The sequence below is a fragment of the Sanguibacter sp. Z1732 genome (genome assembly GCF_051020515.1).
In the GTDB taxonomy this organism is placed as follows: domain Bacteria; phylum Actinomycetota; class Actinomycetes; order Actinomycetales; family Beutenbergiaceae; genus CALKWS01.
Window position 1 is genome coordinate 1,240,320 of record NZ_CP194857.1, and the last position, 56,179, is coordinate 1,296,498.

Below are 56,179 nucleotides of genomic sequence, written 5' to 3' on the forward strand. Positions count from 1 at the left end.
CGACGGCACCTATGGGGCACCACGAATCCATGCTGATCTGCAGGACGCCGGAGTGGCCGTGTCGCGCAAGACGGTCGCGAAACTCATGCGGGTCGACGGGATCAGCGGGATCAGCCCGCGGACCTGGCACCCCGCAACCACGGCGCAGGGACCAGATCCGTTCCCCGTCCCCGATCTCGTCGAACGGCAATTCGACCAGGGTGACCGGGACCGCGCGTGGTTCTCCGACATCACGTATCTGCACACCGGTGAAGGATGGGCATACCTGTGTGCCGTCCGCGACGGGAACACCCGCCGGGTGCTCGGACGCACCGTCGGTGACAGCTTGCACGCCGACCTCGTCGAGGACGCACTACGCCAGGCCGTCGCACTGCGCGGCGATCTGCCCCGCCAGGTGATCTTCCACGCCGATCGGGGTACCCAATACACCAGCGCGCAACTCGCGAACGCTGCTGTCGAGCTGGGGCTGCTCAGGTCGATGGGACGCACCGGAGTGTGCTGGGACAACGCCGCCGCGGAATCGTTCTGGTCCACGTTCAAGAACGAGTACTACTACCGGCACACGTTCGCCACGATCGATGCCGCCCGCCGCGGCACCTACACCTGGATCGACGGCTGGTACAACGCGCGCCGCCGCCACTCCGCCATCGGCTACATCAGCCCGCTAGAGTACGAACGCCGCCAACTCGCGCTGGCAGCCTGACCAACCAACCACCTGACCGGGAATCGGGGTCAGCCTCAACCCGCCGCAACCATCATTGGGCGGTTGCGGCGGGGTGATGTAGCGGCGCGGCTGGCGCGACGGGGTGGCGCGGCGCGACGGGGTGGTGCGGCGCGTGGCGGTGCGGCGGGCGAGCCGCCGGCTCAGGCGGTCGGCTTCGGCGGGCGGTACCCGGTCGGCTCCTCGCCCATGTCCACGATCGCGGCCACCGGGCCGCCGCCGTCGGGCCCTTGGTAGGCAGCCGAGACGGACACGAACACCGCTGGATCACCGGTCACCGAGGCGGTCACCCCACCCACGGCGGCCTTGATCTGGCGGTGCCAGTCCACGTCGGAGTCATCCATCATGGCGTTGCGGCGCCCGCGGACCTGCCCGTCGCCGGAGGTCTCGCACTTGGGGAACACGTTCACCAGGCGCACGTCGATGTCATCGTTAGTGGCCGTTGTTCAGGTGCCCCGCCAACCGGGCGTGGCGTTCGGAACTGGCTTCGTTGAGCCCGGTGATGGTGACCGTCTTGCCCTTGTCGGCGTACTTGGTGGTGATGACATCGAGGGTGGCCACGGTGGAGGCGTCCCAGATGTGGGACTGGGACAGGTCGATGACGACGTTCTTGGGGTCCCCGGTGTAGTCGAACTGGTAGATCAGGTCGTTGGAGGAGGCCCAGAGCAACTCGCCGATGACGGCGTAGACGCGGGTGTCCTCATCGGGGCGGTCCACTTCGATGACCTCGGTGAAGTGGGCCACCCGGTTGACGAACATCACCGCGGCCACCACGACCCCGGCCAGCACCCCATAGGCCAGGTTGTGCGTGGCCACCGTGATCACCACGGTCGTGAGCATCACGGCGGTTTCGCTCTTGGGCATCCGGCGCAGCGTGTTGAGCCGGATGGAGTGCCAGTCGAACGTCGCGACCGAGACCATGATCATCACCGCCACCAGGGCAGCCATCGGGATCTGCCCGATGACGTCGCCGAAGCCCACCACCAGGATGAGCAGGAAGATCCCGGCCAGGAAGGTGGAGATGCGCGTGCGGGCCCGGGAGGCCTTCACGTTGATCATGGTCTGGCCGATCATCGCGCACCCGCCCATGCCGCCGAAGAAGCCGGTGATGATGTTCGCCGCGCCCTGCCCCCAGGTCTCCCGGGTCTTGTTGGAGTGGGTGTCGGTCACGTCGTCGACCAGCTTGGCCGTCATCAGCGACTCCATCACCCCCACCAGCGCCATCGCGACCGCGAACGGGCCGATGATCTGCAAGGTCTCCAGGTTCAGGGGCACATCGGGCAGGAACAACGAGGGCAGCGAGTCCGGCAACTCGCCCTGATCGCCCACGTTCGGGACCGCGAACGCGAAGGCGACGGTGACGGTGGTAAGCACCACGATCGCCACCAGCGGCGCCGGCACCACCGCGGTGAGTTTCGGGAGGAACACCATGATCGCGATGCCCACGGCCACCATCACGTAGACCAGCCAGCTCACCCCGGTCAGGTACGGCAGTTGCGCCATGAAGATCAGGATCGCCAGGGCGTTGACGAACCCGACCATCACGCTGCGCGGGATGAACCGCATCAACCGGGCCACCCCGAGCACGGCGAAGAGCACCTGGATGATCCCGGCCAGGATCACCGTGGCGATGAAGTAGTCCATCCCGTGCTCGCGCATCACCGGGGCGATCACCAGCGCGATCGCGCCGGTGGCCGCCGAGATCATCGCCGGGCGCCCACCCAGGAACGCGATGGACACCGCCATCGTGAAGGAGGCGAACAGCCCCACCCGCGGGTCCACCCCGGCGATGATGGAGAAACTGATCGCCTCCGGAATCAGTGCCAGGGCCACCACCAGCCCGGCCAGCACCTCGGTGCGCAACCTGCGCGGGCTGCGCAGCGTACCGATCACCGAGGTGACGTCCTCGGTGCGCGCCTTGCGGCGCTGCATCGGGGTACGCCGGGGCGGACGCGGGGCGCTCCGGCGGTCGGGCTGGGCAGCAGCAGGCGTGGACAAAGAGACTCCGGGGGTTTCAGCGGCGGTACTCGCCGATGGTCACGGTCACGGCGCGCCGTTGAGCGTCGAGGCGCCCAGGTGCTGGGCATCATCGACGGCACCTGCGCAGTCCGACCGAAACTCTACCCTAACGAGAGGGTAGAGTTTGTGTGAGGTTCCTCGCCCCGCGGGGTGCCGGCCATCGGCGCCATCGCTCGACCCGGTAGAGCGGGAGTGCCAGCCGGTAGAGTCAGGCGACCGGAGAAGGAGGGCTATGGCTGCGCACATGCAGATCGGGGAAGTGGCCGAACGCACCGGCCTGTCCCAGCGCACCATCCGTTACTACGGCGAAGTCGGTCTGGTCACTCCCTCCAGCAGGACCGAAGGAGGCTTCCGGCTCTACACCGACAGCGACGTCTCCCAGTTCGAACTGATCAAGAAGATGAAGCCGCTGGAGTACAGCCTCGAGGAGATGCGCGAGGTCCTCGACGTGATCGCCGAACTCGACGCCGAGCCCACCGCCTCCCGCCGCGCGGAGCTCACGAGCCAGCTCATCGCCCTCCGGGAGGCGGCCACCACACGGCGTGACGGACTCGCGGCCCAACTCGCCGCCGCCGAGTCGTTCATCACCCAACTGGACGAACGCTCCGCGCAGCCCTAGCCGACCCCACACGCGGGCGCCTCCCTGCGCCCGGTGGGCGAGCAGGTTTCGTCAGGGCCTGCCCCGGCCAAGGTGCGCTTGCGGTTCAGTGCGCGTCAGCGCGCCGGCGTCTGTTCCAACCAGGCCCGGATCGCCGCCTCATCACCGCCCAGCGCCGGCGGCGCGAGGCGCTCCTCCCGGCAGCGCTCCCCCTCGGCGTCGAACCAGCGCAGCGGCGGGCCGGGCAGTTGCACGGTGCCGAGGTCGGGGTGCTCCACGTCGATGAGCAGGCCCTGGGAGCGGGTCTGGTCCCAGTCGTAGACCCGGTCCAGGGTGCGCACCTCCCCGGCGGGCACACCGGCGGCGTTGAGCCGCTCCATCAGTTCCGCCAACACCAGGTCGGCGAACGCGGCGTTGACCAGGTCGATCAAATGAGCCCTCGGTGCGGGCAGGTTCCAGGTAGCCGAGCAGGTTCTGGGCGTAGGTGGCCGGTTGCACGATGGTCCAGTGCAACGGGCGAGTGCGCAGCGCCAGTTCGGTGCGGGCTTTGCGCAGGTGGTGCGGCATCGCGGGCACGTACGGGGCCAGCACCGAGTGCAGAATGAGGCGGCGTACCCCGGCCACCACCGCGGCATCGGCCACCCGGGCCCCGATCGCGTCCTCCTCCGGGTGCATGTTCGGGGGCACGTGATAGACCGCGTCGGCACCACCGAACGCCTCGGTCAACGCCGCCGCATCGGTGAAGTGGGCGGTGCGGGCCGCCACACCCTGGCCGCGGAACTCCTGGGCCGCCGACGCGCGCCGCACCAGGGCGATCGGCTCGTGCCCGGCCCGGCGCAGCCCCGCGATGACGGCCCGGCCCGTCTTACCGCCGGCACCGGTGACGACCACGCGCATCGGCACACCTCACAGGTAGTCGTAGGACGAACTGTGGGCACCACCGGACAGGCTGGCATAACCCGGGCCGCGGTCGAAGAACGGCTCGTCGGTGCCGCGGGCGGCCCGCAACTGCCGGCGCAAGCGCTCGATCTGCCGCAGCGGTGCTACATCGGCGCGATGGGTTCACGGACCACTCACAAGGACCGGATGGACCGGCTCCGCGAAGCGGGGGCCACCGAGGACCAGCTAGCCAGGATCCACAGCCCCATCGGCCTGGACCTGGGCGGGCGCACCCCGGAGGAGACCGCGGTGTCCATCGCGGCGGAGATCATCGCCAACCGGTGGAAGGGCAGCGGCGAGTCGTTGTCCCGAACCGATGGCCGCATCCACCACAGCGACTAGACCACAACGCACGCACCGCCCGCGCGCACGCACGGGCGCGCGCACGCACGGGCGCGCGCACGCCCGGGCGCGCGCAACACTCATCTCCCGCACGGCCGGCTGCGTCCCACACCTCACCCGCACAACGCCCGCGCCCTATTCGCGCATCGCGAAGGTGACCGTGCCGCCTGGCGAGCGGGTGTGGTGGTAGCGATGATCGTGGATGAGTCGATGATGTCGGTGGCATAGCGGCACTGCCTGGTCCAGGTCGGTGCGCCCGCCGTCGGCCCACGGTTTCAGATGGTGCAACTCGCACCACGCATACGGTCGTTGACATCCGTCGGCGGCACAGGCGGTGTGTTGGACCGACAGTGCGGTGCGCTGGGATTCGCTGAAGAACCGGGCGCTATGACCCAGGTCCAGCGGCACCGACTTCCCACCCAGCACCACCGGAACCAGACCGGAGTTGCAGGCCAGTTGGCGCGCCTGGGCGGCCGAGATCTTCTCCCCGGTGTCCAGCCCGGCTGCTGCCAGCCGCCCGCGCAGAACCTCTTCATCGAGGGTGACCACGATCGTCGCGGCGGTCTTGGGGCTCAGGTGATCGGTGGGCAGGTGCTCGATCAACTCACACAGTGCCAGGCCGTGGGCGTGGGCCCAGTCGGCCCGCCTGGCTTGGGCCACCCGACCCGGATCAGGCAGACCGACCAGATCGCCCGACTCCTGCGCCGAGGCACCCGCACCGGCACCTCCGGCCCTACCGGCGACACCCGAGCCACCTGCACTACCCGCGCCACCCGCGCCACTCCCACCGCCAGCACCGCCAGCCGCGCCAGCCGCGCCAGCACCGCCAGCACCGCCAGCAGCGCCAGCAGCGCCAGCACCACCCGGGCTACTCCCGACGGCGGCCGGGCTGCCGGACCCGCAATCCTCAACGCCTCCGCTGGCTGCGCCGTCCTGGTCCTTGCGGTTCTCCCGGCGCGGTGCGGTCATGGTCTGGAGCAACTTGCGCAACAGGTGCCCATGAAACACCGGCACGGTGAAGTGGCCCGTGACCGTTCCGTCCTGGTTATCCCGGAGTGTCACCCTGGTGCGCGCCCTGGCCCGCTCCTCCTCGTCGGCCACCTGGCCCTCTTCGTGAGCATCGACCTCATCACGCTGCCTCTCGATGGCTTCCAGCGCTCGGCGAGCCCGTTGCCGCAACACCGAGGGCGGCATCGTCTTGGCCTTCTCAACCAGGTCATCCTCGACCCGTTTGCGTTCCGCGGCGCTGAGATCCGCCGGGAAGTTTCTCTCCCGCACCGACGATCGTCTCGGCGTGCTCCTGGGAGATCTCTCCCCCGTCCAGCGCCTTCTGCGTCGAACTGCGGTCCTTGATCCGAGTGGCCAACTTCGTCTGCCGGCTGGTCTCGCGGCCATCTTCATTGGTGCGCTTCGCCGCCCATGATGCCGTGTCCGCATCCCCGGCCCGCTCGGCCGCCTTGGCCTTCTCCGCCGCCGCCAACACCTTGAGGCGGTAGGCGCACACCCGCGACTCGATCCGCTTGAGGTCCACCAGCAACTGCGCCTGACCCACATCGCTCAGCCCACCCGGATCCATCTGCGCCAACTCATCCAGCGCCGCATGCACGCCCTGGGTGGGCGAGATGGTGGGGAGGGGGTGTACCGCCATAACCCAACATTACTACGAACGCCCGTTCGAATCAAGGGTTTCGAACGCCCTGTTCCAACACCGCTCGTCCTCGCGCCCCGCAGCGCCACCTCGACAGCGTCGCCACCCGAGCGCCACCACCAGCACCGCAGTCCCCGGACCACCACGAGCACCGCAGTCCCAGCACCACCGCGAGCGCCACCGCCAGCACCACCACCAACCCCCTGGCCTACCTCATCGACCGGTACCGATCATGACGAATCCCCAGGCGCTCCTCGGTCCTCATCGCCATGAGTTCGGCAAGGTGCGCCGTAGCCGAGGCGATCAGTCGGCGGCAGAACGCGGCGGGCTCCTCGGCGGCGTCGGGTCGCTCGGGCACGATCTCGTCGACGGCACCAGTCTCGAGCAGGTCCACCGCCCGGATGCGGTGCGCCGCCGCCATGTCCGCCGCACGGTCCGCGGTGCGGTGGATGATCGCGCTGGCGCCCTCGGGCGGCAGCGGCGCCACCCAGCCGTTCTCGGCGCACACGGTGCGATCGGCCGGCAGCAGGGCCAGGGCGGCCACACCGTTGCCCTCGCCCAGGATCGTGGAGACCACCGGCACCCGCACCGTGGCCAGCGCCGCCACCGTGCGCGCGATCTCACCGGCCAGCCCGCCGTGCTCGGCCTCGGTGGTCAACTCCGGGCCCGGTGAGTCGATCACGGTGACCAGCGGCAGGTCCAGCTCCTCGGCCAGGTGGAAGCCGCGTTGGGCCACCCGCAGCGCCGCCGGGCTGAGCGAGGCGTCCCGGCGGGGCCGGCGGTCCTGGCCGATGAGCACACAGGACAGCCCAGGGAACCGGGCCAGGCCCACCGTGATGGTCCCGTCCGACTCCCCGGTCCCGGTGCCGCGCAGCGGAATGAACACCTCCGCCGCGTGCTGCAACAGGTGGTGCAGCCGGGGCCGGTCCGGATTGCGAGTCGCCTGCACCGAGTCCCACGGGGCCCGGTCGGTCGCGATCGTCGCATCGACGAAACGCTCCCCGACCGGCTCCTGGGGCGAGGTCAGCACCCGCAGGGCCTTGACCGCCGTCGTCCGCAGTTCTCCCAGCGGCACCACCCCGTCGATCACACCCTTGCGGGCCAGGCTCTCGGACTGCTGCACGCCCTCGGGCAGCGGTTCGCCGAGCATGATCTCCCGCACCCGGGGACCGAGCAGGCCCACGAGCGCTCCGGGCTGGGCGATCGTGAGGTCGCCCAGGGACCCCCACGACGCCAGTGCGCCCCCGGTGGTGGGGTCGCGCAGGTAGACCAGGTAGGGCAACCCGGCGGCGCGGTGGGCCAGCACCGCCTGGCTGATCTTGATCATGTGCAGGAACGCCGGGGTGCCCTCCTGCATCCGGGTGCCGCCGGACGTCGGCGAGGCCAGCACCGGCAACCCCTCGGCGGTGGCCCGTTCGAACGCCAGCGTGATCCGCTCGCTGGCAGCGGCACCGAGGGAACCGGGCGAGGAAGTCGAAGTCGCCGACGATGACGGCGACCCGGTACCCACCGAGGACGGCCCGCCCGGTCACGACCGCCTCGTCGGCACTGCTGCGCTGGGTGGCCCGCGCGAGCTGGGCGACGTAGGCGGGCCCGTAGTCCGGCTGGGTGGGCGGTGCGTCCCACGGCTCGAAGGATTCCGGATCGAGGACGGTCTCGATCACCTCGTTCAGGGAGATCCTGGCCACGCCCCGCATCCCTTCGCCGGCGAACATCTGTACCGCCTAACGTTAGCCACGCGCGGGCGCCGGGAACATGGGCATCATTGCCAGGACAATCCGGCATCGTTGGGCAGTGTTGTGCCTGACCCGGATGCGGTTGTGCCTGACCCGATGCGGTTGTGGCGTGGACGTCGTCGGTGTCCTTCGGTCGCGACTAACCCAGGTGCCGCTCATCCGGGCCGTTGTAAGCGCTCAACGGCCGGATCAGCGCGTTGGAGGCCCGCTGCTCCATGATGTGGGCGGTCCAGCCGGTGATCCGGGAGGCCACGAACAACGGGGTGAAGATCTCGGTGTCGAAGCCCATCAGGTGGTACGCCGGGCCGGAGGGGTAGTCCAGGTTCGGCTTGATGTCCTTGCGGGAGGTCATCGCGTTCTCGAGGTTGTCATACATCGCGGCGATGTCCGGACGGTCGTAGTGCGCCACCAGGCTGTCCAGGGCTGCCTTCATGCTCTCGCACCCGCGAATCGCCCTTCTTGTACACGCGGTGACCGAAGCCCATGATCTTGCGCTTCTCGGCCAGCGCCTGCTCCAACCACACCTCGGCGTTGTCCGCTTCGCCGATCTCGTCGAACACGTTCATCACCGCCTCGTTCGCCCCGCCGTGCAGCGGACCCTTGAGCGCACCGATCGCGGCCACCACCGCCGAGTACAGGTCGCTCAGGGTGGAGGTGACCACCCGGGCGGTGAAGGTGGAGGCGTTGAAGGAGTGCTCGGCGTACAGGATGAGGGAGACACGGAAGGCATCGACGACGACGTCGGCGGGCACCGATCCGAAGGTCATGTGCAGGAAGTTCTCGGCGTACCCCAGGTCCTCACGCGGGGGCACCAGGTCCTCGCCGCGCCGACGGCGCTGGTCATAGGCGACGACGGCGGGCAGCTGGGCGAGCAGCCGCACCGACTTGGTGAGGTCGGCGGCCTCGGAGTCGTCCCCGGCGTCGGGATCGTTGGCACCGACGACGCTGACGGCGGTGCGTACCACGTCCATCGGGTGTGCGGTGTGCGGGATGGAGTCGATCACGGACCGCACGTTGTCGGCCAGGGCGCGCTGGGAGCGCTCGGTGCGCTCGAAGTCGGCCAACTGCTCTTCGGTGGGCATCTCGCCGTGCCAGAGCAGGTAGGCGACCTGCTCGAAACTGCACTGCTCGGCCAGTTCCTGCACCGGGTAGCCGCGGTACAGCAGGGAGTTGGTGTCCGGGTTGACCTTGGAGATGGCGGTCTCGTCGACGTAGACGCCGGCCAGGCCCTTCTTGATCTCGGGGGCTTCGTTGCTCATGTTCACTCCTTCGTTGTGGCTTCGTCCCCGGCATCGCCGGGGGCCGTGCCGGTGGGGGAGGTACCGGGGGTCGGGGCGGGTGTGTAGGTGAAGACCGAGGCGTCGAACGCGTTGTAGGCCTCGTAGTCGATGAGTTCGTACAGGCGGGCACGGTGCTGCATCTGATCCACGACGCCGGCCAGGGTGCCCTGCGCCTGCAGGGTCTCCAGGCCCCGTTCGGCCGCGCCCATGGCAAGTCGCAGTAGCGACACAGGGTAGATGACGATGGCGATCCCGGCACCGGCGAGTTGGTCGCGGGTGAACAGTTCGGACTTGCCGAACTCGGTCATGTTCGCCAGCACCGGGACGTCGACGGCGGCGCGCACCGCCTCGAACTCGGCCAGGTCACGCATCGCCTCGGGGAAGATGGCGTCGGCCCCGGCGTCCACCAGGGCCTTGGCCCGGTCCTTGGCCGCGTCGAGACCCTCGACCGCGCGGATGTCGGTGCGGGCCATGATCAGCAGGTTGTCGTCGCGGCGGGCCTCGGCGGCGGCGCGGATCCGCTTGGTGGCCGTGGCGGCGTCCACGACCTGTTTACCGTCCAGGTGCCCGCACCGCTTGGGGTTGACCTGGTCCTCGATGTGCAGGCCCGCCACCCCGGCGTCCTCCAGGGCGTGTACGGTGCGGGCCACGTTCATCGGCTCGCCGAACCCGGTGTCGGCATCCACCAGGGCCGGCAGGTCGGTGACCCGCGCGATCTGCTGGGACCTGCCCGCGACCTCGGTCAGGGTGGTCAGACCGATGTCGGGCAGGCCCAGGTCGGCCGAGAGCACCGCCCCGGAGATGTAGACGCCGTCGAAGCCCTTGTCCTGGATGAGTTGGGCACTCAGCGGGTTGAACGCACCGGGGAAGCTGAGCAGGTCGCCGCCGGCGAGCCGCTCGCGGAGCCGCGCGCGCTTGACGTGCGCCGGTGTGGAGGCGTGCAACATCAGAAGATCCCGCCCGGGGCGCTCGCGCCGGCCAGCAGACCGGCCGGAGCGGTGATGGTCAACTCGCCCAACTCCGCTCCGCTCAGGTGCGGCAAGCGCTGGGCGACGTCCAGGAACCGCTCGATCTCGCCGTCGTCCAGTACACCCTGCGCCAGGCGGGAGAACTTGGCGACGTACTGCTCCCGGCCGAAGGGGCGGGCGCCGTAGGGGTGGGCATCGGCGACGGCGATCTCCTCCACGATCGTCGAGCCGTCGGTCAGGGTGATCTCCACCCGGCCACCGAAGGCCTTCTCATCGGGGTCCTTGGAGTGGTAGCGGCGGGTCCACTCGGGGTCCTCTGCGGTGGTGATCTTGTGCCACAGCGCGACGGTGTCCTCGCGGGCGGCGCGTTCGGGGGCGTAGGAACGGGCATGGTGCCAGGCGCCGTCCTGCAGGGCGACGGCGAAGATGTAGGGGATGGAGTGGTCCAGGGTCTCCCGGGAGGCGGTGGGGTCGTACTTCTCCGGGTCGCCTGAGCCGGATCCGATCACGTAGTGGGTGTGATGGGAGGTGTGAATCACGATGCCTGCGATGTTGGCAGCGCTGTCAGGGTCGCGGAGCTCGGGCCGCTCGTTGTGCAGTTTGCGGGCCAGGTCGATCAGCGCCTGGGACTGGTACTCCGCGGAGTGCTCCTTGGTGTAGGTGTCCAGGATGGCGCGTTTCGGTGCGCCGGCCGCCGGCAGCGGCACCCGGTAGTGCGCCTGCGGTCCGTCCAGCATCCAGGCGATCACGCCGTCCTCGCCCTCGTAGATCGGCTCGGGGGAGGTCTGCCCGCGCATGGCCCGGTCGACGGCCTCCACGGCCATCTTCCCGGCGAAGGCGGGGGCGTGGGCCTTCCAGGTGGAGATCTGGCCCTTGCGGGACTGCCGGGTGGCGGTGGTGGTGTGCAGCCCCTGGCCGACGGCCTGGAAGATCGTGGTGGCATCCAGACCGAGCAGGGTCCCGATGCCGGCCGCGGCCGAGGGGCCCAGGTGGGCGACGTGGTCGATCTTGTGCTCGTGCAGGCAGATCGCCCGCACCAGGTTCACCTGGATCTCATAGCCGGTGGCGATGCCGCGGATGAGCTCTGTGCCGGTGAGGCCCCGGGAGTCGGCCAGGTGCTGGGCGACGGCGAGGATCGCCGGGATGTTGTCGGCCGGGTGGGAGTAGTCGGCGGCCAGGAAGGTGTCGTGATGACTAGTCCAGTTCGCGCACGGCCACACCGTTGGCCCAGGCGGCCCACTCGGGGCTGACGCGCTCGGACTGGTCCAGGCCGAACACGGTGGCACCGGGGTTGTAGGGGTGCGCCCGGGCCTGGGCCCGGGAGGCCACGGCCGGCGCGCGGGTCAACGAAGCGGTCGCGACGGCGGCGTTGTCGATGACCCGGTTGATGATCATGTCGGTGACCTCATCGGGAACCTCGACGGGGTCGGCGGCGACCTCGGCGATCTTCCAGGCGAGTTGGTCCTCGCGGGCCAACCCGTCGGCGCTGGGGTGGACCCGGACGTCGTGGGTCACCATGTCCGCGGAACTCATGTGGGGTGCTCCTCATCTGTGGTCGAGCGGTGCTAGAGGTCGAGCGGTGCTGCAGGTCAGGCGCTGGTGGCCGCGGGGGCCTCCTTGTCCAGGGCGATCAGGATGCTGGCCAGGCTCGCGCGCAGGTGGATGGCGGTGGCCTGTGCGGCCAGCGTGCCGTCACCGGCGGCGATCGCCTCGGCGATCATCCGGTGTTCCTGCGCCGCCTGCACCAGCCGCTGGTGGTCATCGCGGGAGAGCCGGCGAGCGCGCGCCACCTGCGAACGCAGGGAGACCAGGGCCCGCTGGATCGCGGGGCTGTGCATCGCCGCATCGAGCGCGCCGTCCAGGTCCGCGACCAGCCGGTAGTAGCCGGCATGCTCGGGATCCTGGGGGATGAGCAGTTCGGCGGCCTCGGCGAAGCGATCGGCCAGGGCGGTGAACACGGCGGGCTCCCCCCGCAGCGCCGCCAGCCGCGCCGCCTGGGTCTCGAGCGCCTCGCGCAGTTCGAACAGGTGCCGCACGTCCTCCGGCGAGATGGCCGAGACGGTGTAGGTGCGACCCTTGCCGACCACGCACAGCCCCTCGGCGCCCAGTCGTCTCAGGGCTTCGCGCAGCGGTGTGCGTGAGACCCCCAGCCGCCCGGCCTGGTCGACCTCACCCAGCGCGGTGCCCGGAGGCAGGTGGCCGGAGATGATGTCCTGGCGCAACTGCACGTAGGCGCGTTCGCTGGCGAGCATGGCTCCGACGATAGCCATTCGACTCGCCCTTGTATACATCAGACATGGAATCGGCACTCTCGCCTAGATTGATCGATCCTGATGCATACAACGATCGACCCTGCTCGGTCACCACCGTGCGTGGAGCCCCACCAAGCCGCGGCGCCCGGGGAACCGCCGTAGGCTACGCCGGATGAGCAGGAGCGATCGCCTGTACAGCGCGGTGGTCACACGCGACCCGGAGGCCGAAGCCGACCTGGACGACCAGGTCCGCGCCGACGTGCCGCGCAACGGGATCCGCCTCGTCGGTGCGCACGCGTTGCAGAGCAGCGGAGACCAGACCGTCAACGCTTCCACCGTGCTGCCGTGGCTGTTCCAGGCCATCGGGGTGCCTCCGGCGTTGACCGGTCTCCTGGTCCCGATCCGCGAGTCCGGTTCGATGCTGCCGCAGGCGATGCTCACCCCGCTCGTGCTGCGGGTGCGCAGGCGCACGCTGGTGTTCGTCACCGGTGCCCTGGTGCAGGCGGTCGCGGTGGCCGCGATGGCCTTGGTGGCCGCGATCGGCTCCGGCCTCGGTGCGGGGGTGGCGATCCTGGCCGCCCTGGCCGTCTTCTCCCTCGGGCGCTCGCTGACGTCGATGTCCTCCAAGGACGTCCAGGGCCGCACCCTGCCCAAGGGTCAACGCGGGCAGATCAACGGCCTGTCCACCACCGCCGCCGGAATCGTGGCGATCACGCTGGGGGCGGCGCTGCGGATCCTCGGCGGCGGGGAGTTGGGCGCCGGGCAGATCGCCTGGCTGCTCGGTGCCGGCGCGGTGCTGTGGGTACTGACCGCGCTCGTCTACGCCGGCATCCGCGAGCCCTACGACAAGCCGGACAAGGAAGCCGACGACGACGACGCGACCCAGGCGGCTGCGTCGCACGGGCAGGGCGCCACCACGGAGCCGGGTACCACCAGGAGCCCGGGTTGGCTGGTGGCCTCGGTGACGTTGCTGCGCGAGGACAAGCCGTTCCGGCACTTCGTCATCGTCCGCAGCCTGCTGCTGGTCTCCGCCCTCAGCCCACCCTTCCTGGTCTCCCTGGCGATGACCTCCGGGGCCGGGGAACTCAGCGGCCTGGGAGGCTTCATCATCGCCTCGGGACTGTCGGCGCTCCTGGGTGGGCCGGTGGCCGGGCGTCTGGCGGACCGCTCCAGCCGCAACCTGATGGCCGCCGGGGCCGGGATCGCCTCGGCACTGCTGATCGCCATCGTGGTGGCCACCCTGCTGCCGGGTTTCGACGGCGCCAGCGGGTGGGGCGTGGCACTGTTCGTGGGCTCCTATTTCGCCCTCACCCTCATCCATACCGGGGTGCGGGTGGGGCGCAAGACCTACCTGGTGGACATGGCCGAGGGCGATCAGCGCACCAAGTACGTGGCCGTGTCGAACTCGGCGATGGGCATCATCCTGCTGGTCGCCGGTGCCCTGAGATCGGCGCTGTCCATCCTCGGAGTGCACTGGGCGCTGGTGTTCCTGGCCGGCCTCGGCGCCCTCGGCGTGCTGGCGGCCCGCCGCCTACCCGACGTCTCCGCCGGCTGACCCACCCCATCCACATCCCCTACCCCCGCGGCCATGGTCCGCGAGAGCACGGAACGAGGTCCGGTGACTGTAGCCTCCTTCCCATGGTGTCATCTCCCACCCACGGCGAGACTGCGAACATGATCGTTGTCGGCGGTGGGATCGTTGGCCTGGCCACGGCGCGAGAGGCGCTGCTGCGTCGTCCTGGCTCGGACGTCGTTGTGCTGGAGAAGGCCGACGACGTCGCCACCGCCCAGACCGGGCACAACTCTGGGGTGATCCACGCCGGGTTGTACTACTCGCCGGGATCGCTCAAGGCGCGACTGTGCAGGGCCGGAAGGGAACACACCATCCGGTTCTGCGACGAGCGCGGCATCGACTATCGCTCCATCGGCAAACTCGTGGTCGCCACTACTCCAGTTGAGGTGGACCGGATGCGTGGTCTGGCTCAACGTGCGAAGGCCAACGGCCTGGAACTCGAGGAGATCGAAGGCAGCCGGTTGGCCGAGATGGAGCCGAACGTCCGCGGCCTGGCTGCCCTGGTCTCACCGACCACCGGCGTCGTGGACTTCACTCGGGTTGCACGCGCCATGGCGGACCAGATCATCGAATTGGGCGGCCGGGTGGTGACCGGCGCCCAGGTGCAGCAGATCGCTGAACGACCCGACGTCGTCGTCGTCACTACTCAGACCGGGGAGTACCGCGGCGAGCGCCTGGTGGCCTGCGCCGGCTTGCAGGCCGACCGGCTGGCCCGCATGGGCGGGTTGGAAGTGGACTTCCGGATCGTGCCCTTCCGCGGTGAGTACTACCAGTTGCCCTCGCGACGCTCCGACGTCGTACGCCACTTGATCTACCCCGTACCGGACCCGGCACTGCCCTTCCTGGGGATCCACCTCAGCCCGACCATCGACGGACGGGTAACCGTGGGCCCCAACGCCGTCCTGGGTTTCGCCCGCGAAGGCTACCGGCGGGGTTCGGTGCAACTGGCAGACGTGGCTAGTTACGCATTCTTCCCGGGCATGTGGCGCTTCGCCGCCAAGTACGCACGCACAGGGATCACTGAGATGGGTAACTCCCTCTTCCGCCGCCGGTACCTAGAACTGGTCCGCAAGTACTGCCCGAGCATAGAGTTGACCGACCTCCAGCCACACCCGGCGGGGATCCGGGCCCAGGCCCTGCTACGCAGTGGGTCGATCGTGGACGACTTCCTGTTTCGCTCCACGCAGCGTCAACTCCATCTATGTAACGCACCCTCGCCGGCGGCGACCTCGGCGATCCCGATCGCCTCGCTTATCAATGATCGGCTCGAGACGACGGGCACGGAGCGGTGACTCGCCAGCGGAACGCTGCTCGGCGCGCTGGGCGTGCTGGCGGCCCAGCGCCCACCGACCTCTCCGCCGGCTGACCCACAACCCCCGGCTCCGCTGAGACCGCGTCAGGCGGGGTCGTGACCCAGGTGCACCAACTGGGCGCGCACGGTGGCCGTCGCCGCCAGGGCCAGGGTCTCCCCGAGGTCGCCGTAGACGGCGGTGACCACCTCGCTCGCGGTGCGGGCACCGGCGCGCACCGCGGCGTCCACCTGGTCCAACCGCTCACGCCGGTGCGCGAGCAAGGCGTTGAGGAAGTCCAGCGGCTCGGTCACCACCGGGCCGTGACCGGGGGCGATCGTGCGCACCACGCCCTCCCGTGCCAGCGAGATCAGCCGGGTCAGGGAGTCGAGGTAGTCACCGAGGTGACCCTCGGGCCAGGGCACCACCGACGTCCCCCGGCCCAGCACCGTGTCGCCGGTGAGCAGCACACCCTCCTCCGGGATCAGCAGGCACACCGAGTCCGCCGTGTGGCCCGGGGTGGCCAGCACCTCCAGGTTCCACCCGGCCGCCTGGATCCGCTCCCCCTCCCGCAGCGGCGAGTCGAGTCGGCCCCGCGTACCGCCGAACCGGTCAGCGCGGTCCACTCCGCGACCGCGCCGGTGTGGTCCCGGTGATGGTGGGTCAGCAGCGTCAGCGCCACCGGCCCGGCCGCCTCGTGCACCACAGCGAGGTGCTGCGCCACCCCGGCCGGCCCGGGGTCGACGACGACGCCGCCCCCGGGCGCAGGACCGGGCGCCCGGAGCACCCAGGTGTTGGTGCCCTCCAGCGTCATCGGCCCCGGATTCGGCGCCAGGACCGCCCGGACCCCGGTGCCGGCAGCGCCACCGCGCCACGCCCTCGTCACGCCCGGCCCGCTTCCGGTGCGCACGCCACCGCAGGGCCCGGGCAGGCGCCGCCCGACGGCAGACCGCGGCCGGGTGCGGCTGCGCGCGATCGCCCCGCCACGTCGTCGGCCATCAGCCTCAGCGGGTGACCTTGCCGCTCATGGAGGCGATCGGGGACAGGAACACCGGCCGGGCCAGGACCCAACCGATGACGGTGACCACCAGTGAGGCGGCGAAGACGCCCAAGCCCACCCAGCTGACCTCGTCACGGGCGGCGTACATCACGTTCAGGTTCTGCAGCACACCGGTGGTCAGCACCAGCGTGACGTGCACGATGATGAAGAACACGAAGTACACCATCACCGCGAAGTGAACCTTGCGAGCCGCTTCGATCGGCACCAGTCTGCTCGCGCGCCACTCCGGCTTCCACGCCGGAGATATCCGCGCCCCGGTGATCGCCGCCAGCGGCGCAGCGATGAACACCGTGATGAAGTAGGCCAGCACCTGCAGCCCGTTATAGGCCGCCCACCCGCTATGACTGGGGATATCCAGGGACAGGTACTGCAGCGCGGCCGACAGCGCGTTGGGGAAGATCTCGAGGCTGGTGGGCACGATCCGCATCCAGTGCCCGGTGGCGAAGATCAGCACCGCGAACACCAGGCCGTTGAGGACCCAGAGCACATCCAGGCTCACGTGCAGCCACTTGTCCATGCTGATGCGCTGCGGGCGCTTACCCCACAGGAACCCGGGCTTCTTCGCCGTCCAGTGCGCCTTGGGACGCTGGGTGGTGCGGATCAACCACCCGGTGCGGATGATCAGCACGATCAGGAACATGTTCAGGAAGTGCTGCCAGCCCACCCAGCCCGGGATACCCACCGGAGCGGCCTCCGGCTGGGGAGCATCCCCGCCGTACGTGGCGATGAAGGACTCCACCCCCGCCATCCCCCGCAGCCACCGGGCCAGCAGCACCACCACCACCAGCACCACCAGGGCAGCCGGGATCGCGATCGCCAACTGCTTGCCCCGGCTGCGTTGCCGACCGGTCGTGCTCATCGTGTTCTCCTCCTGGGCCACGGGCCGGTGAGTCGCCCTCGCTGACCCACCGGCCACCATCATGCCGCCTGCTTCGCAGTCCGCGCTGACTTCCGAACGCGCGCCGGCGCCGTCACTGCGTGCGGTGACGCTCCAACGCCTCCAGGAACTGCGGGACCACCTCGAACAGGTCGCCCACCACACCGAAGTCGGCCAGTTCGAAGATGCCCGACTCCGGGTCGCTGTCGACCGCCACGATCGTCTTGGAGGTCTGCATGCCCGAACGGTGCTGGATCGCACCGGAGATGCCCAGCGCGATATACAGCTTCGGGGACACGGTGGTCCCGGTCTGGCCGACCTGCGCCGAGTTCGCCACGTAGCCGGCATCGACCGCCGCACGGGAGGCACCCACGGCGGCGCCGAGGGCGTCGGCCAACTGCTCCACCAGGGCGAAGTTCTCCTTCGATCCGACGCCGCGGCCACCGGCCACCACCACGTCGGCGGCGCGCAGGTCGGGGCGCTCGGTCGCCGCGGTGGCCTCACGCAGGTTCGCCACCGGCGCCCCGTGGCCGGCCTCGACCGACCCGCGGGTCACCGCCGGCTCGGCGGCCGGCGCGGCGCCGGAGATCGCGCCCTCACGCACGGCGATCACCGCCAGTGGGCCCTCGATGGTGGACTCCACGTCCCACTCGCCACCGAAGACCGAGTGCGTGAGCACGAGTTGCTCGTTCTGGGTACGCAGCCCGGTCACGTCCACCGCCAGGCCGGCACCGGTGCGCATCGCGAACCGGGCACCCGCCTCACGGGGCTCCAGCGCATCGGGCACCAGGACCACCGCCGGGTCGTACTGGCCGGCGGCCTGCTCCAGCGCCGCCACCATCGGGCCCACCAGGACCGAACCGACCCCGTCGGACTCGGCAAGGTGCACATGGGCGGCACCCAGGGACCCGAGTCGTGCCACCAACGCGTCACCGGCCCCCGGCGCCGCGGCCACCACCGCGACGGGGGTGCCCAGATCGGCAGCGGCCTTCAGCAACGGCCCGGCCGATGCTGCGACATCCCCGGTCGGGGAGAGGTCGACCAATACAAGAACGTTCGCCATGGATCCTCCCTCAGACCAGGTTCTCTTGGGACAGGTACTCGAACAGCTTCTGCCCGCCGTCGCCCTCATCGACCACCTTGACGCCGGCCTCCCGGGCCGGGCGTTGGGCGGCGGACAGCACCGAGGTGCGGGTGACCGCCTGCTCGGGCAGCCCGGCGATGTCGCCCAGGGACAGCGCCTGGGTGGGCTTCTTGCGGGCCCTCATGATGCCCCGGAAGTTCGGGAACCGGCCCTCCGGGGTGCGCTCGGTCACCGAGATCACTGCCGGCAGGTCCGCGCGCACCTCGGCCACGCCGCCGGTCGCCTCGCGCTCACCGGAGACGCCCTGCGCGGTGATGCTCACCGAGTCCAGGTGGGTCAGGTGCGGCACACCCAGCGCTTCGGCCACCATCGCCGGGACCACGCCACCGCCACCGTCGGTGGACACGTCGCCGGCGATCACCAGATCGAAGCCGACCTGCTTGATCGCCGCCGCGAGCACCCCGCTGGTGCGGACCATGTCCGCGCCGACCAGGCCGTCGTCCTTGACGTGCACGGCGGAGTCGGCGCCCATCGCCAGACCCTTGCGCAGCGACTCCTTGGCCGCCTCTGGCCCCATCGTCATCACCACGACCTCGGCGTCGGCGCCGTCCTTGTAGACCAGCGCGGCCTCGATGGCCCGCTCGCCGACCTCGTCGATCACCGCCTCGCTGGCTCCGCGGTCCACCCGCCCGGTCTGGGGGTCGAGCCTGCGCTGGCCCCAGGTGTCCGGAACGTTCTTGATCAGAACGACAATCTTCATTGGCTCCATCCATCCATTCCCTCGACCTCGTGCATGTGCTGGGTGACCGTCACCGTGCTCCTGCGCCTCCGCCGGTGCGGCGCGCGGCGGGCCACCTCGGTTCAGTCCGGTACCGGTTGAACCCACCGCGCTCCCGGGCGGAGCGCGGCGACGCTCATCTCCTGGACTTCTTCAGCAACTCCCTGGCCATGACCACCCGCTGGATCTGGTTGGTGCCTTCGTAGATCTGGGTGATCTTGGCATCGCGCATCATCCGCTCCACAGGATAGTCCCGCGTGTACCCGTAGCCACCGAGCAACTGCACCGCGTCGGTGGTCACCTCCATCGCCACGTCGGAGGCGAAGGCCTTGGCGGCCGCCCCGAAGAAGGGCAGGTCGGGGGCCTCGATCTCGGCCTTGCCCGCGGCGGCGTAGGTGAGCTGGCGGGCCGCCTCGACCTTCATGCCCATGTCGGCGAGCATGAACTGCAGACCCTGGAACTCCGCGATCGGGCGGCCGAACTGCTGGCGTTCCTGGACGTAACCCAGGGCCAGGTCAAGGGCGCCCTGGGCGATCCCCACGGCCTGGGCGGCGATCCCCACCCGGGTGTGGTCCAGCACCCGCATGGCCAGCACGAAGCCGGCGCCCTCCGGCCCGATGATCCGGTCCGCCGGGATGTGCACGTTGTCCAGGTACACCTCGCGGGTGGGCGAGCCCTTGATGCCCATCTTCTTCTCCGGGGCACCGAAGGAGACACCCTCATCGGACTTCTCCACCACGAACGCCGAGTGGCGCTGGTGCCGGGAGGTGGGGTCGGTGACGGCAAGCACGGTGTAGTAGTCCGAGACGCCGGCGTTGGTGATCCAACGCTTGACCCCGTTCAGAACCCAACTGCCGTCCTCCTGCTTCACCGCGGTGGTCTTCATCGAGGCGGCGTCGGAACCGGCGTCCGGCTCGGACAGGCAGTAGGAGAACATCGCCTCACCGCTGGCCACCGGCGGCAGGTACTTCTGCTTCAGCTCCTCCGAGCCGGCCAGGATGAGCGCGAGGCTGCCGAGTTTGTTCACGCCCGGGATCAGCGAGGCCGAGGCATCCACGCGGGCCACCTCCTCCACCACGATGCAGGCCGCCAGCGCATCGGCGCCCTGGCCGCCGTAGGCCTCCGGGATGTGCGGGGCCATGAAGTCGGTGGCGGTGAGCGCCTCCCGCGCCTCGGCGGGGAACTCGCTGTTCTCATCCGCCTTCGCGGCGTGCGGGGCGATCTTGGTCTCACAGATGTCGCGCAGTGCCGCGCGTAGTTCGACGTACTCCTCCGGCAGCACGAATGCCGGATTCGGTGCGAATGCCGTGTCAGTCATCGGATCTTCCTCCTGGTCGTCCTCGTCCGGCGCGCCCGCGCTGGTACGCAGTTCCATATTGACGGTACCATGTTCCAACTACACGTGGTAGTGCGCATGAGGAGGATGGATGAGCGAGCCGAACCCCCAACGTGAGCGAGTCATCGAGGCGGCGTTCCAGCTCTTCGCCGAACGCGGGTACGAAGGCACGACGGTGGAGGACATCGCCGCCCGGGCCGGGGTGGGCCGGACCACCTTCTTCCGGTTGTTCCGCACCAAGGAGTCGGTGGTCTTCCCCGCCCACGAGCATCTGCTCGCCGCGATCGAGGCCCGCCTGGCCACCGCCACCCCGAGCACCGGCAAGGTGGCCCTGACCGAGGCCTCCGGGCTGGTGCTGAACCATTACCTGGGTGAGGGTGAGCGGGCCCGGCAGCGCTATGGCCTGACCCGGCAGGTCGAGGCGCTCCGGGAGCGTGAGCGCGCCAGCATCCACCAGTACGAGCGGCTGTTCAAGCGCTTCATCCACCAGTGGTGGGGCGGGGACCTGACGTCACTGTTGCGGGCCGAACTCACCGCCAACGCGGTGGTGACCGCACACAACCACGTGCTGCGGGCGTGGCTGCGCGGCTCGATCAGCGCCGAGGAGGCGTTGCCCTGGTTCCGCGAGGTGATCGCCGAACTGGACTCCATGCTCGTGTGGTACGGCGAGCACGGCGACATGGCCGGCGGCGGGCAGCAGATCGGCAGCACGGCCAGCGCGAGCCCCGGCCCGGCGGATGCAGCCGGCGGAGATGCCGACGGCGGTACGCACGGTGTCCCAGCGAGCGAGCCCGACCCGGCGGTGATCGTGATCCGCGACGCGGCCCGCCTGGAGGAACTCCTCCCCCGGATCCAGCGAATGCTCTCCTAGCCCCCGAGCCGGCCGGTTTGGGGCCCCTCCGACCGGTTCGCGGCTGAAGGGCTCAGGGCCGGGTCAACTCCAGGGCCCGCTGCAGGATGGTGTCCTCGTCCAGCAGCACGTCCAGGGCGGCGTCGCCGAGCGGGACGAAACTGTCCGCGCTGGTCACCCGCCCGATCCGGCCGGTGAAACCTCCGTCGATCAACGCGGCCACGACCGCCTCGGAGACTCCCCCGGAGCGGCGGGTCTCATCGACCACGAGCACCGTGCCGGTGGCCTCGGCAGCCGCCAACAGATCCTCCTCCGGCAGCGGCGCCAACCAGCGCAGGTCCAGCACCCGGGCCCGCACCCCGCGGGCCTCCAGTTGCCGGGCCACCCGCAGACTCATGTGCAGCCCGTTCGCCCAGGACACCAGGGTCAGGTCCGCACCGTCCCCGTAGCAGCGGGCCGACCCGATCGGCACCTGCGCCTCCGCCCACCGGTCCGGGCCCGGATAGGGGTCGGTCCACAGCCCATCGCCCTCGGTGTGCAGATCGCGGGTGTGATAGAGCGCGATCGGCTCCACGAACGCGCTCACCGTGCCATCGGACAACCCGGCGGCCACCAGGGTGCGCAGCATCGCCGCCGCGTCTTCGGCCCGCGCCGGCGAGGCCACCACCAGGCCCGGGATGTCGCGCAGCACCGCCACCGAGTTGTCGTTGTGGAAGTGGCCCCCGAAGCCCTTCTGGTACCCGTACCCGGCGATCCGCACCACCATCGGATTGCGGTAGGCGCCGGTGGAGAAGAACTGCAGCGTGGCGGCCTCACCGCGCAACTGGTCCTCGGCGTTGTGCAGGTAGGCCAGGTACTGGATCTCCGGGATCGGCAGCAGACCGCTCAGCCCCGCCCCCAGAGCGACCCCGAGGATGGTCTGCTCATCCAGGATCGTGTCGAACACCCGCGCCGGCCCGAACGCCTTGCGCAGACCCCGGGTCACCCCGTACACCCCGCCCTTTCGGGCCACGTCCTCGCCGAACACCAGTGCACCCGGATGCGCCGCCAGCACATCGTGCAGCGCGGCGTTGATCGACTGCGCCAGCGTCCGCCCGGACCCCTCCTCCGGTAGCGAGCGGCCGAACACCGCCGAGCGCGCCGCGTCATCACCTGCTCGCGGCACCACCCGTGCCACCTCCGCCGGCCGGCGCGGCGCCAGTGGGCCCATCACCTGCTCCCGGCCGGCCAACCGGGGCAGCGCGGCCACCTCCCGGGCCATCCGCCGCACACGCTCCCGGGCGGCCTCGTACCGGTCCAGCACCTCATCGGGCCGCAACACCCCGGCCTGCACCAGCCACCGGGCCGTGCCCAGCAGCGGATCCCGGTCCAGGTCCGCGGCGATGGCCGACGGCGGGCGGTAGGCACTCTCCACGTCCGAGCCGGCGTGTCCCATCAGACGCACCGTGCGTAGGTGGAGGAACGTGGGCCGACGACGACGGCGAACGTACTCGGCCGCGTCCCGTGCCGCTGCGAGCGCCTCGGGCAGGTTCGCCCCGTCCGCCTGGAGGTAGCGCAGCCCGGTGCGGCCGGCGTAGGCGGCGGCGATCCACCCGGGCGGGTTCGGCACGCTCAGCCCCAGGCCGTTGTCCTCGCACACGATCAGCAACGGCATCGGCAGGCCGCGGTGGGCCACCTGGAGAGCGGCGTTCACCGCGCCGGCGGCGGTGGAGTGGTTCATCGAGGCATCCCCGAAGCTGGCGACCACCACCGCGTCGGTGGGCCACGGCGTGGGCACGCCCAGCTTCGCGGCCAGGGAGATGGAGAAGGCGGTGCCCATCGCCCGGGGGGCGTGCGAGGCGATCGTGGAGGTCTGCGGGACCACGTGCAACTCCCCGCGCCCGAACACCTTGTGCCGCCCGCCGGCTATCGGCTCACCGGCGGCACCGACCAGCCCGAGCAGGATGTCGCGCTCACCGTCGATGCCGGGCACCTGGCCGGCGCGCTGGAGATAGAACGCCCCGGACCGGTAGTGCAGCATGGCCGGGTCGGTGGGGCGCAGTGCGGCGGCCACGGCGGCGTTGCCCTCGTGGCCCGCGGACCGGATGGTGTAGAACCCCTGGTTCCGTGCCCGTAGTTCGCGGGCCACCAGATCCAGGTGGCGGGAGGCGATCTGGACCTCGAACAGTTCCAGGGCCTCGGCTGCCGGCAGCCCCAGACCGGCTGGAGCGGCTGACCCCGCTGCACCGGCTAGCCCGGCCGGCGCGGCAACACCGGACACCCCGGCCGGTCCGGCGGAACCGGCCATCTGCCGGACCCGCTCGACGAAGTGCTCATCCGGACCCTGCATCACGGGCACCTCAACGGAACGCGGCGATACCCGTGAGGGCCTGCCCGATCACCAGGGCGTGCATCTCGCTGGTGCCCTCATAGGTCAGCACCGACTCCAGGTTGTTCGCGTGCCGCATCACCGGGTACTCGGCGCTGATCCCACTCGCACCGAGGATGGTGCGACAGGTCCGGGCGATCTCCAGCGATTCGCGCACGTTGTTCAACTTGCCCAGGCTCACCTGCTGGTGCGCCAGATCCCCGGCGTCCTTGCGCCGGCCCAGATGCAGTGCCAGCAGCACGCCCTTGCCGTACTCCAGGGTCATGTCCGCGAACTTGGCTTGGGTGAGCTGGAACCCGGCGATCGGCCGGTCGAACTGCTCCCGCGTGCCCGCGTACTCCAGGGCGGTGAGCAGGCAGGTGCGGGCCGAACCCAGCGCCCCGAACACGATCCCGAACCGGGCCTCGTTCAGGCAGCGCAACGGCCCGGACAGCCCCCGGGCTTCCGGCAGCATCGCCTCGGCGGGCAACCGCACGTCCTGCAGCACCAGTTCGGAGGTGACCGAGGCACGCAGGGACATCTTCCGTTCGATCTCCGGGGCGCTGAAGCCGGGGGTGTCGGTGGGGACGGCGAATCCGCGGATGCCCTCCTCGGTACGCGCCCACACCACGGCCACGTCCGCGATGGAGCCGTTGGTGATCCACATCTTGGTGCCGTTGAGCACCCAGTCGCTGCCGTCGCGGCGGGCGGTGGTGCGCATCCCGGCAGGGTCGGAGCCGTGGTCGGGTTCGGTCAGGCCGAAGCACCCGATCGCCTCGCCGGTGGCCATCCGCGGCAGCCAGTGCTCCTTCTGCTCCTCCGATCCGAAGGCGTGGATGGCGAACATGGCCAGGGAGCCCCCTGCACGCTGACCAACGATCGGATCCCCGAGTCCGCGGCCTCCAGTTCCAGGCACGCCAGCCCGTAGGCGGTGGCGGACATGCCCGCGCACCCATAGCCCTGCAGGTGCATGCCCAGCAGGCCCACCTCGCCCAGGGTCCGGGCCAGTTCCCGGGCCGGTAGTTGCCCGTCCTCGTACCACTGCGCCACGTCGGGCAGCACGTGCTTGTCCATCATGGCCCGAACGGTGCCCCGGACCTCCTTCTCCTCCTCCGACAGGAGGGAGTCGATCGCGAACAACTGATCCGGGGTCATCGACGCCGGGCGTTGCGAGGAGGTGCTCATCCGAACTCCACCCCCTGGGCCAACGGGAGTTCGCGTGAGTAGTTGACTGTGTTGGTGGTCCGGCGCATGTAGATCTTCCACGCATCGGACCCGGACTCGCGCCCACCGCCGGTGTCCTTCTCCCCACCGAAGGCACCACCGATCTCCGCCCCGGAGGGCCCGATGTTGACGTTGGCGATCCCGGTGTCCGAGCCGGTCGCGGACAGGAACGTCTCCGCCTCCAGCACATCGCGGGTGAAGATCGAGGAGGACAGCCCTTGGGTGACGCCGTTGTGCAGGGCGATGGCCTCGTCGAAATCGGTGTAGGTGAGCACGTACAACAGCGGCGCGAAGGTCTCGGTGCGCACGACCTCGGTCTGGGCGGGCATGTCCACGATCGCCGGCTGCACGTACACCCCGGACCCGGGCCCGGGCACGCGCTCGCCGCCGGTGATCAGCGTGCCGCCGTCCGCGGTGGCCCGGTCGATCGCGGCGGTGAACCGCTCCGCCGAAACCTCCTCCAGCAGCGGGCCCACCAGAGTGCCCCCGTCCAGCGGGGAGCCGATCGGGAGCGTCTCATACGCCGACTTCAACCGCTCGACCAGTTCGTCCTTGACGTCGGCGTGCACGATCAGGCGGCGCAGGGTGGTGCACCGCTGCCCGGCGGTACCGACGGCGGAGAAACACCACGCCGCGCACGGTCAGGTCCAGGTCCGCGCTCGGGGCCACGATCGCGGCGTTGTTCCCGCCCAGTTCCAGCAGGGTGCGGCCCAGGCGGGCGGCTACGCGGGGGGCGACCTTCTTGCCCATCGCGGTGGAGCCGGTGGCCGAGATCAGCGGCACGCGCTCGTCGTCGACCATCACCTGCCCGACCGATGCATCCCCCAGCAGCACCGCGCCGAGCCCGGCCGGTGCCCCCACGCGCCGGGCTGCCTGCTCCAGCAGCGCCAGGGTGCCCAACGCCGTCAGCGGCGTCTTCTCCGAGGGCTTCCAGATCACCGGGTCACCGCAGGTCAGCGCCAGTGCGGCGTTCCAGGAGAACACGGCCACGGGGAAGTTGAAGGCGGTGATCACCCCGACCACGCCGAGTGGGTGCCACTGCTCCATCATCCGGTGCCCGGGGCGCTCGGAGGCGATGGTCAGCCCGAAGAGTTGGCGGGACAGCCCGGTGGCGAGGTCACAGATGTCGATCATCTCCTGCACCTCACCGGCGCCCTCGCTGGGGATCTTGCCCGCCTCCAGGGTGACCAGGGTGCCCAGGTCGTCCTTGTGCTCGCGCAGCAGGTTGCCCCACTCGCGCACCAGGGCGCCGCGCTCGGGGGCCGGGACGGTGCGCCAGGCTGTGAAGGCCTCCTGAGCGGTGGTGATGAGGTCGTCGACGTCCGCTGGGGTGTGGCTGCGCAGCCGGCCCAGTTCGCTGCCGTCGATCGGGGTGCGCACGATCAGGTCGCCGTCGTCGTGGAAGGGGTCCTGCGCCCCCAGTCGCGCCAGTGTCTGCTGCGCCAGTGTGGCCAGATCCGTCATGACAGGTCCTTTCCGCAGGAGATGGTTCCGTGGGTGGTGATCAGCGAACCCGCCTGGGTGTCCACCGGTCGGACAGGGCGATGTCCTCCTGGCGGATGAAGCCGGTATTCGGCAATCGTCCCGTGGCGGCCAATTCCACCATGGACACCGCTGAGGCGGAGGTGATCCAGGAGATCGCCCGCCAGGTGCGCCCGCCGATCTCGATGGGCCGGAAGGCGCGCACGTCGTTGAGGCGTTGCAGCGTCCCCTCACGCACACCCTCCACCGCGGCGTGCAGATGCACCACATCGTCGTTGACCGGCGGCTTGGCGTTGACGAGGATCTCATCGGCCAGTTCGCGCCGGTCGCGCAGGTGCAACTCGTCGAAGAGGAACTGCATCTGCTTGAAGTGGCCCGGGTAGCGCAGCGTCTTGTAATCCAGCCGTTGCACCCGGCCCTCGTAGGTCTGGCACATCGTGCCCAGCCCGCCGGAGGTCAGGGCCGCCTCGAACTCCACGCCCCCGATCACCACGCGTTCCTTCGCGGTCATCGCCGGGACCATCTGGCGGCGGCCGCCGCGCACCACCTCACAGTCGTTCAGGTACTCGTTCACCACCCCCAGGGAGGACCAGTTGAACGCATAGCCGAGTAGGCCGGTGGGGTTCTGCGGCAGCGCACCCACCTTGAGCTCGATGGAGCGGATCTCCTCGAAAACCGCCGCCATGGACGCGCCGATGATGCCGATCAACCCCGGGGCCAGGCCGCACTGGGGGGCGAAGATGGCGGTGGAGTCCTGGGCGAGGTCACGCACCCGGTTGGTGGTCGGGATGTCCTCGGTGAGGTCGAAGTAGTGCACACCCACCTGCCGGGCGGCCTCTGCCACGGCGATGTTGTGCTGATAGGGCAGGCACGTCAGCACCGCGTCGGCCGTGCCCAGCGCCTCGCGCAAACGGTGGGAGTCGGTGACGTCGAGCTGCTTGACCGCGAAGCCCAGGTCCGCCCGCGGACGAGAGTCGTACCCCACCACGCTGAACCCCGAACGCATCAGCAGATCGGCAACGAGTTCGCCGACCTTCCCGATCCCGAGCACGGCAACGGTATTGAACGAACGTTCCACAGTGAACTCCCTCTGATTCGGGCGGGTCCCGCCCTTGTCGGCGTTGCTCCGGTGCAGATGTTACCCAGCACCGTCCGGAGTCTATCGTTGTTACTGATTTACCTCAGGCAGTGTGACGCCGATGCGAGGGGTGCCAGTCGCCCGGTCGCCCCGTAGCCGGGTGCGCGCCGCTCCTACTGTCCGGAGTCAGTCGGCAGCGGGTCCCGGGGGTCGGCGCAGAGGAAGAAGTCCTCCTCCGCGGCGGCGTGGTATCGGTGCTCGACGCCGTCGGCGGCCAGGACGAGCAGGTCACCCTCGGTCAACACCTGGATGTAGGACATGCCCTCCTCCGGGCACCCGATCGACCCATCCGGCCACGTCACCGACCGCTGCTCGATCACCTCGATGTCCCCCGGGTCGGCGCCGGTGCGCTCGGCCAGGTCCGCCCGCGCGTCCTGCACGCGTGGGTCATCCGGGGAGTCCGCGTCGTCGTCATCCGGGCCGGCGGGGCTTTCGGGCACGGTCCCGATCTCGTCGGGATCATCCCCGGGGTCGCTGCCGCCGGCCCCGCAGGCACTCAGGCCGAGAAGGAGCCCGAACACCAGCACGGCCACGCGATAGCCCCTGGTCGTCATCGCCGATCACCTCCGCCCCGACTATGTCACCGGCGCGGGGATCGCTTCACCACGGTCTCACCACAGACGACGGCGGAACTCACCCTCGGCGAGTTCGGCGAAGGGTCCCGCCGGGTAGCGGGCCCCGGTGTCCCGGTCCTGGCCGAGCAGGTCCGAGCCGAGCGCCACCGGGGCGCCGTCGGGCTGGTCGAACTCGGCATCGACGAACCGCACCCGCGGCAGGTCCTCGCTGGTGATCAGGCCCAGCCCTGCGTGACCGGATCCCTCGGGCAGGAGGAGTTGCAGGTAGCCGGTCTCGCCGTCGTCGTGGACCTGCAGGCTCGCCGCCCCGGCGAGCACCCGCGCGGAGTCCTCCCCCTCAAAGGGCCGGGCCCCGGCGAGGTAGAGGTTCTCGCGAGCGTAGACCGCCTGTGGCACACCGTTGAAGCGGCGGTGGTCCCCGTTCGGGAACCGGCTGTGCACGCGCTGGATGTACTCGGCGAAACTGCCCGGATAGCCGTTGTAGCCGGCCAGCCCGTATCCGGCGTTCGGGTCGGCGAGGATCGTGTCGGGGCCGTAGGCATCGGCGATGTCGCCGCCGAGGAAGATGTTGCCGAGCCACCGGTCGTCGCCGGCCTGGATGAAGGCGTAGCCGGCCACCTGGGTGCTGTGCGGCAGGTGGTAGGGTGTGGCCCGTTCCATCTCCTGCTCGATCCGCACCGACCCGCCCACCAGGTTGTGCACGTACGCGCCGCCCTGGCTCATCGACTCGATCGCGACCGGGGAGGCCAGCACATTGTGGTCCACCAGGTAGGGGCCGTGGCTGACCTCGATGAACAGGTCGCGCTTGTTGGCGTACAGGATGTTGTGGTTGACCCGGGTGCCCTGGGTCTGCCAGTCCAGCCAGATCGCCAGGGTGCAGTCGTGGATCCGGTTCCGGCTGATCTGCACGTCGATCGGGGCGTGCAGTTTGATGCCGCCGATCTCGTGGCCGAAGAACTCCCGCTTGATCGCGATGTTGTGGATGTGGTTGTCCTCGATGGTGGAGAAGACACAACCCAGGTGGCCAACGATGCCGTTCTGCCCGCAGTCGTAGATGGTGTTGCCGCGGATCACGTGGGAGCCGATGTGCTCGCGGTCCCAGCCGTACTGGCGGGCGGTGAAGACCGACTCGATCTGGTACTGATAGCCCGGTTTGTCCCGGCGGGTGGTGGCGAAGTTGTGCCCGGTGGAGGCCTCCTTGCCGATGGAGATCGCCGAGCACTTGGCGTCGTGGATGATGTTGTTCTCGATCACCCAGCCCTTGGCCCAGTTCGGGCCGATCAGGCCGGGCTGGTCGGCCGTCGGCGGGGTCCAGGGGGTGGCGGCCTGGGCCAGTTCGAAACCGCGCACGGTGATGTAGTCCACGTGCGGTCGGTCGGGCAGGAACACCGCCGGGCGCACGTTCACCTCGACCAGGGCCTGGTTGGGGTCCGCGTCCTGGAAGTTCGCCCAGACGGTGGTGCTGTCCCGCCCGACCTCGGCGTACCACACGAAGCGGGTCTGCTCCGGGTCGCGGATGTGGTCGGTGGTGTCGGTCCAGTGGTCGACGGCGGAGGTGCGCAGGGGTGGGTCGGCCACCTCGGCGCGGGAGTGGACCTCGTAGAAACTGCGCCCGTTCAGGTACACCTCGCCCAGGTGCTTGGGCGGAGCCCCGGCGGGGTAGAGGACCCAGTCCCCGGACACGGTTTCGGCGAACGGGTTGAACTCACCGAAGAGGCTGTTGTCGATGTTTGCGCGCCACACCGTGCCCCCGTCGCGCTCCCAGCCGGTGATCTGCTCGGAGCCCTTGATCACCACCTGCTCACCATCGGCGGCCTGGTAGGTGATCCGGCGCCGGTCGCTGCGGCCACCGTGGGCCGGGCGTACCCACTCCCGGTACACCCCACCGTGGACGAGCACGGTGTCACCCGGCTGGGCGATCTGGGCGGCGTGGTTGATGGTGCGCAGAGGGGCGGAGGCCGAGCCGTCGTCCCGGTCGGAGCCGGTGGTGGCGACGTGCAGCACAGCAGACATTGACGGTTTCCTCCGGTCGGTTGTTCGGGTGATCCCCTGGTCGGTGACGGTACGCGGGGTTCGCTGCGTTGACCACACCCCGGTCCCCGCGGGGGTGCGCACACTGCTGGACCTGATGGAGGGGCACCCACCGGCCTCCCACCACATCCAACTCGCCACCCACCTGGTGGCCCGGGACTCCACCCGACCGCTCCCCTAGGCTGGTACCCCACGGCAGATCCAGCGGGAGCACAGGTGAACAGCGCAGACACCAGCCAGGACGAGACCGAGGCCGAGTCCACGCCCACACTCGCATCGCCGGCCGCGCCCGGATCCGCATCCGCGACCCCCGCCGATCACGACTACTCGCCCTGGTTGTTTCCCGGCCGCGCCACCGATGACCAGCGCCGGGCCCAGGCCGACCACCAGCACCGGTTGCGCCAGCAGAATCCGGGCTGGCGGATCGGCACCGACGCCTACCTGAGCCCGCTGGCCTCGGTCCAGGCCGAGCGGCTCGACCTCGGCGATCGCACCTACGTGGCCGCCCACGCCTACCTCACCGACGAGGTGGCGTTCGGTCCGGACTGCTCGATCAACGCCTTCACCGTGGTGCGCGGGAGCGTCCGGGCCGGAACCGGGGTGCGCATCGGCGCACACACCTCGATCCTGGCCTTCAACCACACCATGGACGACCCCGAGGAGTTCATCTTCCGCCAGCCGTTGACCGCCCGCGGCATCACCATCGGCGACGACGTCTGGATCGGCTCACACGCGGTGCTGCTGGACGGCATCAACGTCGGGGACAAGAGCGTCATCGCCGCCGGCGCCGTGGTCACCAAGGACGTTCCGGACGGAGCGGTGGTGGGCGGGAACCCGGCACGCCTGATCCGGTGGCGGGTGCCCCCCGAGGGGCCGACGACGACGGCAGCCGGGCTGGGCGCACCGGCGGAAGCCGGGCAGGGGCGCACCGGAGCCGAACCGGCACGCACCGGACCGGCCGACACCAGGCCCGCGGACGCGGGAAGCGCCGAACCGGACCCTGCCGGAGAGCTGCGAGCGTTCGCCGACCGCGCCCGTGCGCAGGTGCGGGAGTTGATGGAGCGCGCCTTCGATACCGACCTGGGCCTGTTCCGGGACCGCCCCGGCACCGGAGTCACCGTACGGGCCCAGTGCGACGCGATCGAGATCGCCGACCTGCTGCTCGGCCGCGCCCCGGACCAACTCGACGAAGCGGACCAGATCCAGCGACTGACCTCCTGGCAGCGCCCGGGCGGCCAGATCCCCGAACTGCGGCCCGACGGCACCCAGGAGGAGGGTGACGCCGGCCCGCGCTACCACGTCCTGCGTGGGGTACGCCCTCGACCTGCTCGGCGCACACCTGCCGCACCCCACGCCGTCGGCACTGACCCCGGCGCAACTACGCGAACAGGTCGGCGCCCTGCCCTGGCGGACCAACGCCTGGAACGCCGGCGACGGCGTCGACGCGCTGGCGACCGGGCTGCGCTGGGACCTGCCGCGCGGCAGGGCCGATCAGACCCTGGCCGATGCGCTGTTCGGCTGGCTGCACCGGCACGTCGACCCGGGCACCGGGATGTGGGGCAGCCTGCGCGACCAGGAACCGCTGCTGGTGGTGAACGGCTACTACCGGCTCACCCGCGGCACCTTCGCCCAGTTCGGGCTGCCGGTCCCCTACCCCGAAGCCGTGATCGACACGGTGCTGCGCCACGCCGGCGACGAGCGCTACTTCACACCGGAGCGGCAGAACGCCTGCAACGTGCTGGACGTAGCCCACCCATTGTGGCTGGCCGGGCGGCAAACCCCACACCGACGCGGCGAGATCACCGCGCTGGCTCACCGGCTGCTCGGCGACGCCCTGGGCACCTGGCACCACGGCTCCGGCTTCGCCTTCGCCGCTCCCGGAGCAGCCGACCAGGGCGCGGCGGGCAACCGGCCCGGCCTGCAGGGCACCGAGATGTGGCTGAGCATCATCTGGCTGCTGGCCGACCTGGTCGGCCAATCCGCCGACCTGGGCTACCGGCCGCGTGGGGTGCACCGGGTGGAGTCGGTGCCGCAACTGCGCACCTAGTGCAGGTGGTCGGGTAGTCAGCGCACCGGCCCGCAGCTGCCGCGTTCCACCAGTCGCGTGGGCAGCCGCACATGCGCCTCGGTCTGCCGGCCCGCGAGCAGGTCGATCAACATCGTCAGGGCCCGCTCACCCATCTGTTGGATGGGCTGTTCCACCGTGGTCAGCGCCGGGGTGGTCAGGGCCGACTCCGGGATGTTGTCGAAGCCGACGATCGACAGATCCTCCGGCACCCGCAAGCCGGCCTCGGCAGCCGCCTCCAGAACACCCATCGCGGACAGGTCGTTCGCGGCAAAGACCGCCGTGGGCGGATTCTGCTCCGCCAGCATCTCCGCCACCGCACCTGCGGCCGGCTCCCCGGTGTAGTCACCGAAGCGCACCAGTGCGTCGTCGACCTCCAACCCGGCGCCCTGCATGGCGGCACGGTACCCACGCTCGCGCTCCCTGGAGGAGTTCAGGTCATCACGCCCGCCGATGAAGGCAATGCGCCGGTGGCCCAGCCCGAGGAGGTGCTCGGTGGCGGCCTTCGCCCCGCCGAAACTGTCGGAGTCCACGGTGGGCAGCGCCGTCGGCCCGGTGTGGGGGTCCACAGCGACCACCGCCACTCCCGCAGGAACCTCCACGATCGTGGGGGTGCACAGGATCGCCCCGTCGATCAAGGTGCCGTGCAGTTGGCTGAGCGAGCGCCGCTCCCAGCCCGCGGTCTCCTGACCGGCCCGGCCCACCGAGTAGGCGAGCAGTTCATAGCCGGTGTCGTGTACCGCCCGGGAGGCACCCTTGAGCAACTCGGTGCTGAACGGCTCGAAGTCGGCCACCAGGATGCCCAGCACATTGGTGCGCAGGCTGCGCAGGCTGCGCGCACCCAGGCTGGAGACGTAGCCCAGATCCTCGATCACCCCACGCACGTGCGCGCCGGTGGCGGCCGCTACCCCGTAGCGGTCATTGATCACCTTCGACACCGTGGCGGTGGAGACACCCGCCACCCGTGCCACATCAGCGATCGTCACTCGCCGCGCAATCGTCATTCCTACAACCTAGCGCGCTCCAGACTGAATCTCGCTTTGCTTATAAATCGTTATCGAAATCGATTGACGAGTCTTTGTTCAACCTGCAAACATTCAAGTCACGTCAAGGACGACCTTGGAGGAGACATGTCACGACGTCGAGTAGCGACAACGATCGCCGCAGCAAGTTTGACCGCGCTGGTTCTCGCCGCCTGTGGCGGCGACAACGGTACGAACGGAGACACCGACCCGGGCAGCAATGGCACGCAGAACGGTGCGGCCGACGGTGAGGAGGTCACCATCACGTGGTGGCACAACTCCAACAATGATCCGGGCCAGTCCTTCTACGAGCAGGCCGCCGAGGACTTCATGGCCGACAACCCGGGGGTGACCATCGAGATCACCGCGATCGCCCACGACGACATGCTCACCCGGTTGGACGCGGCCTTCCAGACCGGCGACCACCCGGACATCTTCATGGAGCGCGGTGGTGGGGAGACCGCCTCACACGCCGAGGCCGGCCTGCTGCGCGACCTGACCGACGACGCCGCGGACACCATCGGCGTGGTGGAGGCCTACACCGGTGGCTACACCGTGGACGAGCGTGTCTACGCCATCCCCTTCACCTCCGGCGTGGTGGGCTTCTGGTACAACCAGGACCTGTTCGAGGAGGCCGGGATCTCCGAGACGCCCACCACGATGGAGGAGTTCAACGACACGGTGGACGCACTCAAGGCAGCCGACATCGAGCCGGTCTCGGTGGGTGCGGGCGAGGGCTGGCCGGCAGCGCACTATTACTACTACTACGCCCTGCGCGCCTGCGCCGAGGAGGCCGTGGTGGCCGCGGTGGAGCAGCACGACTTCTCCGACGCCTGCTGGGTCAGTGCCGGGGAGCACCTGCAGGAGTTGATCGAGACCGAGCCGTTCAACGAGGGCTTCCTGGCCACCCCGGCCCAGACCGGCCCCACCAGCGCATCCGGCCTGCTGGCCACCGAGCAGGTGGCGATGGAGTTGGCCGGGCACTGGGAGCCGGGTGTGATGCAGGGCCTGATGGATGACAACACCATCCCGTTCAACCTGGGCTGGTTCGGCTTCCCCGCCATCGACGGTGGCGAAGGAGACCAGGGCGCAGTCCTCGGCGGCGGTGACGCCTGGGGCCTGAACGCCGACGCCCCGGACGCCGCAGTGGACTTCGTGGCCTACCTGCTCAGCGACGAGATCCAGATCGGCTTCGCCGAGAACGACATGGGCCTGCCCACCAACCCAGCGGCCAGTGACTCGGTCTCGGATGAGGCCCTGGCCGAGTTGCTCACCACCCGGGACGAGGCCTCGCTGGTGCAGCTGTACTTCGACACCGCCTTCGGTGAGAACATCGGTGGCGCGATGAACGAAGCCGTCGTGGACATCTTTGCGGGACAGGGTTCCCCGCAGGACGTGGTCGACGCGATGGTCGACGCCGCCGCCAACGAGTAATACCCGATGGCACAACCGGTTTCCGCCCCGCCGGCCCGCCCAGGTTCTGCACCTGGCGGGCCCGGCGGGGCCTCCCGCACCCGGAAGGGCCGGTCCGCACCGCAGCGCAGGCCACGGTCCTCGTGGCGCAAGCGCGCTGAGATCGCCTTCTTCAGCGCCCCGGCCCTGGCCCTGGTGGCCGTCTTCATCGCCTTCCCGGTGGCCCAGGCGGTGCGGTACTCCTTCTACCGGTGGAACGGCCTGGGACCGCTGGAGAACTGGATCGGGCTGGAGAACTACGCGCGGGGCGCTGAGTCACAGCGTGTTCACCGACGCGGTGGTCAACAACCTGACCATCGTGGTGTTGTCGGTGCTGATCCAGTTGCCCCTGGGCCTGGGGATCGCGCTGCTGCTGAACCGGCAGATGTGGGGCCAGTCGCTCCTCCGGGTGATCATCTTCATCCCCTACGTGCTCGCCGAGGTCGTGGCCGGGGTGGTCTGGTTCCTGCTGCTGCAGCCCCGCGGCATGGTCAACGACCTGCTGGAGACGGTCGGCCTGGGTGAGTGGACCCAGTTGTGGCTGGCGGACACCGAGATCGCGCTGTGGACCGTGATGGGGGTGCTCACCTGGAAGTACCTCGGCCTGGCGGTGATCCTGATGCTAGCCGGCCTGCAGGGCGTGCCCCCCGAGTTGTACGAGGCCGCCCAGATCGACGGCGCCTCCTGGTGGAAGGTGCAGTTCAAGATCACCATCCCGCTGCTCGGTCCCACCATCCGCACCTGGGCCTTCCTGTCCATGATCGGGTCCCTGCAACTGTTCGACATGGTATGGATCCTCACCGGCGGCGGGCCGGCGAACGCCACCGTCACCATGGCGGTGTACCTGATCGACCAGGGCACCAACCGCAGCCTGTACGGCTACGCCTCGGCGGTGGCGGTGCTGCTGTTCGCGATCTCCCTGACCCTGGCCGCGTTGTACCAGGTGTTCGTCCTGCGCCGCGACACCACTGACGCACCGAAGCCGAGAAGGAAGAAGCGATGAGCGCGCCCGTGGTCCCGTCCGAGAAGCCGGCCGTCCTGGACGAGCCGGCCACCCGTCGTCGTCGACGGAGCTCCAACGCCTTCGCCGGCGGCAACCCGATCGTGTACGCCATCGCGCTGGTGGTGGTGGCCATGACCGTGGGCCCGGTCCTCTACGCCGCGCTCGGGGGCTTCCGCACCAACGCGCAACTCGCGATGAACCCGGTGGGCATGCCGGACCCGTGGGTGTTCACCAACTACATCGACGTGATCACCTCCGGTACCTTCTGGCGGCTGGCGATGAACTCCACCGTGATCGCACTGGTGACCACGGTGGTGGTGTGCGTGGCCGGAGTGATGGCCGCCTACCCACTGGCGCGGTACACCTTCGCCGGCCGGGAGATCCTCTTCCTGATCTTCACCCTCGGCCTGCTGTTCCCGTTGACGGTGGCGATCATCCCGCTGTTCCTGATGATCCGGGACATGGGACTGACCAACTCCGTCCTCGGGGTGGCGCTGCCCCAAGCGGCCTTCGCGCTGCCGATGACGGTGGTCATCCTGCGCCCGTTCCTACGTGCCCTGCCGGTGGAACTCGAGGAGGCCGCGCTGATCGACGGTGCCTCCCGGATCGGGTTCTTCTGGCGGATCCTGCTGCCGCTGTCCGGCCCCGGTCTGGTCACCGTGGGAGTGCTGGCGTTCGTGGCCTCCTGGAACGCCTACTTGCTACCGCTGCTGATCCTGTCCTCCCCCAGCGCACAGACCCTGCCGCTGGGGGTGGCGAACTTCTCCACCGAGCACGCCCAGGACACCGCCGGTGTACTCGCCTTCACCACCCTGGCGATGATCCCGGCACTGGTGTTCTTCCTGGCGATGGAGAAGCGGATCGTCTCCGGTCTGCAGGGCGCAGTGAAGGGGTGATGCCCGTAACCCACCAGAGGGACTGACCGGCCACTCCGTCCACCGCCGCGGAGTGCGCCTTGACTACACCGGCGGGTAGAAAAGGAGAGATCGATGACGATGACATCCATCAAGCGGGCCGCCGCCATCCTCGGCGCGGGACTGTGCACCGCCGCCCTGGCGGCACCGGCCGTGGCAAGCCCGCCCGGACACGCCGGGCCGCCCGGACAGGAGGGCGAACTCCCACCCGGCCTCGCCGAACAGGACACCCTGCGCTCGTGGGCCCCGGACGATCTGCGAATCGGCACCGCGGCCGCCGGAGGCGGGCATCACGGGAACCAGGACTATCCCGAGCCGTTCCCCAACGACGCCGAGTACCGGGACTTCCTGGCGGCGCAGTTCTCCTCCCTCACCCCCGAGAACCAGATGAAATGGGACGCCCTGCGGCCCGATGCCGACACCTTCGACTTCGCCGCGGCCGATGAGGTCGTCGCCTTCGCCGCCGACAACGGCCAGCACGTGCGCGGGCACGCCCTCATGTGGCACAGCCAGAACCCGGCCTGGTTGGAGGAGGGCGACTTCACCGCGGAGGAACTGCGCGACATCCTGCGCACCCACATCCACACCGTGGTGGACCGCTACGCCGGGCAGGTCCAGCAGTGGGACGTCGCGAACGAGATCTTCGACGACAACGCCGAACTGCGCATGCAGGACAACATCTGGCTGCGCGAACTGGGCCCGGAGGTCATCGCTGACGTCTTCCACTGGGCCCACGAGGCCGACCCGGACGCCCTGCTGTTCTTCAACGACTACAACGTCGAGGGCACCAACGAGAAGGCGGACGCCTATTACGACCTGATCCAGGACCTGCTCGCCGAGGGTGTGTCCCGGTGCACGGTTTCGGCATCCAGGGCCATCTCGGCCTGATGTACGGCTTCGACGGCCGACTGCAGGAGAACCTCGAGCGCTTCGACGCCCTGGGTCTGCAGACCGCGATCACCGAGATGGACGTGCGCGGTTACGTCGACGACGAGGGTCGGTTGAGCCCGGAACTGCTGGAGCAACAGGCCGACTGGTACAGCCAGGGCTTGCAGGCCTGCCTGAACGTGACCGGCTGCACCTCCTTCACCGTGTGGGGTGTACTGGATGAGCACTCCTGGGTGCCTGCCACGTTCGAGGGTCAGGGCGGCGCCCTGCTGCTGGAGGGCGATTACGAGCGCAAGCCCGCCTTCTGCGCCGTGCAGCAGACCCTGGTGCAGACCAATCCCGGTGGTCACGCCCGGTGGAATAATCACCCGGCACTGGCCGAGTGCCGCACCATGCTCGGCTGAACCACCCACCACCAGTGCCCCGAGCCGGTTCGCACGCGGCCCGGGGCACCGGCATGAACAACGCCGCACGGAAGGTAACCACGAATGAACATCCCCACCGGCTCACCCGCCGGGCACCAGCGCGCCGACGAGCAGAGCCAGGGTGGGCTGCGCGCCCATGCGCCCGACCGGCTCCGGATCGGCGCCGCGGTGGCCGGGTACGGCCGCACCGCCACGACGATGCCGCTGCTCACCGACGCCCGGTACCGGCAGGTGCTGGCCGCCGAGTTCTCCTCGCTGACCCCGGAGAACCAGACGAAGTGGGAGTGGCTCCAACCCGCGCCCGGCGAGTTCGACTTCGCCGCGGCCGACGCGATCGTCGACTTCGCCGCCGAGCACGGCCAGCACGTGCGCGGACACACGCTGCTGTGGCACAACCAGAACCCGGGTTGGATCACCGGCGGGGACCACAGCCCGGAGGAGTTGCGGCGGCTCCTGCGCACGCACATCCAGACCGTGGTGGGTCGTTATGCCGGTCGCATCCAGCACTGGGACGTGGTCAACGAGATCCTCGACGACGACGGCCGGTTGCGTACCGAGCAGAACCCGTGGCTGGGCGCACTCGGGCCGGACATCATCGCCGAGGCGTTCACCTGGGCCCACGAGGCGGACCCGGACGCGTTGCTGTTCGGCAACGACTTCGACGTCGAACGTCACGGCGCGAAGTCCGACGCCTGGTACGCGTTGCTCCGGGACCTGCGGTCACAGGGTGTGCCGGTGCACGGGTTCGGTGTGCAGGGGCACCTGGACATGTCCGCGCCCTTCCCCGAGGACCTGCCCCAGAACCTGAAACGGTTCGCCGACCTGGGCCTGCGCACCGCGATCACCGAACTCGATGTCCGCGGCCCGGTGACGGGTGAAGGCGGCCTCAGCGAGGAACACCTGGATCAGCAGGCCGACCGGTACGCCCGGATCACCCGGATCGCCCTGGATGTGCCCGGTTGTGAGTCACTCACCCCCTGGGGCGTGCTGGATGAGCAGTCCTGGGTGCCAGGCTGGTTCCCCGGCACCGGCGGCGCGCTGCTCCTGCACGGTGACTACCAGCCCAAACCCGCTTACCACGCCGTGCGCGAGGCGCTCGCTGCCGGGTGAGGATCGGCGGCCGGCCCAGCGATCCTCCGCGGCGCTGCACCTGCTTGACCACGGTAGTTGACCAACCTAGTCTGATGGGATGACCACAGTGAAGGTGCAGTACGCGAAGACGCATCTGTCTGCTCTGCTCGCCAGGGTGGAGGACGGCGAGGAGATCGTGATCGCGCGCGGAGACACTCCGGTCGCGCGGCTGGCCCCGTTGTCCTCCGGTGCCACGCGTGATCTGGGTTTTGTCGGCTATGACGTACCGGTGGAATTCTTAGAGGAGTTGCCAGAAAGCGAATTGGCTGCCTGGGAACATTGAGATACCTCCTCGACACCCATGCACTGTTGTGGGCCCTGACCAAGCCGGCGACATTGAGTCCGACCGCCCATGAGGTCATCGTCGATCGGGGCACTACCCTGTTGTCCTCCGCCGCCAGTGCGTGGGAAGTCGCCACGAAATCCCGCCTGGGCAGGCTTCCCCAGGCCACTGGGCTCCTGAGTGCCTGGGACCGAAACCTGCAGCGACTGGGCTGCGAGCACCTGCCCATCACTGATGAGCACGCCATGCTTGCGGGCAGCCTCGACTGGGTTCATCGCGACCCGTTCGACCGCATGCTGGCCGCACAGGCGATCAGCGAGTCGCTCGTGCTCATCACGCGCGATCCGGCATTCGGAACACTCCGCGGCGTCCGCACGCTCTGGTAGCGGCGCACAGCCTCGGGCCGGATTCACCGCGCCGTTCCCAGCGATGGTGAGGGCGAATGTGTCGCACGGGTCAGCGTCCGACGGCGTAGCCCTGCATCCGCCGGGGGTTCGCGCCCGCGTGCAGTAGACCGTCGGCGCGCCGGCCGGCGGCACTGATGAAGCCGAGCGACCAGGGTCCGGCGTCGGTGACGCGGTGCCCACGTCGGCGCAGTTCGGCTAGCACCTGCTCGCCCAGACGTGACTCCACGTGCAGCCCGGCAACCTCGGCCTGGCGCGGGTAGAAGGAGGAGGGCAGGTGCGTGGTGTGCCAACTCGGAGCATCGATCGAGGCCTGCAGGTTGTGGCCGCCGAACAGGTGAGCGATCAGGAACGGGATGGTCCACTGGTCCTGCTGGTCCCCGCCGGGGGTGCCGAAAGCCATCGGCCCGTGCTCGCGCAGCACCATTCCCGGCGACAGGGTGGTACGCGGGCGCCGGCGTGGGGCGATACTGGCCGGGAGCCCCTGCTCCAACCAGAACATCTGCGCCCTGGTGCCCAGGGCGAAGCCGAGCCCGGGGACGACCGGGGAGGACTGCAGCCACCCGCCCGAGGGGGTTGCCGAGACCGCGTTGCCCCACCGGTCCACCACGTCGAGATGGCAGGTGTCGCCCCGACCGGCCCGTTCGGCGCCCTCGATGTCGGCGCCGGCGACCGGGCCTGCGGCGGCGGCGCCACGGTCCAGGGTGGGCTCACCCTGGCCCGGTAACCGCACCCCGGCGTCGTGCCCGGCATCAGCGGCCATCGCCGCAAGCACCGCCTGCCCCAGGTGCGGCGTGGCGCCACCGGGTGAGCCGGGCCGGAAGTCGGTACTGGCTTCGGGCCCTACCAACCTCGCTCGCTGCGCGGCGTAGGCGGGGCTGAGCAGGTCCTGGATCGGGACCTGCACGTGGCCGGGGTCGCCGTAGTAGGCCTCCCGGTCGGCGAAGGCCAACTTGGCCACCTCGGTCACGGTGTGCACCATCTCCGCAGAGCCCAGTTCGGCCGCGCCGATGTCGAGGGCGTCCAGCATCGCCAACTGCTGCAACATCACCGGGCCCTGGCTCCACGGGCCGGTCTTGGCAACCGTGGCACCGGCCACGTCCAGCAGCAGCGGGTCCTCCTCGGTGGCCGCCCAGGAGTCCAGGTCCGCGCCGGTGAGCAGCCCGGCGTGCAGTTCCCCGCTCCCGTCCCACTGCTTGGTGGCGGCGAAGGCTTCGATCGCCTCCGCCACGAAACCGGAGTAGAAGGCGCGCCGGGCAGCCTCGATCTGCTCCTCACGGTTGCGGGAGGCGGCTTCGGCCTCGGTGACGATGCGTTCCAGCGTGGCGGCCAGGACGGGGTTGGTGACCAGAGTACCGGCCTGCGGGGCCGTGCCGCCGGGCAGGTAGACCTCGGCCGAGGTGGCCCAGTGCTCGGTGAACACCGGCGCCACGGCCTTGATCGCGGCGGCCGCGCCGGGCAGCACCGGGTGCCCGTGCGCGGCGTAGCCGATGGCGTAACGCAGAACCTCGCGCAGCGACTTGGTGCCGTAGGCAGCCAGGATGTGCATCCAGGCACCGAAACTGCCGGGCACCGTGGCCGCCAGCAGGCCGGTGCCGGGCACCACGTCCAGGCCCAGGTCGGTGAAGGCGCCGGCGGTGGCCGCAGCCGGAGACACCCCCTGCCCGGAGACCACGAAGGTGCGGCCGGTGGCGCCGTCGTGCCCGATCAGGGGCATCTCCCCGCCGACCCCGTTCAGGTGCGGCTCCACCACGTGCAGCACGAACCCCGCCGCCACGGCGGCGTCGTAGGCGTTCCCGCCGTCCTCCAGCACCGCCATGCCGGTGCTGGAAGCCAGCCAGTGGGTGGAGCCGACCATGCCGAAGGTGCCGAGGAGCTCGGGGCGCGTAGTGAACATGGCCTCTAGTCTGGCCGATCCTGGCAGCGGCTATGACCGATGTCATCGGGAGCAGGTGACAGCAGGGGCTGACCGGTGAGGGTCCAGGCCGAGCACTCTTGTCACCATGCACCCCTCAACTACCCAGAACGCGGTCGTCGCCGATCACGGCACCCCCGCCGATCACGGTGCCGCCCTTGCACCGAGACCACCGGCTATCGCCGTCCGGGGCCTGCGCAAGAGCTTCCCCGGCAGGGACGGGCGCATCCACGCCGTCGACGGGGTGGACCTGACCATCGGCCACGGCGAGATCGTGGCATTCCTCGGACCGAACGGGGCCGGCAAGACCAGCACGCTGGACATCGTGCTGGGCCTGGTCCCACCCGACGCCGGCAGTGTCGCGGTGATGGGGCTGGCCCCCCGTGAGGCGGTCCTGGCCGGAAAGGTCTCCGCGCTACTGCAGACCGGTGGCCTGCTCCGGGACCTGACGGTGGCCGAGACGGTGCGCTACGTCGCCTCCACCTTCACCGCACCCCGCCCGGTCCAGGAGGTGCTCGAGCGGGCAGGGCTGAACGAGTTGGCCAACCGGAAGGTTTCCAAGTGCTCCGGCGGAGAACAGCAACGGTTGCGGTTCGCCCTCGCGCTGCTGCCCGACCCGGAACTGCTGATCCTGGACGAGCCCACCGCGGGAATGGACGTGACGGCGCGGCGGGAGTTCTGGGACACCATGCGTACCGAGGCCCGCGCGGGGCGTTCGGTGGTCTTCGCCACCCACTACCTGGAGGAGGCGGAGAACTTCGCCGAGCGGATCGTGATGATCTCCGGCGGGAAGATCGTTGCACGGCCCCACCAGTGAGATCCGGGAACGCAACTCCGGGCGCACCCTGTCGGTGGACCTACCCGAACACGGCGCCCAGGACGTGCTCGACGACATCGTCGCGTTGGACGTCATCACCGATGTCCGCCGCAACGGGCGGCGGGCCTACATGCGCGCCACCGATACCGACGCCGCCGCTCTCGCCTTGCTCAGCGAGGTGGGCGCCAGCGGACTGGAGATCGCCAGCGCCAACCTGGAGAGCGCCTTCGTGGCGCTGACCGGCACCGCGCCGGTGGAGCAGAGCGAGACCAACCATGAGGAGCACCGATGAACGTCACCATCCTGGGACTGGAACTGAAGCGTCAGTTCCGCGAGTTCATGGGCATCTTCTTCATCGTGGTACTGCCGGCGTTCTTCTACCTGATCTTCGGTGCCGCGATGGAGTTCAGCGGCGACCCGGCAGGCAACGGAAACGTCGCGATGTCGATCATGATCGCGATGGCCGCTTACGGGGCGGTGGTGGCGACCACCTCGATCGGTGGGCAGACCGCGGTGGAACGGATGCAGGGTTGGGGCCGCCAGCTCGGCCTGACGCCACTGCGTGACTCGACCTACGTGGGCACCAAGGCACTCGTCGCGGTGGTGATCGCGGCGTTGCCGATAGCCCTGATCTATAGTCTCGGCGCGCTGACCGGCGCCCAGGGTTCGGCCCGGGCGTGGGTGCTCAGCGCCATGATCGTGATCCCCGGCGCCGCCCTGTTCGCCCTGTGGGGTCTGGTGTGGGGCCTGGCGATCAGATCCGAGTCCGCCATCGCGGTGGCCAGTGGATCCACGGTGGTGCTGGCGTTCCTGGGCAACATGTTCATCCCCCTGTCCGGGGCGTTGCTGGCCATCGCCAAGTTCACCCCGCTGTACGGCTACGCCGCTTTGGCCCGCTACCCGCTCACCGAGGGGTGGCTGGCCACGATGAACGGCGACCCGGTCCACGAACCGCTGTGGGTCCCGCTGACCAACGTGATGGCTTGGACCCTCGTCCTGGGCCTGATCGCGATCACCCTGGTGCGCCGCGGCCGCGCCCGGCAGTGAGTGGGTCGTGATGAACCCGGCGAGCGATTCGGAATCGGAGGCGGTCGGCGTCGCGCCGGCTCCTGCCGTTGACGGGGCATCCATGGCAGGATCGACATCAACGATGACTTCCGACCAGGCCGCCCGGCACACCGAGCCCGCCACCAGCATCGCCGAGCGCACCGGCGATGGTTCGTCGGTGCCCGGAGCGGACGAGGCCGACATCGGGACGAACCCGTGGGACCGGTTCGGGTGGGTGATGGCCACCATCTGGCTGCTCTTCCTGGCCTTCCCCATCATGGCCGTCTATCAGAGCGACCACTCACTTCTGGTGCGGGTGCTCGCGATCGGTGGGGTGCTGCTCTACGCCGCCGTCTACGTCGCCGGCTTCGTACGCCTCGGCTGTACCGAAACAGCCGCCCAGGCCACCAGGGTGGGCGTGACGCACCTGAGCGTGCTGACGCTGCTGATCCTGGCAGTCGTGCCCGTGCTCGGGCCCTGGGTACTCAGCCTGGTGGTGTTCCTGGTCGCCCTGAGCGCGTTCACCCTGCCGCTGCGCTGGGCCGGCGTCGTGATGGTGCTCGCGCTGGCAACGGCCATCATCTGGCCGGCGATGATCGGCGAGTTCGATTCGATGTGGTTCTTCGTGGCGATCATCCTCGGGGTGGGTGTGGGCAACGGCCTGGTCCGGGTGCTGGAGGAACGTCAGACCGCCCACCGGGCGCTGGAGGACGAACGCCAACTCGCGGCCGAACGCGACCGGGTGGCCCGGGACGTGCATGACGTGCTCGGTCACTCCCTGACCGTCATCACGGTCAAGGCCGAACTGGCCGAACGACTGATCGAGGTCAACCCCGAGCAGGCTCAGCACGAACTAACCCAGATCCAGGCCCTGACCCGCGAGGCCCTGGCCGAGGTGCGCGCCACCGTGGCCGGGTTGCGCGTGGCCCGGTTGGACGATGAGCTGGAACGCGCCGGTGCGGCCCTGTCCGGGGCCGGTATCAGCGCGGAACTGCCCACCGACACCAGCGCCGTGGACCCGCGGCACCGGATCGTGCTGGCCTGGGTACTACGAGAACTGGTCACCAACGTGGTGCGTCACTCGGCCGCCACCCGGTGCCAGGTGTTGCTCGGCGGTTCCTGGATCCGGGTGACCGACGACGGCGTCGGGGTTCCCGAGGGTGCGACCGGCCACGGGTTGCGCGGGGTCGCCGAGCGCATCGGATGCGGCACGCTGTCCATCAGAACCGGCGCCGGAGGTCGTGGCACCGAGGTGACGGCCACCCTGGACCCGGACGCCGACCCACCCGAGAGCGCCCGCACGGCAGGCGAGCAGGCAGGAACCGGTGGGAACCTGTCCGCCGGGACCGCCACCGCCACCGACCAACCCGAACCGCGAACGACCACCCATGGGTGATGGACCCATCCGGCTGCTCCTGGCCGACGATCAGGCGCTGGTACGCGGGGCCCTGGCCGCACTGCTGAACCTGGAGAAGGACCTGCAGGTGGTGGCCGAGGTGGGTCGGGGCGATGAGGTGCTCGACGCCGTACGCCGGCACCGCGCGCAGGTGTGCCTGTTGGACATCGAGATGCCGGGCATGGACGGCATCTCGGTGGCCGGACAGTTGCACCAGCAGACCCCGGGGGTGCGCTCGCTTATCGTGACCACCTTCGACCGGCCCGGCTACCTGCGCCGCGCGATGGACAACGGTGCCAGCGGATTCGTCGTCAAGGACACCCCGGCCACCGAGTTGGCCGAGGCGGTCCGTCGGGTCCACGCCGGCCTTCGGGTGGTGGACCCGACGCTGGCCGCCGAGTCCCTCTCCGGCGGCCCGAACCCGCTGACGGACCGGGAGAAGGACGTGCTGCGCGAGGCCCTGGAGGGAGCCCCGATCGCCACCATCGCCGCGCACGTGCACCTGTCCACCGGGACGGTGCGCAACTACCTGTCCTCGGCGATCGGCAAGACCGGCACCACCACCCGGGTGGAAGCCGCCCGCACCGCTCAGCGCCGTGGATGGCTGTGAGCCTCGATGAGGACAACCTCGCGCCGTCGTCGCACCGTGCTCGCCCTGCCCGCGCTGCTGGGCGGGACAGCCCTGGCCCTGGCGGCCTGCTCAGGCATCCCGGAGGACGCGCCGAACTCCGAGGACGCCGAGGCAACCGTGACCTTCCGCATCTGGGACGACACCGTCGCGGCCGCCTACGAGGAGTCCTTCGAGACCTTCACCGAACAGCACCCGGAGATCACCGTGGACGTGCAGGTGGTGGCCTGGGAGGACTACTGGGATCGGCTACCGGAGGACCTCGAGGCCGGCACCATGGCCGATGTGTTCTGGACCAACACCGCCAACTTCGGAGCGCACGCCGACACCGGCCAGATGATCAACCTGGACGAGGCGATCGGTGGCGACCACGACGCCTGGACGGAGCCGGTGGCCGACCTCTACCGCCGGGATGGCATCCAGTGGGGGGTGCCGCAACTGTGGGAGTCGACCGCGCTGTACTACAACACCGACCTGCTCGAGGAGGCCGGCGTCGAGCCGGCGAGCCTGCGCTGGGACCCCACCGGAGCCGAGGACACGTTGGTGGGGGCGGCCCAGGCGCTCACCGTCGACGCCGAGGGGAGCACCGCCGACGAGCCGGGCTTCGACGCGGAGGACATCGTCCGGTTCGGATTCAACGCCCAGCACGACGCACAGGCGATCTGGCTGAGTTTCCTGGCGGAGAACGGGGGCCGGTTCCAGGACGGGTCCGGCAGGTACACCTTTGCCACCCCGCCGGGGGAGGCCGCGTTCGGATACGTGGTGGACCTGATCCAGACCCATCAGGTGGCCCCCGCGGCCGAGGACACCAACAACGACCCCGCCTTCTCCCGCGAGTTGTTCCTGCGGGAGGAACTGGCGCTGTTCCAGGCCGGGCCCTCCGCACTGGCGCACCTGGTCGATGCCGGTTTCGACTGGGACCTGGCGCCGAAGGTCGAGGGACCGCGCGGGCGCATCAGTGTGGTGCACGGGGTGGCCGCGGTGGGTAGCGCCCACGCAGCCGACTCCGAGGCGACGATCGAGGTGCTTCGCTGGCTCGGTTCGGCACAGGGTCAGCGGCCGTTGGGCGAGAGCGGAGCGGGCATCCCCGGGGTGGTGGAGGCCCAGGAGGCCTACGCGCAGTACTGGGCCGGTCAGGATGTCGACGTGCAGGTGTTCCTCGACGCCGTCGAGGAAGGGACCACGCCCGCACCGCTCGGCCCCCGGGCAAGCGGTGGATCGAACGAGATCAGCCCGGTGTTCCAGGATATGTTCGCCGGCCGCATCGAGGTGCCCCAGGCCCTGCGCCAGGCCCAGCAGGCGGCGAACGAGGCCATCGCCGACTGATCAGAGCCGCACGTACCGGGACTGGGCGAAGCAGAACGACGATACCGAACCACACCCCCAACCCCCGCCGGCGCCCCAGCAGGTGGTGCGCGCTACCGGGAGGCGGCGTCGTCGTCCGGGGTGCTCACCGCACCTGCTCACGCACCCAGGTGAGTTCCTCGGCATGGCCTGCGCCGGGGGTCTCCAGCACCACCGGGGACTTGGCGGCCGCGGCCAGGGCGCCGAGCGCACCGGGCTCGATCAACCCGTCCGTTGCGTGGATGCCTGCGTGGCGGTCCTGCCCGGAGTTGAAGGCGCCCCGCGAGTTGTTCAGGTGCACCAGGTCGATACGGCCGGTGATAGCCCGGATCCGGTCGGTGAGCCCGTCGAGTTCCTCACCACCGGCGAACGCGTGGGCGGTGTCCAGGCAGAACCCCACCTGCTCGCTCCCGTCGGCCGCGGTCACCGACTCCCACAGCCGCGCGATCCGCTCCACCCCCCGTGCCATGGAGTGGTTCCCGCCCGCGGTGTTCTCGATCAGGAGCGGCACCGGCTTGGGCGTCTGTTCGATCGCCTTGCGCCAATTGTCGAATCCCACCTCCGGATCGTCCCTCGGCCCGGACGTGCCCGCCGTGCACCACCACCCCGATCGCCTCGATCTGCCCGGCCAGGTCCATCACCTTGGCCAGGAGCTTGCGGCTGGGGATCCGGATCCGGTTGTTCAGGCTGGCCACGTTGAGCACGTACGGGGCGTGCACCACCAGGGCGATGCCGGCCTGCTGCGCGGCCCGGCGAAGCCCGTCGGCCCCGTCGGGGTGCGGCGCACTCGGAGCCGACCACTTCTGCGGGTCACCGAGGAAGATCTGCACCAGATCTGCCCCGACCTCGCGCGCGTACCCGATCGGATCGTCCTGCCCGGCGTGGGCGCCCACCAGTTGCGTCATGCATCCGAGACTAACCGCCCGTGCCCACACAGGTAGGCCCCGGGACCCACAGGGCACCCTGCCTACCTCGCCGGGCACATCCGCCGGCGGCGCAACCTGCATCGGCTGGACACCACGGGCGCTGCGGCGCCCGAATAGACCGGGGTAGCCACAGCAAGGCCCGGGCGAGCCCAGTGTTCGCCGGGCGATAAAACGTTCCCCAACTCCCGCCGTCGTGCTTACAGTAGAACCCCACACGGGAAAGGAGGTGGTCCGAGAAGTGATTTCTTATAGGACTCGTGAGGTGGCTGCCCGCTAGCAGCCCGTAGCAACGGACCCGACGCGGGTTCGCCCGCGATAGCGCTGGCGAATACCCGGCAGTCACCGCGACGTCCCGTGGAAGGGGCACCCTCGTCCAGTGCACTTCCGGCCCATTCGGGCTGGACCACGGGACGTCGTCATGCCCGGGCCGGGCCACCATCGCGGCCTCAAGATGCGAAACCGCCCACAGGGAGTTGACTGGGCCCGATGAGAAGGATCGCGGTCGCGGCCATGCTCCTGATCCTGGCGCTAGGTGCCTGCAGCGCCGTGCCGGCCGACCCTGACGGCACACTCGACCGCGTCACCGGGGGCACCCTGCTGGTCGGCGTCTCCCCGAACCCGCCCTGGACCGACCTGCCCGAGGGAACCGACGGGGATCCCGCGGGCACCGAGGTGGAACTCGTGACCGAGTTCGCTGCCACACTCGATGCCGAGGTCGTGTGGGTGCCGGGCGGGGAGGAAGCGCTGATCGGGCAACTGGAGCGTGGTGATCTCCACCTGGTGATCGGGGGCCTCACCGCGGACTCGCCCTGGCGGGAGATGGCCGGCCTCACCCGCCCCTACACCGAATCAGCAGACGACGGCGCGCAGATCCCCCGCGTGATGGCCGTACCGGCGGGCGAGAACGCCTTCCTGGTCACCCTCGAGCGGTTCCTGCTGGCGGCACGCTGATGGCACGTTTCGGACACACCGAGTTGCCCCCGCAGGTGCAGGCGGCGCTGCGCCGGGCGGTTCGCCTGGCGTGGATCACGATCGGATTCTTCGCCACGGCGGTGGCCCTGCTGCTGCTGACCATGGGGGACTCCAAGGCGATGCAGGCCGCGGTGGTGGAGAACACGCTCTCCTTCATCCCGCCGATCGCCTTCCTCTTCGCCGTCCGCGCCACCAAGCACCGTCCCAGCCCGCGCCACCCGTACGGGTACCACCGGGCCGTCGGCGTGGGGCACCTGGTGGCCGCGACCGCCCTGTTCGGTCTGGGGGCCTTCCTGCTCGTCGATTCCGCCGGCGGGCTGCTCTCCGGCCATCGCGCCTCGGTGGGCCTGGTGGAGATAGGCGGGCAGGTGGTGTGGTCGGGGTGGCTGATGATCGCCGTGCTCGCCTACACCGCCCTGCCGCCGGTTCTGCTCGGTCGGGCGAAGATGCCCCTGGCCCGGCACCTGCACGATCGCGTGCTGTACGCCGATGCCGAGATGAACAAGGCCGACTGGATGACCACGCTGGGCGCCATCGCCGGGATCATCGGGCTCGGCGCGGGACTGTGGTGGGCCGACACGGCATCGGCGCTGTTCATCGCCGGCAACATCCTGCGCGATGGGGTGCGTAACGTTCGGGTCGCCACCGCCGCCCTCATGGACGCCCGCGTGGAGACCTATGACGGCAGCGGCCCGCATCCGTTGCTCCCGGAGATCGATGAGACCCTGTCCGCGCTGCCCTGGGTCCAGGCCGCCCAGTCCCGGGTACGCGACCAGGGCCATGTGTTCCACGTGGAGTCGTTCGTGGTACCGGTCCAGGGCCACACGCCCACCCTTGCGGAGATGACCCGGGCACGGGAGGCGATCATCGACCTGGACTGGAAACTCGAGGACGTCGTGGTGGTCGTCGTCGCGGAGTTGCCGGCGCGGATGCTGCCCGGAGTTCAGGAGGATGTCTCGAGCACCGGCTACGACGCCTCGTCCTGAGACAGCCTCCCCCCTCCCCGCGCCCACCCGAGGCATGGCAGGGTGGTACACCATGGACTTCCGCATCTTCATCGAGCCCCAGCAAGGCGCCTCCTACGCCGACCAACTCGACATGGCCCGCACCGCCGAGCGTCTGGGCTTCAACGGGTTCTTCCGCTCCGACCACTACATGGCCATGGGCAAGGGTGACGGACTGCCTGGCCCCACCGACGCCTGGACCACGCTGGCCGGCCTGGCCAGGGAGACCTCCTCGATCCGCCTGGGCACCCTGGTCTCCTCGGCCACGTTCCGCTACCCCGGGGTGCTGGCCATCCAGGTGGCACAAGTGGACGCGATGTCCGGAGGCCGGGTGGAACTGGGTCTGGGCACCGGTTGGTACGCGGAGGAGCACAGCGCCTACGCGATCCCGTTCCCAGCCAGACGCTTCGGTCTGCTCACCGAGCAACTCGAACTGATCACCGGGCTGTGGCAGACCCCGGTCGGTCAGCGGTACAACTTCGACGGCGAGCACTACCAGATCTCCGACTCCCCCGCCCTGCCCAAGCCGGTGCAGTCCCCGATGCCGGTGATCATCGGTGGCGGCGGACCCCGGCGCACCCCGGCGCTGGCGGCCCGCTTCGGCACCGAGTACAACGCAGGCTTCCCGAAGCTGGCCGACCTGCCGGAGACGTACGGCCGGGTCCGCGCCGCCCTGCACCGACGCCGGCCGGGACCCCGACGACCTGGTCTACTCCACCGCGCTGATCACCGTGGTGGGCCGTGATGAGGCCGAGTTCACCCGCCGGGCCGGGGCGATCGGTCGCGAACCGGCGGAGTTGCGGGAGAACGGCCTGGCCGGGACCGTCCCGGAGGTGATCGAGCGCATCCGCGCCTTCGCCGCCGTCGGTGCCGAGCGCTTCTACCTGCAGATCATGGATCTGTCCGACCTCGAGCACATCGCGCTCATCGCCGACGAGGTCCTCCCGCACGTGGAAGCCTGATGCGCTACCGCCAGATCTCTGCTCACCCCGAGCCCGGCACCGTCGAGCGGCTCACCATCGTGCCGGTGCTGCCCGACGGGACGCTGGGCGCGCTGGCCGGCACAGGCGTCGGAAGCGGCGCGCTGGAAGACACGGCCGCCGGAACCGGCGCGGCCGACGACGGCGCATCCCCCGAGCGCGCACCGCTCACCCTGATCCATGGCGAGGTCGGTGCGGAGGAGGACTGGTACGGCCAGGCGGTCGCGCGGATCAGTGCCGAGCGGGCCGGCTTCGCGGTCGATCGGGTGGAGCTGGTGGCCGCGGAGGGGTTGGCCGGGGCGCTGCACCTGATCGTCTGGGCGGACGGTGACCTGGCGCCGGCGGCCGAGGAGGGTTCCGGGCCCCAGTACCCCGCTCCCCTGCTCGGCCTGGCGCCGGATCAGTTGCGGCTGCGGGTCGCGGCCGATCAGGGCATCATCCCCGGCGGGGCCTCGCCGGCCTGGATCGTCGCGGACGTGGCTGCCGCCATCGCCACCTCGAGGTAGCGCAAGGCGCCGCCGATGATGCGGCCTCGCGTCAGGCCGTGGTGATGGAGGTCAGCACCTCCAGGTAGCGCCGGTAGGCGGCCACGCCGGCCGGGGTGAGGGACAGCCAGGTACGTCCCCGCCTGCCCTCATACCCCTTCCGCACCGCGAGGTACCCGGCCTCCTCCAGTGTGGTGATGTGCTGGAGTGCAACGAGTCGCTGACCTGGACCAGGTCGCGCAGGGTGCGGAAGTCGATCGAGTCCGCAGCCGCGAGCGCGGCGACCATCGAGAGCCGGACGGGTGCGTGGATGAGGTCGTCGAGTTCGTGGCGGGGATGCTGGACGGTCATGCTCGCAGGACCCGCCAGGCTGCGAGCAGGCACGGGATGCTGGGAGCCAGGGCAAGCGGGATGAACCACGGGGAGTTCTGGGCGCCGATGAAGGTGAACCCGATGGCCACCATCATCAGCACCACGTAAGCCCACGTCATCGGCCGATCCACCCGGGCGGCCTGCCGTCCGACCACCCCGCGCCTGGCTTCCCACACGGTCAGGACCGCACCAACCAGTCCGAACCCGACGGCGATCCAGAACTGGATCGATCGCGGAAGATCCTCCCGCCCGGTTCCCAGCAGGAATGTGGGCGTGAGGATCGCGATCGTCAACCACATCCACCCGTGCCACCGGGCCGCCGAGCGAACCCGGGTACCGATTCGGGCAGCCTGCTGGCGGGCCGCCTGCGGTGAGAACTCCTGCTGGGCCATCTGGGTCACCTCTCGCCGGACTTGAACCTTATTCAAGTAGATGAACGGCGGTCAACGCTTTAGTCACGCTCAGTCGGGCTCGGGCTCGGGCTCGGAGATCGGAACGCTACCGGCCGCCCGCGTGCGGCAGGATGGGTAGATGCGATTCGGAGTGCATCTGGGATATTGGTCGGCCGGCCCACCGGAGGGTGCGGCGGAAGCGGTGCGGGCTGCCGATGACGCCGGACTCGATTCGGTGTGGACCGCGGAGGCCTACGGTTCCGATGCGTTCACGCCGCTGGCCTGGTGGGGAGCGGCGACCTCCAGGGTCCGCTTGGGGACCGCCATCGCGCAGATGTCCGCGCGCACCCCCACGGCCACCGCGATGGCGGCGCTGACGCTGGACCACCTCAGTGGCGGGCGGTTCATCCTCGGGGTGGGCGCTTCCGGCCCGCAGGTGGTGGAGGGCTGGTACGGCCAGCCGTACCCCCGCCCCCTGGAGCGCACCCGGGAGTACGTGGATATCGTGCGGCAGGTGCTGCGCCGCGAGGCACCGGTGACCCTCGACGGCGCTCACTACCAGCTCCCCCATCCCGGCGGAACGGGGCAGGGCAAGGCGCTGCGCTCCACCGTGCACCCGCTGCGCGCGGACCTGCCGATCCACCTGGCGGCCCAGGGACCGAAGAACACCGCACTGGCCGCCGAGATCGCCGACGGGTGGTTACCCGCGTTCTTCTCCCCACGGCTGAATGATGAGTACACCGAGTTGCTGGCCACCGGGTTCGCCCGGCGCGCCGGTGACCTGCGCCCGGCCGAGGAGTTCGAGGTGAGCGCCTCGGTGCCGGTCTCGATCGCCGGTGACGCCGAGGCCGCCGCGGACCGGGTACGCCCGCACCTGGCGCTGTACATCGGCGGCATGGGCTCGGAGAGCACGAACTTCCACCGCCAGGCCATCGCCCGGATGGGCTATGAGGCCGAGTGCGATGAGGTGCAGCGCCGCTACGCCGACGGCGACAAGGCCGGAGCGGCAGCGGCGATCCCGCTGGAACTGGTCCAGGACGTGGGCCTGGTCGGAACCCCGGACCAGGTGCGCAGCCAGTTACGCACCTGGTCCGAGACCGCGCTGACCACATTGATCATCCAGACCGACCTGCGCGCCGTGCCCGACCTGCTACCCCTGCTCGGCACACCGCCAGGCTAGGTAGCCCAGCGGCGTTGCCCGCGCTCAGAGCAGGTCCAGGATCGCCACGGCCCGCCCACGCAGGTCGACCCTCGCCTCCTCGGTCAGGGTGTCGGGTGGCTTCGGACTGTCCAGGTGCCGGATGAGCCGGGTCAGCGCCTGCTCTGCGGGCTCTGTCCGCCCGCTCTCCAGGTGCTGCTGAGCCTGGTTCGTGGCGTTCGTCAACCGGTGTGCGATCGGGCCATCGACCGCCCCGGCGGCCCGGTACTCCGCCAGCGCATCCCGCAACGCGATGACCGCCTCGAGCGGATCGGCCGGTCCCTCCTCGGCGTCGGCAGGGACCAGCCGCACGTCGTCGAAGGTTCCCCACGCACCCCCGGGCAGACTGAACGATGCCTGGATGGTGGCCTCGCCGTCGTCGGATACCTCGATCCCTTCCACCGCGGTGGTGCGGTAGTTCTGCCACCCGACCAGTTCCAGCGGCTCGCTCCACTCCCCGGCGGAGGTGGTCGCGGACAGGGTCATCTCCGCGCCGGCGGCGGCATCGCCCTGGGTGACCGCCGAGAGGGCGTACCGCCCGGGCGGTAGGTCCCGGAGGTGCTGGGTGATGGTGAAGGTGTAGTCGCTGCCGTGCCAGAAGTCCACCGCCCGCTCGCCGGCGTTGGTGTTGGACGTCCCGGTGATCTGCGCCCCGGTGCCCTCGATGATCCACATCGAGGTGTCGGGGTCCTCGAAGCTGGGGTTGAGCACGTAGTTGACCAGTTCCACGATCACCGTGGCGGTCACCGACAACCCGGTCTCGGTGGTGCCCTCGACCGTGTAGGTACCCGGGCCGGCGATGTGGGAGGCGTCTGCCCAGGTGACGCCCTGGTCCTCGGTGCTGCGGTCGTTGAACCGCACGCGCACCGTCTCGGGCAGTTCGACCGGATCACCGACGCCGATGATGAGTTCCACCGGCTCGACGGCGGTGACCTCCCTGGGTGCGGTGGCGCCGGTGCGGGCGTAGGTGAAGATGTTCAGGGTCTCCAGCGGGTGGCCGTCGAAGTCGAACAGGGCCTGGTTGTCCCAGGAGGTGCCGCCGTAGTACTGGCCGGCGTCGGCGGGGTCGTAGTCGCTGGCGTGACTGGTGGCCCAGCCCGAACCGTGGGCCTCCCACAGTGCGGCGTTGGCCTCCCACTGATCGGGCGGGCCCACCGGCAGCCAGGCCGGTTCCCAGTAGAAGACGCCGATCCCCTGAGCGTTCACGGTTGCCTCGATCACGTCGCGGATCGCATCGGCCTGACCCTGTTCGGTGAGCGGGTAGTCGTAGGTGTCGGAGTTGACCGAGTTCGGGTGACCGTCGCCGTCGTCGGGGGTGTAGGCCCAGGAGGTCTCGACGACGAGTACGTCCTTGCCGTACTCGGTGCGGATCTCGTTCAGCACGTTGGTGAGGTTGGTCAGGCTGCCGTGCCAGAAGGAGTAGTAGGAGCTGGCGAAGACGTCGTAGTCCACGTCCGCCGCCTGCAGTGCCGCAGCCGCTGCCGCATAGCGGCCCTCGGTCTCGGGGTTGGTGAAGTGCACCGCGATCAGGGCATCGGGCAGCACCTGCCGGGTGGCCTCGGCTCCGGCGGCAAGGACCCGGGCGAGGTTGTCCAGGCCGGTGACGCCAGCGACGCCGTTGTTGGTCTCATTGCCGACCTGCACCATGCCGACGTCCACACCGGCTTCCTCGAACGCCTCGAGGGCCCCGGTGGTGAAGTCGTGCACCGCCGCGGCGGTTTGCTCCACGTCACCGTCGAAGCCCTGCCAGGCCTTGGGCGCCATCTGCTTGGCCGGGTCGGCCCAGAAGTCGGAGTAGTGGAAGTTCACCAGCACGCGCATGCCCGCGGCCGTGGCCCGCTGGCCGATCGTGATGGCGCGGTCGACGCCGACGTTGCCACCGCCGTAGCCGTTGCCATCGGCATCGAAGGGGTCGTTCCAGACCCGAATCCGCACGTAGTTCACATCGTGCGCGGCGAGGAGTTCGAAGATGTCGGCACCGGCCCCGGCTGCGTCATGGAAGGTCACGCCGGACTCCTCCAGGGACAGGATCGAGGAGATGTCCACGCCGTTGATGAAGTCCTCGGGCAGGCCGGCGACGGGGTCGACGTGAATGGTGGACTCCACCGGTCCATCCTGGGAGGTCGCGGCCGGTGGGGCCACCGAGGTGCTCGTGGGCGCGGCGGCGGCCGTCCCCGGGGGAGCCGCGGCACCGGCGGCCAGGGGTGCTGCGAGCAGGGCGCCCGCCGCGGCCAGGACGGCCACGCCCCGGAGTCGGGTGGGGTCAGATGATTCGCGATCGAGGTGAGCCACGATCGATCCCTTCTGTTGAACGTCGATGTTCTGAGCCGGAAGGCCGGAGCACGGGGTGTGCGATCAGCCTTTGACGGGGTGGGCGATCAACCCTTCACGGAGCCGGCGGTCAGCCCGCCCACGATGTACTTCTGCAGGAACAGGAACAGCAGCAGCACCGGCAGGGCCGCGATCACCGCACCGGCGGCGAACAGGCCCCAGTTGGCGTTGAGTTGCTCCGAGACCCAGGTGTACATCCCCACCGCGAGGGTCCAGTTGCCCTCGGAGGTCAGGATGATCCGGGCCAGGATGAACTCCCCGAACGTGGCGATGAAACTCAGCAGCGCCACCACCGCCAGGATCGGGGTGGCCAGGCGCAGGATGATGCTCCAGTAGGTCTGGGAATGGGTGGCGCCGTCGATCTTGGCGGCCTCGTCCAGGTCCCTGGGGATGGTGTTGAAGAACCCGTACATCAGGAAGGTGTTCGAGCCCAGGGCACCGCCCAGGTACACACAGATCAGCGCGACGAGCGAGTTCAGCCCCAGTTGCGGTACCACCCTGCCCAGCCCGATCAGCAGCAGGAAGATCGCCACGAACGCCAGCATCTGCGGGAACATCTGCGCGATCAGCAACATAGTCAGGGAGAGCCGCCGGCCGGTGAAGGAGAACCGGGAGAAGGCATAGGCCGCCGCGGCCCC

52 protein-coding genes and 8 pseudogenes (2 of these 60 only partly in view) are annotated in these 56,179 nt (G+C 69.9%); 27 read left to right on the top strand and 33 right to left on the bottom strand.

The window, feature by feature from the left end:
- Window positions 1-703 (top strand): IS3 family transposase gene (locus tag ACRRRO_RS06640; RefSeq protein ID WP_424795704.1); it begins 493 nt to the left of the window's first position. Within the gene, window positions 1-703 belong to an annotated coding region that runs on past the window's edge; the region does not span the whole gene.
- 161 nt (window positions 704-864) lie between these two features.
- On the opposite strand, the gene ACRRRO_RS06645 is transcribed toward ACRRRO_RS06640, so the two are convergent.
- Window positions 865-1,140, bottom strand: coding sequence for a ring-opening amidohydrolase (locus ACRRRO_RS06645; protein WP_424795703.1), 276 nt, complete (start codon window positions 1,138-1,140; stop codon window positions 865-867).
- A 13-nt stretch (window positions 1,141-1,153) separates the two neighbouring features.
- A complete protein-coding gene (locus tag ACRRRO_RS06650; RefSeq protein WP_424795797.1) occupies window positions 1,154-2,653 on the bottom strand; it encodes a SulP family inorganic anion transporter in 1,500 nt (499 codons plus the stop codon).
- Window positions 2,654-2,972: 319 nt separating this feature from the next.
- Between ACRRRO_RS06650 and ACRRRO_RS06655 the strand changes: the two genes are divergently transcribed.
- A complete protein-coding gene (locus ACRRRO_RS06655; RefSeq protein WP_424795702.1) occupies window positions 2,973-3,359 on the top strand; it encodes a MerR family transcriptional regulator in 387 nt (128 codons plus the stop codon).
- 95 nt (window positions 3,360-3,454) lie between these two features.
- Here the strand turns inward: ACRRRO_RS06655 and ACRRRO_RS06660 are convergent, their stop codons facing one another.
- Window positions 3,455-3,769, bottom strand: a complete 315-nt coding sequence (locus ACRRRO_RS06660; RefSeq protein WP_424795701.1) for a CoA transferase — start codon at window positions 3,767-3,769, stop codon at window positions 3,455-3,457.
- A gap of 73 nt (window positions 3,770-3,842) precedes the next feature.
- Window positions 3,843-4,235 (bottom strand): annotated as a pseudogene (locus ACRRRO_RS06665) (SDR family oxidoreductase); the annotation flags it as partial.
- A 159-nt stretch (window positions 4,236-4,394) separates the two neighbouring features.
- Here ACRRRO_RS06665 and ACRRRO_RS06670 point away from each other — a divergent pair.
- Window positions 4,395-4,619, top strand: a complete 225-nt coding sequence (locus tag ACRRRO_RS06670) for an XdhC family protein (protein WP_424795796.1) — start codon at window positions 4,395-4,397, stop codon at window positions 4,617-4,619.
- A 135-nt stretch (window positions 4,620-4,754) separates the two neighbouring features.
- Here ACRRRO_RS06670 and ACRRRO_RS06675 read toward each other — a convergent pair whose 3' ends face one another.
- The 7 genes and pseudogenes from ACRRRO_RS06675 to ACRRRO_RS06705 all read right to left on the bottom strand — a co-directional run bounded on the left by ACRRRO_RS06675 (window position 4,755) and on the right by ACRRRO_RS06705 (window position 12,521).
- On the bottom strand, window positions 4,755-5,897 hold the full coding sequence (locus tag ACRRRO_RS06675) for an HNH endonuclease signature motif containing protein (RefSeq protein WP_424795700.1): 1,143 nt from the start codon (window positions 5,895-5,897) through the stop codon (window positions 4,755-4,757).
- The gene (locus tag ACRRRO_RS06680) at window positions 5,836-6,267 is read right to left on the bottom strand and encodes a hypothetical protein (protein WP_424795699.1); all 432 of its coding nucleotides are present in this window, start codon (window positions 6,265-6,267) and stop codon (window positions 5,836-5,838) included. Before ACRRRO_RS06680 ends, ACRRRO_RS06675 begins: the two co-directional genes overlap by 62 nt.
- 208 nt (window positions 6,268-6,475) lie before the next feature.
- Window positions 6,476-7,777 carry a carboxyl transferase domain-containing protein gene (locus ACRRRO_RS06685; RefSeq protein ID WP_424795698.1) on the bottom strand — a complete coding sequence of 434 codons (1,302 nt, stop codon included), beginning with the start codon at window positions 7,775-7,777 and terminating at the stop codon, window positions 6,476-6,478.
- A 365-nt stretch (window positions 7,778-8,142) separates the two neighbouring features.
- A pseudogene (locus ACRRRO_RS06690) lies at window positions 8,143-9,262 on the bottom strand (bifunctional 2-methylcitrate synthase/citrate synthase).
- A 2-nt stretch (window positions 9,263-9,264) separates the two neighbouring features.
- Window positions 9,265-10,230: a methylisocitrate lyase gene (gene prpB / locus ACRRRO_RS06695; RefSeq protein WP_424795697.1), complete on the bottom strand. Its 966-nt coding sequence runs from the start codon at window positions 10,228-10,230 to the stop codon at window positions 9,265-9,267.
- Window positions 10,230-11,769 (bottom strand): annotated as a pseudogene (locus ACRRRO_RS06700) (MmgE/PrpD family protein). The gene prpB and the pseudogene ACRRRO_RS06700 overlap by 1 nt, the downstream one beginning before the upstream one ends.
- A gap of 71 nt (window positions 11,770-11,840) precedes the next feature.
- On the bottom strand, window positions 11,841-12,521 hold the full coding sequence (locus ACRRRO_RS06705; protein ID WP_424795696.1) for a GntR family transcriptional regulator: 681 nt from the start codon (window positions 12,519-12,521) through the stop codon (window positions 11,841-11,843).
- A 154-nt stretch (window positions 12,522-12,675) separates the two neighbouring features.
- Here ACRRRO_RS06705 and ACRRRO_RS06710 point away from each other — a divergent pair, with 154 nt between their 5' ends.
- Window positions 12,676-14,058 carry an MFS transporter gene (locus tag ACRRRO_RS06710; protein ID WP_434081276.1) on the top strand — a complete coding sequence of 461 codons (1,383 nt, stop codon included), beginning with the start codon at window positions 12,676-12,678 and terminating at the stop codon, window positions 14,056-14,058.
- Window positions 14,059-14,141: 83 nt separating this feature from the next.
- Window positions 14,142-15,368 carry an L-2-hydroxyglutarate oxidase gene (gene lhgO / locus ACRRRO_RS06715; RefSeq protein WP_424795694.1) on the top strand — a complete coding sequence of 409 codons (1,227 nt, stop codon included), beginning with the start codon at window positions 14,142-14,144 and terminating at the stop codon, window positions 15,366-15,368.
- Between the two features lie 104 nt (window positions 15,369-15,472).
- Here lhgO and ACRRRO_RS06720 read toward each other — a convergent pair.
- The 5 genes and pseudogenes from ACRRRO_RS06720 to ACRRRO_RS06740 all read right to left on the bottom strand — a co-directional run bounded on the left by ACRRRO_RS06720 (window position 15,473) and on the right by ACRRRO_RS06740 (window position 20,482).
- Window positions 15,473-16,179, bottom strand: a pseudogene (locus ACRRRO_RS06720) (MBL fold metallo-hydrolase).
- 190 nt (window positions 16,180-16,369) lie between these two features.
- On the bottom strand, window positions 16,370-17,284 hold the full coding sequence (locus ACRRRO_RS06725; RefSeq protein ID WP_424795692.1) for a cytochrome b/b6 domain-containing protein: 915 nt from the start codon (window positions 17,282-17,284) through the stop codon (window positions 16,370-16,372).
- A 112-nt stretch (window positions 17,285-17,396) separates the two neighbouring features.
- The gene (locus ACRRRO_RS06730; RefSeq protein WP_424787133.1) at window positions 17,397-18,365 is read right to left on the bottom strand and encodes an electron transfer flavoprotein subunit alpha/FixB family protein; all 969 of its coding nucleotides are present in this window, start codon (window positions 18,363-18,365) and stop codon (window positions 17,397-17,399) included.
- Window positions 18,366-18,375: 10 nt separating this feature from the next.
- Window positions 18,376-19,146: an electron transfer flavoprotein subunit beta/FixA family protein gene (locus ACRRRO_RS06735; protein ID WP_424795691.1), complete on the bottom strand. Its 771-nt coding sequence runs from the start codon at window positions 19,144-19,146 to the stop codon at window positions 18,376-18,378.
- A 154-nt stretch (window positions 19,147-19,300) separates the two neighbouring features.
- A complete protein-coding gene (locus ACRRRO_RS06740; protein WP_424795690.1) occupies window positions 19,301-20,482 on the bottom strand; it encodes an acyl-CoA dehydrogenase family protein in 1,182 nt (393 codons plus the stop codon).
- Between the two features lie 109 nt (window positions 20,483-20,591).
- Between ACRRRO_RS06740 and ACRRRO_RS06745 the strand changes: the two genes are divergently transcribed.
- Entirely contained in the window at window positions 20,592-21,371 is a 780-nt protein-coding gene (locus tag ACRRRO_RS06745; RefSeq protein WP_424795689.1) for a TetR/AcrR family transcriptional regulator, read from the top strand.
- A gap of 52 nt (window positions 21,372-21,423) precedes the next feature.
- Here the strand turns inward: ACRRRO_RS06745 and ACRRRO_RS06750 are convergent, their stop codons facing one another.
- The 8 genes and pseudogenes from ACRRRO_RS06750 to ACRRRO_RS06785 form a co-directional block, all read right to left on the bottom strand.
- A complete protein-coding gene (locus ACRRRO_RS06750) occupies window positions 21,424-23,679 on the bottom strand; it encodes a thiamine pyrophosphate-dependent enzyme (protein ID WP_424795688.1) in 2,256 nt (751 codons plus the stop codon).
- 10 nt (window positions 23,680-23,689) lie between these two features.
- Window positions 23,690-24,882, bottom strand: a pseudogene (locus ACRRRO_RS06755) (acyl-CoA dehydrogenase family protein).
- Complete coding sequence (locus tag ACRRRO_RS06760) at window positions 24,879-25,490, bottom strand: aldehyde dehydrogenase family protein (RefSeq protein WP_434081277.1); 612 nt, start codon at window positions 25,488-25,490, stop codon at window positions 24,879-24,881. Before ACRRRO_RS06760 ends, ACRRRO_RS06755 begins: the two are co-directional and overlap by 4 nt.
- A complete protein-coding gene (locus tag ACRRRO_RS06765; protein ID WP_434081278.1) occupies window positions 25,438-26,385 on the bottom strand; it encodes an aldehyde dehydrogenase family protein in 948 nt (315 codons plus the stop codon). The genes ACRRRO_RS06760 and ACRRRO_RS06765 overlap by 53 nt, the downstream gene beginning before the upstream one ends.
- Before the next feature lie 40 nt (window positions 26,386-26,425).
- Complete coding sequence (locus ACRRRO_RS06770) at window positions 26,426-27,538, bottom strand: saccharopine dehydrogenase C-terminal domain-containing protein (RefSeq protein WP_434081561.1); 1,113 nt, start codon at window positions 27,536-27,538, stop codon at window positions 26,426-26,428.
- 116 nt (window positions 27,539-27,654) lie between these two features.
- Entirely contained in the window at window positions 27,655-28,095 is a 441-nt protein-coding gene (locus ACRRRO_RS06775) for a hypothetical protein (RefSeq protein ID WP_424795685.1), read from the bottom strand.
- A gap of 57 nt (window positions 28,096-28,152) precedes the next feature.
- The gene (locus tag ACRRRO_RS06780; RefSeq protein WP_424795684.1) at window positions 28,153-30,129 is read right to left on the bottom strand and encodes a right-handed parallel beta-helix repeat-containing protein; all 1,977 of its coding nucleotides are present in this window, start codon (window positions 30,127-30,129) and stop codon (window positions 28,153-28,155) included.
- Window positions 30,130-30,659: 530 nt separating this feature from the next.
- Window positions 30,660-30,845 carry a hypothetical protein gene (locus tag ACRRRO_RS06785; protein WP_434081631.1) on the bottom strand — a complete coding sequence of 62 codons (186 nt, stop codon included), beginning with the start codon at window positions 30,843-30,845 and terminating at the stop codon, window positions 30,660-30,662.
- Here ACRRRO_RS06785 and ACRRRO_RS06790 point away from each other — a divergent pair.
- Window positions 30,793-30,903 (top strand): annotated as a pseudogene (locus tag ACRRRO_RS06790) (hypothetical protein); the annotation flags it as partial. The gene ACRRRO_RS06785 and the pseudogene ACRRRO_RS06790 overlap by 53 nt on opposite strands.
- Here the strand turns inward: ACRRRO_RS06790 and ACRRRO_RS06795 are convergent.
- The gene (locus tag ACRRRO_RS06795; protein ID WP_434081632.1) at window positions 30,874-31,446 is read right to left on the bottom strand and encodes a hypothetical protein; all 573 of its coding nucleotides are present in this window, start codon (window positions 31,444-31,446) and stop codon (window positions 30,874-30,876) included. The pseudogene ACRRRO_RS06790 and the gene ACRRRO_RS06795 overlap by 30 nt on opposite strands.
- Window positions 31,447-31,453: 7 nt before the next feature.
- On the opposite strand from ACRRRO_RS06795, the gene ACRRRO_RS06800 reads away from it, so the two are divergent.
- The gene (locus ACRRRO_RS06800) at window positions 31,454-32,194 is read left to right on the top strand and encodes a hypothetical protein (RefSeq protein WP_434081633.1); all 741 of its coding nucleotides are present in this window, start codon (window positions 31,454-31,456) and stop codon (window positions 32,192-32,194) included.
- A gap of 17 nt (window positions 32,195-32,211) precedes the next feature.
- On the opposite strand, the gene ACRRRO_RS06805 is transcribed toward ACRRRO_RS06800, so the two are convergent.
- Entirely contained in the window at window positions 32,212-33,216 is a 1,005-nt protein-coding gene (locus ACRRRO_RS06805; RefSeq protein WP_424787143.1) for a LacI family DNA-binding transcriptional regulator, read from the bottom strand.
- Window positions 33,217-33,342: 126 nt separating this feature from the next.
- Between ACRRRO_RS06805 and ACRRRO_RS06810 the strand changes: the two genes are divergently transcribed.
- From ACRRRO_RS06810 to ACRRRO_RS06845, 8 genes are all read left to right on the top strand, one after another.
- A complete protein-coding gene (locus tag ACRRRO_RS06810; RefSeq protein WP_424795682.1) occupies window positions 33,343-34,668 on the top strand; it encodes an ABC transporter substrate-binding protein in 1,326 nt (441 codons plus the stop codon).
- 301 nt (window positions 34,669-34,969) lie between these two features.
- Entirely contained in the window at window positions 34,970-35,689 is a 720-nt protein-coding gene (locus tag ACRRRO_RS06815) for a carbohydrate ABC transporter permease (RefSeq protein WP_434081279.1), read from the top strand.
- Entirely contained in the window at window positions 35,686-36,585 is a 900-nt protein-coding gene (locus ACRRRO_RS06820) for a carbohydrate ABC transporter permease (protein WP_424787146.1), read from the top strand. The genes ACRRRO_RS06815 and ACRRRO_RS06820 overlap by 4 nt, the downstream gene beginning before the upstream one ends.
- Window positions 36,586-36,678: 93 nt before the next feature.
- On the top strand, window positions 36,679-37,491 hold the full coding sequence (locus ACRRRO_RS06825) for an endo-1,4-beta-xylanase (RefSeq protein WP_434081280.1): 813 nt from the start codon (window positions 36,679-36,681) through the stop codon (window positions 37,489-37,491).
- Window positions 37,455-37,895 (top strand): endo-1,4-beta-xylanase, encoded by a 441-nt coding sequence (locus tag ACRRRO_RS06830; protein ID WP_434081281.1) that lies wholly within the window; start codon window positions 37,455-37,457, stop codon window positions 37,893-37,895. Before ACRRRO_RS06825 ends, ACRRRO_RS06830 begins: the two co-directional genes overlap by 37 nt.
- Before the next feature lie 84 nt (window positions 37,896-37,979).
- Window positions 37,980-39,026, top strand: a complete 1,047-nt coding sequence (locus ACRRRO_RS06835; RefSeq protein ID WP_424795680.1) for an endo-1,4-beta-xylanase — start codon at window positions 37,980-37,982, stop codon at window positions 39,024-39,026.
- 79 nt (window positions 39,027-39,105) lie between these two features.
- Window positions 39,106-39,330 (top strand): type II toxin-antitoxin system Phd/YefM family antitoxin, encoded by a 225-nt coding sequence (locus tag ACRRRO_RS06840; protein WP_424795679.1) that lies wholly within the window; start codon window positions 39,106-39,108, stop codon window positions 39,328-39,330.
- A complete protein-coding gene (locus tag ACRRRO_RS06845; RefSeq protein WP_424795678.1) occupies window positions 39,327-39,716 on the top strand; it encodes a type II toxin-antitoxin system VapC family toxin in 390 nt (129 codons plus the stop codon). Before ACRRRO_RS06840 ends, ACRRRO_RS06845 begins: the two co-directional genes overlap by 4 nt.
- A 70-nt stretch (window positions 39,717-39,786) precedes the next feature.
- Here ACRRRO_RS06845 and ACRRRO_RS06850 read toward each other — a convergent pair whose 3' ends face one another.
- Window positions 39,787-41,631, bottom strand: a complete 1,845-nt coding sequence (locus ACRRRO_RS06850; protein WP_424795677.1) for a gamma-glutamyltransferase family protein — start codon at window positions 41,629-41,631, stop codon at window positions 39,787-39,789.
- A gap of 106 nt (window positions 41,632-41,737) precedes the next feature.
- On the opposite strand from ACRRRO_RS06850, the gene ACRRRO_RS06855 reads away from it, so the two are divergent.
- The 6 genes from ACRRRO_RS06855 (at window position 41,738) to ACRRRO_RS06880 (ending at window position 46,863) form a co-directional block, all read left to right on the top strand.
- Entirely contained in the window at window positions 41,738-42,466 is a 729-nt protein-coding gene (locus ACRRRO_RS06855; protein WP_434081282.1) for an ABC transporter ATP-binding protein, read from the top strand.
- Window positions 42,447-42,758, top strand: coding sequence for a hypothetical protein (locus ACRRRO_RS06860; protein ID WP_434081283.1), 312 nt, complete (start codon window positions 42,447-42,449; stop codon window positions 42,756-42,758). The genes ACRRRO_RS06855 and ACRRRO_RS06860 overlap by 20 nt, the downstream gene beginning before the upstream one ends.
- Complete coding sequence (locus ACRRRO_RS06865; protein WP_424795675.1) at window positions 42,755-43,513, top strand: ABC transporter permease; 759 nt, start codon at window positions 42,755-42,757, stop codon at window positions 43,511-43,513. Before ACRRRO_RS06860 ends, ACRRRO_RS06865 begins: the two co-directional genes overlap by 4 nt.
- A gap of 103 nt (window positions 43,514-43,616) precedes the next feature.
- A complete protein-coding gene (locus tag ACRRRO_RS06870; RefSeq protein WP_424795674.1) occupies window positions 43,617-44,909 on the top strand; it encodes a sensor histidine kinase in 1,293 nt (430 codons plus the stop codon).
- Entirely contained in the window at window positions 44,902-45,519 is a 618-nt protein-coding gene (locus tag ACRRRO_RS06875) for a response regulator (protein ID WP_424795673.1), read from the top strand. The genes ACRRRO_RS06870 and ACRRRO_RS06875 overlap by 8 nt, the downstream gene beginning before the upstream one ends.
- A 6-nt stretch (window positions 45,520-45,525) precedes the next feature.
- Window positions 45,526-46,863 (top strand): ABC transporter substrate-binding protein, encoded by a 1,338-nt coding sequence (locus tag ACRRRO_RS06880; RefSeq protein WP_424795672.1) that lies wholly within the window; start codon window positions 45,526-45,528, stop codon window positions 46,861-46,863.
- Between the two features lie 124 nt (window positions 46,864-46,987).
- Here ACRRRO_RS06880 and ACRRRO_RS06885 read toward each other — a convergent pair whose 3' ends face one another.
- On the bottom strand, window positions 46,988-47,440 hold the full coding sequence (locus ACRRRO_RS06885; RefSeq protein WP_434081284.1) for a TIM barrel protein: 453 nt from the start codon (window positions 47,438-47,440) through the stop codon (window positions 46,988-46,990).
- A gap of 40 nt (window positions 47,441-47,480) precedes the next feature.
- Window positions 47,481-47,888, bottom strand: a pseudogene (locus ACRRRO_RS06890) (TIM barrel protein); the annotation flags it as partial.
- Window positions 47,889-48,293: 405 nt separating this feature from the next.
- On the opposite strand from ACRRRO_RS06890, the gene ACRRRO_RS06895 reads away from it, so the two are divergent.
- The 4 genes and pseudogenes from ACRRRO_RS06895 (at window position 48,294) to ACRRRO_RS06910 (ending at window position 51,269) form a co-directional block, all read left to right on the top strand.
- Window positions 48,294-48,758, top strand: a complete 465-nt coding sequence (locus tag ACRRRO_RS06895) for a transporter substrate-binding domain-containing protein (RefSeq protein ID WP_424795670.1) — start codon at window positions 48,294-48,296, stop codon at window positions 48,756-48,758.
- Entirely contained in the window at window positions 48,758-49,765 is a 1,008-nt protein-coding gene (locus ACRRRO_RS06900; protein WP_424795669.1) for a cation diffusion facilitator family transporter, read from the top strand. The genes ACRRRO_RS06895 and ACRRRO_RS06900 overlap by 1 nt, the downstream gene beginning before the upstream one ends.
- Window positions 49,766-49,817: 52 nt before the next feature.
- A pseudogene (locus tag ACRRRO_RS06905) lies at window positions 49,818-50,745 on the top strand (LLM class F420-dependent oxidoreductase).
- A complete protein-coding gene (locus ACRRRO_RS06910) occupies window positions 50,745-51,269 on the top strand; it encodes a hypothetical protein (RefSeq protein WP_424795667.1) in 525 nt (174 codons plus the stop codon). The pseudogene ACRRRO_RS06905 and the gene ACRRRO_RS06910 overlap by 1 nt, the downstream one beginning before the upstream one ends.
- A gap of 31 nt (window positions 51,270-51,300) precedes the next feature.
- Here the strand turns inward: ACRRRO_RS06910 and ACRRRO_RS06915 are convergent, their stop codons facing one another.
- Both ACRRRO_RS06915 and ACRRRO_RS06920 read right to left on the bottom strand, forming a co-directional pair.
- On the bottom strand, window positions 51,301-51,414 hold the full coding sequence (locus ACRRRO_RS06915; protein WP_434081285.1) for a hypothetical protein: 114 nt from the start codon (window positions 51,412-51,414) through the stop codon (window positions 51,301-51,303).
- Window positions 51,415-51,595: 181 nt separating this feature from the next.
- Window positions 51,596-52,012, bottom strand: coding sequence for a hypothetical protein (locus ACRRRO_RS06920; protein WP_424795665.1), 417 nt, complete (start codon window positions 52,010-52,012; stop codon window positions 51,596-51,598).
- Window positions 52,013-52,151: 139 nt separating this feature from the next.
- On the opposite strand from ACRRRO_RS06920, the gene ACRRRO_RS06925 reads away from it, so the two are divergent.
- Complete coding sequence (locus tag ACRRRO_RS06925) at window positions 52,152-53,192, top strand: LLM class F420-dependent oxidoreductase (protein WP_424795664.1); 1,041 nt, start codon at window positions 52,152-52,154, stop codon at window positions 53,190-53,192.
- A gap of 24 nt (window positions 53,193-53,216) precedes the next feature.
- Here the strand turns inward: ACRRRO_RS06925 and ACRRRO_RS06930 are convergent, their stop codons facing one another.
- Both ACRRRO_RS06930 and ACRRRO_RS06935 read right to left on the bottom strand, forming a co-directional pair.
- Complete coding sequence (locus ACRRRO_RS06930; RefSeq protein WP_424795663.1) at window positions 53,217-55,502, bottom strand: glycosyl hydrolase 53 family protein; 2,286 nt, start codon at window positions 55,500-55,502, stop codon at window positions 53,217-53,219.
- Window positions 55,503-55,588: 86 nt separating this feature from the next.
- Window positions 55,589-56,179, bottom strand: partial view of a sugar ABC transporter permease gene (locus ACRRRO_RS06935; protein ID WP_424787163.1) — the 3' portion only. Its footprint extends 336 nt past the window's final position; 591 of the gene's 927 nt are visible here — the last part of the coding sequence; its start codon lies off the right edge, out of view — the gene reads right to left on this strand; its stop codon occupies window positions 55,589-55,591.

Coding starts and splice junctions, on each gene's coding strand:
- ACRRRO_RS06650 (WP_424795797.1), bottom strand. CDS start 2,653: ATGCAGCGCCGCAAGGCGCGCACCGAGGACGTCACCTCGGTGATCGGT.
- ACRRRO_RS06655 (WP_424795702.1), top strand. CDS start 2,973: ATGGCTGCGCACATGCAGATCGGGGAAGTGGCCGAACGCACCGGCCTG.
- ACRRRO_RS06670 (WP_424795796.1), top strand. CDS start 4,395: ATGGGTTCACGGACCACTCACAAGGACCGGATGGACCGGCTCCGCGAA.
- ACRRRO_RS06680 (WP_424795699.1), bottom strand. CDS start 6,267: ATGGCGGTACACCCCCTCCCCACCATCTCGCCCACCCAGGGCGTGCAT.
- prpB (WP_424795697.1), bottom strand. CDS start 10,230: ATGTTGCACGCCTCCACACCGGCGCACGTCAAGCGCGCGCGGCTCCGC.
- ACRRRO_RS06705 (WP_424795696.1), bottom strand. CDS start 12,521: ATGGCTATCGTCGGAGCCATGCTCGCCAGCGAACGCGCCTACGTGCAG.
- ACRRRO_RS06710 (WP_434081276.1), top strand. CDS start 12,676: ATGAGCAGGAGCGATCGCCTGTACAGCGCGGTGGTCACACGCGACCCG.
- lhgO (WP_424795694.1), top strand. CDS start 14,142: ATGGTGTCATCTCCCACCCACGGCGAGACTGCGAACATGATCGTTGTC.
- ACRRRO_RS06725 (WP_424795692.1), bottom strand. CDS start 17,284: ATGAGCACGACCGGTCGGCAACGCAGCCGGGGCAAGCAGTTGGCGATC.
- ACRRRO_RS06730 (WP_424787133.1), bottom strand. CDS start 18,365: ATGGCGAACGTTCTTGTATTGGTCGACCTCTCCCCGACCGGGGATGTC.
- ACRRRO_RS06735 (WP_424795691.1), bottom strand. CDS start 19,146: ATGAAGATTGTCGTTCTGATCAAGAACGTTCCGGACACCTGGGGCCAG.
- ACRRRO_RS06740 (WP_424795690.1), bottom strand. CDS start 20,482: ATGACTGACACGGCATTCGCACCGAATCCGGCATTCGTGCTGCCGGAG.
- ACRRRO_RS06745 (WP_424795689.1), top strand. CDS start 20,592: ATGAGCGAGCCGAACCCCCAACGTGAGCGAGTCATCGAGGCGGCGTTC.
- ACRRRO_RS06750 (WP_424795688.1), bottom strand. CDS start 23,679: ATGCAGGGTCCGGATGAGCACTTCGTCGAGCGGGTCCGGCAGATGGCC.
- ACRRRO_RS06765 (WP_434081278.1), bottom strand. CDS start 26,385: ATGACGGATCTGGCCACACTGGCGCAGCAGACACTGGCGCGACTGGGG.
- ACRRRO_RS06775 (WP_424795685.1), bottom strand. CDS start 28,095: ATGACGACCAGGGGCTATCGCGTGGCCGTGCTGGTGTTCGGGCTCCTT.
- ACRRRO_RS06780 (WP_424795684.1), bottom strand. CDS start 30,129: ATGTCTGCTGTGCTGCACGTCGCCACCACCGGCTCCGACCGGGACGAC.
- ACRRRO_RS06785 (WP_434081631.1), bottom strand. CDS start 30,845: ATGCCGCGGGCGGTCAACGGCTGGCGGAAGATGAACTCCTCGGGGTCG.
- ACRRRO_RS06805 (WP_424787143.1), bottom strand. CDS start 33,216: ATGACGATTGCGCGGCGAGTGACGATCGCTGATGTGGCACGGGTGGCG.
- ACRRRO_RS06810 (WP_424795682.1), top strand. CDS start 33,343: ATGTCACGACGTCGAGTAGCGACAACGATCGCCGCAGCAAGTTTGACC.
- ACRRRO_RS06820 (WP_424787146.1), top strand. CDS start 35,686: ATGAGCGCGCCCGTGGTCCCGTCCGAGAAGCCGGCCGTCCTGGACGAG.
- ACRRRO_RS06825 (WP_434081280.1), top strand. CDS start 36,679: ATGACGATGACATCCATCAAGCGGGCCGCCGCCATCCTCGGCGCGGGA.
- ACRRRO_RS06835 (WP_424795680.1), top strand. CDS start 37,980: ATGAACATCCCCACCGGCTCACCCGCCGGGCACCAGCGCGCCGACGAG.
- ACRRRO_RS06840 (WP_424795679.1), top strand. CDS start 39,106: ATGACCACAGTGAAGGTGCAGTACGCGAAGACGCATCTGTCTGCTCTG.
- ACRRRO_RS06850 (WP_424795677.1), bottom strand. CDS start 41,631: ATGTTCACTACGCGCCCCGAGCTCCTCGGCACCTTCGGCATGGTCGGC.
- ACRRRO_RS06855 (WP_434081282.1), top strand. CDS start 41,738: ATGCACCCCTCAACTACCCAGAACGCGGTCGTCGCCGATCACGGCACC.
- ACRRRO_RS06865 (WP_424795675.1), top strand. CDS start 42,755: ATGAACGTCACCATCCTGGGACTGGAACTGAAGCGTCAGTTCCGCGAG.
- ACRRRO_RS06870 (WP_424795674.1), top strand. CDS start 43,617: ATGACTTCCGACCAGGCCGCCCGGCACACCGAGCCCGCCACCAGCATC.
- ACRRRO_RS06875 (WP_424795673.1), top strand. CDS start 44,902: ATGGGTGATGGACCCATCCGGCTGCTCCTGGCCGACGATCAGGCGCTG.
- ACRRRO_RS06880 (WP_424795672.1), top strand. CDS start 45,526: ATGAGGACAACCTCGCGCCGTCGTCGCACCGTGCTCGCCCTGCCCGCG.
- ACRRRO_RS06895 (WP_424795670.1), top strand. CDS start 48,294: ATGAGAAGGATCGCGGTCGCGGCCATGCTCCTGATCCTGGCGCTAGGT.
- ACRRRO_RS06900 (WP_424795669.1), top strand. CDS start 48,758: ATGGCACGTTTCGGACACACCGAGTTGCCCCCGCAGGTGCAGGCGGCG.
- ACRRRO_RS06910 (WP_424795667.1), top strand. CDS start 50,745: ATGCGCTACCGCCAGATCTCTGCTCACCCCGAGCCCGGCACCGTCGAG.
- ACRRRO_RS06920 (WP_424795665.1), bottom strand. CDS start 52,012: ATGGCCCAGCAGGAGTTCTCACCGCAGGCGGCCCGCCAGCAGGCTGCC.
- ACRRRO_RS06925 (WP_424795664.1), top strand. CDS start 52,152: ATGCGATTCGGAGTGCATCTGGGATATTGGTCGGCCGGCCCACCGGAG.